Raw genomic sequence first — 55,674 nt, 5'->3', positions numbered from 1 at the left:
GGCGGGCGAACATATTCTCGCCCTGCTCGACCGGGTGTCGATCCCGGTCATCGTCACGCTCCACACCATCCTCGAAAAGCCGAGCGCGGACGAGCGCCGAGTGATGGAAGGCCTGCTTCGTCGCGCGGCCAAAGTGGTGGTGATGGCGGAGCGCGGCCTGGAAATTCTCGACCGGGTGTATGGCGCGAGCCCGAAGTCGATCGTGATGATCCCGCACGGCGTGCCGGATCGGGCGCTTGTCGATCCCGAAACGCTGAAGGCGCAGTTCGGCTGGCAGGGCCGCAAGACGCTGCTGACCTTCGGCCTGCTCGCGCCCAACAAGGGCATCGAGACGATGATCGATGCGTTGCCGGCGATCGCGGCAGAGCACCCCGACGTGCTGTATGCAGTACTCGGAGCGACTCACCCGAACCTCGTCGCGCACGAGGGCGAAGCGTATCGCGACCGGCTGAAGGCATTGGCGGAGCATCACGGTGTCGCGGCGCATGTCGAGTTTATCGACGCGTTCCTCGAGCATAACGAGCTGATCGACTATCTGCAGGCGGCGGACATCTATGTGACGCCGTACAACAACCCGGCGCAGATCACCTCCGGCACGCTGTCCTATGCGGTCGGCGTCGGCAAGGCGGTCGTTTCCACGCCCTATGTCCATGCGACCGAAATACTGGCGGACGGGCACGGCGTGCTGGTCGATTTCGGCGACAGCGCCGCGTTCGCGCGCGAGATCAATGCCCTGTTGGGCAGCGACCGCAACCGGATCAAATTGTCCGAGCGCGCTTATGCGCGCGGCCGGACGATGATCTGGCCGCGCCTTGCCGAACTGGCGATGCGCGAGATCGTCGAGATGGTGGCGACCAAGCCGCGCCGGATCGCGACGAAGGTACGCTTGACGCCGCTTCAGCCCGATATCGCCGCGGTCGAGCGGATGAGCGATTCGACCGGCATGCTCCAGCATTCAATCTATTCGGTGCCGGATCGCCGCCATGGCTATTGCATCGACGACAATGTCCGCGCGCTGATGCTGATGACCGCGATCGACACGCTGGACGAGGGCGTGCGCGACAAGTGGATGACGGTCTATGCGTCGTTCGTCCAATATGCGTGGAACCCGGACAAGCGCCGTTTCCGCAACTTCATGAACTTCGATCGCACCTGGTGCGAGGAATATGGTTCCGAGGATTCGAACGGCCGCACGATCTGGGCGCTTGGCGTCACGGCGCGCCGCTCCACCCTCGCCAAGCATCGCGACTGGGCGGTGCGCCTGTTCGACGAGACGGCGTCGCTTGCCTTCGACCTGGGCAGCCCGCGCGCGCAAGCGTTCGCCATGCTAGGCGCGGCGGCGATGCTCGGTGCGCATCCGGGGCATGAACTGGCGCGCAACATCCTCGAACGTTTCTCCAACGACCTGCTCGCGCTGGTCGAGGAAGCGCGGCGGCCCGAATGGGAATGGTTCGAGATCGTGCTCGCCTATGACAATGCGCGGTTGCCCGAGGCGCTGATTCGCGCAGGCATGATGTTGGGTCGTGACGACCTGCTGAAATGCGGCCTGTCGACGCTCGGCTGGATCGTGGCGCAGCAGACCTCGCCGGAAGGCCGGTTCCGCGCGATCGGTACGGAGAGCTTCGGCCGCGCTTATGAAGAGCCGTTGCCGTTCGACCAGCAGCCGCTTGAGGCACAGGCGACGATTGACGCCTGCTCCGCCGCGTTCAGGGCGACCGGCGATGCGCGCTGGGTCGAGGAAGCGCAGCGGGCCTATCGCTGGTATCTCGGCCAGAACGATCTCGATCTGCCGCTTGCCACCGCGCAGGATGGCGGCTGTTTCGACGGGCTGATGCCGACCGGCCTGAACCGCAATCAGGGCGCCGAGTCGATTCTGGCGCTTCAATTGGCGTCTTGCGCCATTTCGGGGCTTTCAAAGCGGGCCGAAAGCATGGCAGGACCGGATCGCGCCGTCGCGTAGCCTCGCTCGGGACGTCGCCATGACGTCATTGGTGCGAGGCCCTCACGTGATCGAACTGTTCCACCACGCGCTTCGGCTGCATGCCGATCCCTCTCGTGTGGTGGTGCGCCCCTTCCATCTGGCATGGGCCGGCAATGGCGGCAGCCGTACCGAGCGGCTGGTGAAGGAAGTCATGGAGCTCGATACCGCGGCGACGCGGGCCGAGCTCGAGCTGGTGCTCAAGGATTTCGAGGCGCGCCACTGGCAGACGCGGCGCGTGTTCATGACCCGCTATGACGAGATCGAGGAGATGCTCGGGCTCGACGGCAGCGAGATCGGCGACGAGAAGCGCCAGTTGATCGGCGCCTATTTCTGCCACGAATACAGCTATGCCGCCGCCGCGCTGATGAACCCAAGCGCGGTGCCGCATTTCGACCAGACCGGCATGCCCGAAGGATCGCTGCGTATCCTGATGTCGCTGCGCGCGGTGGGCGAGGGGCATATCTCCTCGGTGGCGTTCCGCGAGGGAATCATCACCAGCCGGAACGAGCTGAAACTGGCGCCTGAGCCTCCCTTCGCCACCGCGACCGATGCGGTCGGGCAGGATGAGAAGGAACTGCCCGAGGGCGAGATCACCGTCTATCGCCACCGGGATTCGACTCTGTCGGGCACCGTGATCTTCCCGATCACCGCCGCGCAGTCAAAGGGGCTCGAGGACCTTCGCCTCGTCAAGTTCACGCATGACGACGGCTCGGCTGAATGGCTCGGCACCTATACCGCCTATAATGGCTCGGCGATCCAGTCAGAGCTGCTGCGGACCCGCGATTTCCGCGCGTTCGATCTGGTGCCGATGACTGGCCCCGCCTCGCGCAACAAGGGCATGGCCCTGTTCCCCCGCAAGATCGGCGGGCAATATATGATGATGGGACGGCAGGACGGCGAGAACCTGTTCCTGCTCAAGTCCGATACCCTCACCCATTGGGAAGAGGGTGAGAAGCTGTTGACGCCGCACTATCCGTGGGAACTGGTGCAGATCGGCAATTGCGGTCCGCCGATCGAGCTGGACGAAGGGTGGCTGATGCTGACTCACGGCGTCGGCGCGATGCGGAAATATTCGATCGGCGCAGTCCTGCTCGACAAGGACGATCCGTCGAAAGTGCTTGGCCGCACGCGGGAACCAATCCTGGCGGCGGCGCATGAGGATCGCGAGGGCTATGTGCCCAATGTGGTCTATAGCTGCGGCGCGATCCGGCACGGCGACAAGCTGTTCGTGCCCTATGGCGTGGCTGACAGCTCGGTGGCGTTCGCGTTCATCGAGATCAAGGCGCTGCTCGCCGCGATGTAGCAGGCGAAAACCCCTCCCCCGAAGGGGAGGGGAGTAGAGATCAGCGCGCCATCGACCTGGTCCGGCTGTAGAGTAGCCAGATCAGCCCGGCGAACGCCACGGGTGCCGCGACAGTCGCGATCGTTTCGAAGCCCGCACCGACCAGCGCGAGCGGCGCATCCTTGCCCGACGCGCCGACGATCCCCGCGAACGCCACGCCGAACAGGCTCTCGCCGACGATCAGGCCCGTCGCCGCCAGCACGCCCATGCGCTCGGCAAAGGCTGGGTTGGCGCTGCGCCTTGCCCATTTGTCGTAGAAATGACCAATGACCGCGCCGACCGGGATCAGCAGGGTCAGCGCCATCGGAAGATAGATGCCCATGCCGATGCCCAGCGGCGGAAGGCGCATCTTGCCGGCGCGGCCGAGCGCCTCGTCGAGGGCGATCACCAGCACGCCGATCCCGGCACCGACGCCGATCAGCCGCCAGTCGAGGTCGCCGCCCAGCACGCCCTTGGCAAGCGACGAGATCAGCGCGGCCTGGGGCGCCGCGAGGGCGGTGTCCTTGGCATTGGGCGCGCCCTGGAAAGTGAAGGCGGTGTTGAGCAGGTCGAGCACCAAGGGAATGACCAGCGAGCCGAAGATCACGCCCAGCACCAGTGCGAACTGCTGTTTCCATGGCGTCGCGCCGACGAGCTGGCCGGTCTTCAGGTCCTGGAGATTGTCGTTGGAGATGGTCGCGACGGAGAAGACGATCGCGGTGGTGAACAGGGCATAGGCGATCAGCGCGTTGGTGCGCGCGAGATCAGTGCTGTGGCCATAGATCGCGACGAGCAGCAACGAGGCGCCGAGCACGGCAAGGATGCCGACGCCCGAGACGGGGCTGTTCGACGCGCCGATCAGCCCGGCCATATAGCCGCACACCGCGGCGATCACGATGCCGATGACCAGGATATAGAGGATAGTGCCGGCGATCACCGCAAAGGCATGATCGTGGACCGGGCCGCCCGCGGAGAAGCTCCACAGCAGCCAGGCCATGGGCGGCAGGGTCGCGAGGATCGACAGGCCGACGATGCCGATCGGCAGGTCGCGCTCGGTCAGTTCCAGGATAGAGCCATCCTGGCGCGCGCGCGATGCGGCCATGGCCGAGCGGATGCCGCCGATGATCGGGCCGAGAATCTTGAGCAGAGTCCAGATCGCCGCGACGCCGATCGTGCCGGCGCCGATGAAGCGCGCCTTGAGACGGAATGCGGTGCCTACGACGGCATCGACCTCTCCCGTTATGCCGTGGGTGAGGTACGGCATCAGCCCGACCCAGGAGATGAGCATCCCGAAAAGCATCGCCGCGCCGACCGAGAGACCGACGAGATGGCCGACGCCGATCAACGCCATCGAAAAGCTGGTCGAGACTCCGGTCGCGCTGCCGCCGATCCGGAAGTTCTTTGCTGCTTCGCCTGCGACGAGCTTCATCGCGGCAAGCAGGGCGAACCCGGCCGACGCCACTGAACTGAGGATGATGACGCGCAAGCCCTTGGCATTCTCCTCGTCGCCATCGGCGGCCGCGCCGACCTTGAGCACCTCGGCCGCGGCGACGCCTTCGGGATAGGGCAGGTCGGATCCCGTCACGAGCGCGCGGCGCAGCGGCACCGAGAACATCACGCCCAATATGCCGCCCACCGCGCAGACCGCCACCGTCGTCCAATAGGGGAAGCCGGTCCACCAGCCGACCAGGATCAGGCCGGGCAGGACGAAGATGATCGCGGCCAGCGTGCCCGCGGCGCTCGCGATCGTCTGGACGATATTGTTCTCAAGGATGTTGGCATCCTTGAAGAAGCGCAGGATCGCCATGGAGATGACGGCGGCGGGGATCGAGGTGGCGAAGGTCAGCCCGACCTTGAGGCCGAGATAGACATTGGCGGCGGTGAACAGGACGGTGATGAGCCCGCCCAGGATGATGCCGCGAATGGTAAGCTCGGCGAGCGGGTGCGCGGCTGGAGTCGTTGATGCTTGCATCGGGTCATCTGGCATAACAGGGCGGGTCTGGGACAGTGGTTTCTACCGAGACCAGTCCGGAGGCGGAGTCCTCAGCGCGGCCCGTACCGCTTTTCGTACAGCCGGCCGCCAAGCCACACCGCCGGGAACGCCGTGATTGCCAGCGCGATCGGATACCATCGCGGGCCGAGATTCAGGTTCCAGCTCAGCAGCACCCCGGCGATCCCGCCCAGCGTACCGATCATCGCCAGGATGACCACATGCCGCATCCGCGCGCGTGGGGCGAGCCACGCGGTGACGAAGCCGCCGGCGACCGAGAAGAGGCAGCGATAGGCGAGGGCGAGGAGATTGTGCCACGGATTCCACATCGCACCGCGCGGAATGACCCCCGTTGAATGCATGACCTCGTCGGTGCCGGTATGAAGCATCACGATGAGGGCGAAGCCCACAAGCACAGCCACGAGGCTGCGGATATAGAGCCACAGGGCGACGGCTGGTCGATCGGTCATGTGGCAGTCCCCCGGCTAGTCGAGAGACAATGCCACAGTTGATGAAGGGTGGACAGGCCGCCGGGCCGCTCGTTCGCGCCGTTTGCCAGCATTGACCGATTTTCATGATGCATATACATCATCGCCGTGGCCCTTCCCGCTCTTTCCGATTCTCCTTGTGCCTGCACGTCGTTGCGCAAGGCCGCGCGGGCCGTGTCGCGGGTCTATGACGAGGCGTTGACCGGCACGGGCATGACGATCGCCCAATTCTCGGTGTTGCGACACACCGCGCGATGCGGGGACGTGTCGCTCAGCCGGCTGGCCGAGACGCTGGTGATGGACCGGACCTCGCTCTACCGGGCGCTGGCGCCGCTCGAGCGGCAAGGCTGGATCGAGATCGTGCAGGCGGGGCGAGGTCGCGCGCGAATCGCGTCGCTGACCGTCACGGGACGCGAGGCGATGGAGAGGGCGACTCTTCCATGGCGCGCGGCACAGGAACGATTGATCGGCCGGCTCGGCGCGGACGACTGGACGAGGCTCGAAACGCTGCTGCGCGACGTCGTCGACGTCGCCGGTCATGACTGATTTGCAAGGAACGAAGATGCGTCCAGTCCGCCTGTCCGGCCGATCCTTCCCCTATATCGTCGTCGGCGTGACCTTCTTCGCGCTGCTGATCTCCGCCGGGTTGCGGTCGGCGCCCGGCGTGATGATGGTCCCGCTGGAAATGCATTTCGGGTGGGACAGGGCGACCATCTCCTTCTCGGCGGCCGTCGGCATCTTCCTGTACGGGCTGGTCGGGCCGTTCGCTGCGGCGCTGATGATGTCGTTCGGCATCAAGCGGACGATGCTGGCCGGTTTGGCGATCATGTCGGCATCCACCCTGGCGAGCCTGTGGATGACCGAGCCCTGGCATTATGTCCTCACCTGGGGCGTGCTGTCCGGCGTCGGGAGCGGGGCGGTTGCCTCGGTGCTGGGCGCCGCCGTGGTCAATCGCTGGTTCGCGACGCGGCAGGGACTGGTGATGGGCATGCTGAGCGCGAGCACCGCGACCGGCGCGCTGATCTTCCTGCCGCTACTCGCCTGGCTTTCGCGCACTGGCGCGTGGCAGCCGGTAGCGATCGCGGTGGCCATCGCCAGCGCGGCGCTGGTCCCGTTCGTCCTGCTCTTCGTGCCCGAGCGACCGGAGGATGTCGGCACGCGGCGCTTCGGCGAGACCGAGGAGAGCGCGCCGCCGGCGCCGATGAAGCAGGCAGCGACCCCGATGCTCGCGTTCGACGCGCTGTTCCGCGCGGCGCGGACGCCGATCTTCTGGCTGTTGTTCGGCACTTTCTTCGTATGCGGGCTGACCACCAACGGGCTGGTCGGCACGCATATGATCGCCTTTTGCGGCGATCACGGCATCGCCCCGGTCGCGGCGGCGGGGCTGTTGTCGATGATGGGCCTGTTCGACCTGTTCGGCACGACTGCGTCGGGCTGGCTGACCGACCGTTACGATCCGCGAAAGCTGCTTTGCGTTTATTACGGCCTTCGCGGCCTCTCGCTGCTCGCGCTGCCGTTCATCGATTTCGGCGCTGTGAGCCTGACGATCTTCGCGATCTTCTACGGGCTCGACTGGATCGCGACCGTGCCGCCGACGGTGAAGCTGACCAACATGTCGTTCGGGGAGCGCGACGCGCCGATCGTGTTCGGCTGGATCCTGGTCGGGCACCAGATCGGCGCCGCGACCGCCGCCTTCGGTGCCGGCGTGATCCGTGAGCAGACCGGCAGCTATCTGCCAGCCTTCCTCATCTCGGGCGGGTTTGCCGTAGCGGCCTCAGTCCTGATCGTCGCGACCGGATTCGCGGGCCGGCGGGTCGCCACGCCGGCCTGACGTCATCCGCCGGAAGGCCCTTCAGTCAAGACCGTTGTCGAGGAACCGTTCCGCCACGGCGCAATGGATCGCCACGCCGCGCGCCATCACTTCTTCCTCGATCGTCATGCGCGTATTGTGGAGCGGCGGGTTGGTGGCAGGATCGCTGCCCTTCGGCGCGACACCGATAAAGGCCATCGCGCCGGGAATCTCACGCAAGACATAGGAGAAATCCTCCCCGCCCATGATCGGGGAGGGCATGGTCCGCCATGCCGCCTCGCCGCCCAGATCCTCCGCCACGCCGCGCATCAGGGATAGCGCGCGGGGATCGTTCATCGTCACCGGATAGCCGTCGTCGATCACCACTTCGGCGGTGCAGCCATGGGCGATCGCGATATGCTCGGCGATGCGGGTCAGACCCTCGCGCGCCTTGGCGCGGACCGTGTTGGACAGGGTGCGCAGCGTGCCCTTCAGCTTCACCTCGTCCGGGACGATGTTGTAGGCCGATCCAGCGTTGATCTGGGTGATCGACAGAACCGCCGGATCGGTGACCGGAATCTGGCGCGCGACGAAGGCGCTCAGCGCGGTGACGATCTCGCAGGCGACCGGAATCGGATCGATCCCGTCATGCGGCATCGCCGCATGGCCGCCGCGCCCGTGCACCGTGATGTTGAGCGCGTCGGTCGAGGCGAGCAGGGCGCCGGGCCGGCTCCACATGACGCCAGCCGGGGCATTGGGCATGATGTGCAGCGCGAACGCCGCCTCAGGACGCGGTTCGTCGAGCAGGCCGTCCTCGATCATGAAGCGCGCGCCGTGATGGCCCTCCTCGCCCGGCTGGAACATGAAGACGACCGACCCGGACAGCCGGTCGCGCCGGGCGCAGAGCGCGCGGGCGGCACCGACCAGCATGGCGGTGTGGGCATCATGGCCACAGGCGTGCATCGCGCCCGGTACCCGGGAAGCGAAGGGCAGGCCGGTCTCTTCCTGCATCGGCAACGCATCCATGTCGCCGCGCAACAGCACGGTGCGGCCATTGTCGCGGCCGCCGCGCAGGATGGCGACGAAGCCGGTGGTCGAGGTTCCCTCGCGATAGTCGAGCGGCAGCCCTGCCAGCGCGGCCTTGATCTTCTCCGTCGTGCGCGGGCACTGGAGCCCGATCTCGGGGTCGGCATGGATCGCGCGGCGCAGCTCGACCACGTCGGCGAGCTCGGCCTCGGCGGCGGCGCCCCAATCCTGGTGAAGATCGAGAGTGGCGTCCATCGTTCGAGTCCTTTGCTGCGTTGCCGAAGGGCGAGCCTACGCCTGCGCTGCTGTCGCTTACAAGCCCAGTGCGCGCTTGATCTCGCCCCAGCGGACCAGTTTGAAATTCTGCGCGCGCGGTGCGTTCATGCCGTCTTGCGCGATCATGATGCCATCGGGGAAGGCCGGGCCGAAATCTCCGGTCGCGATCTCGATGCCGTCAGTCTCCTCGGTCGCGCCGAACGTGCCGGGGGCGATACGGAAACGACCGACATAGCTGTCGTCGGCGAGTCGATAGACGGCATAGGCATTGTCTCCCTGGCTCGAGACGACGAGATAGCCGGCACTGCCTTCCTTCGCGATGGCGACACCCTCGGCATCGGCGACGATCTGCTGGCCGTCGGCCGCGGCGATCTTCACCGGTTCGACCGGACCGTCGGGGCGGGCGTCGAAGCGCCACAGGCCGACATCTTCCTCGGCGACATAGAGCCGGCCGGTATCGGGATCGACCGCGCAGCCTTCGGACTGGGTGCCGAGCTTCATCGTGCGGACGATCTTTGCCTGGGGCGCCTTGCCCGCCAGGTCGAGCGCGAGCTGGCGGATCGTGCCGTCCTTGGCGACCATGAAGGCGTAGAGCGCGCCGGGGGTGCGATAGAGGCAGAGGCCATATGCCTCGCCGACGCCTGCCGGCACCTTGCCGAGCGCGGTGAGCTTGCCCGCCGTGCCGTCGAGCGCGAACAGCGCGACCTGCGCATTGGCGCGATCGCTCCGGTCGCTCGCCGCGACGACGATCCGGCCGCCATGTTCGGCGAGATCGACATTGTTGACCGCGCCCGCGTTGTTGAAGTCACGGACCTTGCCGTCGAGGCTATAGACATAGAGGCCGGCCTTCTTGTCGGTGCCGACGATCAGGCTCGCCGCCGGGTTTGCCGCGTTGCGCCAGATCGCGGGGTCGTCAGCCGCATCGGCATTGGCGGTGGCGACCGCTTCGGTCTCTCCGGATGCCTGAACGCTGACCACCGGAAGGGTTGATGGAGCCGGCTGAGGAACAGTCTGGGCGCAGGCGGTGCCACCAAATAGCAACATTAATGTCATTGAAATGTAACGAGTTTCGTACTTCCAAGTCATGTTTGGCTCCTACCGGCGGTTTCGAGGCGCCGTTCGCACGCGCCGCATAAACGGTCAATCATCACGAAGGGGGTCTATCATGGTTCGCAAGGGGACGTTTCTAGGGGGCTGCGCTGTCGTCGCGCTTCTGATGCCGATCGATGTCGCGACGGCACAGGAGGCGCATGGTGAGGCGCAGGCACAGGAATCGGCCGAGAGCGCGAGCGACATCGTCGTCAGCGGTTCCCGCCCGATCGCGGAATCGGAAGCATCCGCGCTCGCGGTGCAGAAGAACTCATTGTCGCTCGTCACGGTCGCCGCGGCCGACAGCGTCGGTCGCCTGCCCGACCAGAACATCGCCCAGGCGGCCGGGCGCCTGCCCGGCGTCGCCGTCGAGCGCGACCAGGGCCAGGCGCGCTACATCTCGCTGCGCGGGGCGCCCAACTACTGGACCACGCTGTCGTTCGACGGGATCAACATCGTCAGCCCCGAGGGCCGCGATGCGCGCTTCGATTCAATCCCCTCGGCGATCGCGTCGCAGATCGTCGTTTCGAAGGCGGTGACCCCGGAAATGCCCGGCGAGACGGTGGCGGGCAACGTCAACATCGTCACTCGCTCGGCGTTCGACTATCAGGGCGCGCATTTCGCGGGCAAGGCGGGGTTCGGCATCGCCGAGCTCGGCAATCGCAAGCAATATGAAGGCTCAGCCGTCGTCTCCGACCGCTTCAACCTGGGCGGCGGCGAGCTCGGCGTGCTGCTCTCGGGCAGCTTCTACCAGCGTGCGATGATCACCGACAATTTCGAGACCGATTACGAGCGTGTCGCGCAGGATACGCGGCCCGGCAACGCGACGCGCTTCTGGGCGCATGAGGCCGAGAACAAGCTGTATCGCCTGACCCGCCGCAACTGGTCGGTCTCAGGCCGGGTCGACTACAAGCCCGATTCCAACAACACCATCTCGCTCCGGTCGATCTACACGATCTTCACCGACGACGAGGCGCGCGACAATTATCGTTTCGATCTGGACGATCGCCAGGGTGACCTCGTCCCCAACAGCGCGGCGTGTCCGACGACGCTGAACAGCACCCCGACGACGAGCGGCTATGCTGACATTTGCATCGGCAACACGCCGCAAAAGGGCACGATCTACGGCATCGATATCCGCCAGCGCTCGACCTTGCGTGCCTTCCGCCAGTCGATCTTCACCAACACGCTCGCCGGCGATCACGATTTCGGCGACAGCTGGCATCTGGCCTGGGTCGGCAATTACACCCAGTCGAAGGACGATCGCTCGGTCGTCGGCGAAGTGGCCTGGGACAGCCCGAACACCCGCACGCTACGGCCTACGGTCAGCTATGATTTCAGCGACCCGAATTTCTCACGCCTGTCGCTCTTCACCACCACGCAGCTAAGCGGCCCGACCCGCTACCAGGCCGGCACGCCGGTGACCGCGATCGACAGCTTCACCAAGCCGCCTTCGTCCTTCACCGTGCTTGACGCCGTCGATACGACCAATGCCTATACCGGCAAGCTGGTCCTCTCGAAGCAGGCGGCGTTCCTTGGTGGCGACGCGACGTTCAAGGCCGGTTTCCAGTTCGATCAGCGCACGAAGACGGCCAGGGAGAATCAGATCCTGCTCAACACCGCGGCACAGTTCGCCACGATCGGCCTGCCCAACGACTATAACCAGTTCTCGCTGAACGATCCCTTCGCCGGCAAGATTCCGCTTGGCTATACCTTCCGTTACTTCGACACGGACAAGATGCGCGCGATTTCCAACGCGGCACGCACCAACTTCGCGTTCACGCCGAACACGGCCAATAACTACAAGGTGCGCGAGCAGGTCTATGCCGGCTTCGCGATGGCAACCGTCAAATATGACTGGGGGTCGATTCTCGGCGGCGTCCGGGTCGAGCATCTGAAGAACCGCGGCGAAGCCATCGCCACGGTGGGCACCACCACCGGGCCGGTGGTCGCTGAATCGAGCCAGACACTGGTCTTCCCAAGCCTGCATGTGAATTTCGACGTCGACGACAGCAAGAAGCTGCGGCTGTCGTTCAATTCAGGCGCCGCGCGTGCCGATTATGATCAGCTCCGTCCGAACGTCGTGGTCAACGATACCAACCAGTCGATTTCGGGCGGCAATCCGGCGGTAAAGCCAGAGCGCGCCTACGGTGTCGATGCCTATTTCGAATGGTATGTTCGCCCGCAGGGCTATCTGATGGCCGGCCTGTTCTACAAGAAGGTCAAGGACGTGCTGTATCGCCAGACGCGTACCTTCGGCTCGGACGCGCTGAACACCAGCGGGATTGATCGTTCGTCCTACGTCTTTACCGGCATCACCAACGGCGGCGACGGACGCGTGTTCGGTGCCGAAGTGGCGGCCCAGCTCCAGATCGAGCCCTGGACCAGCGATCTCGGGCTGCCCGGCTGGATGGGGGGCTTCGGCGTCTCGGCCAACCTCACGGTCAACGACAGCGAAGTGACCAAGCCAGCGCTCGGCGCCGTCCCGGCACGCAAGGTGCGGCTGCCCGGCACGTCCGACCTGATCTACAATATCGGCGCTTATTACGAGAAATACGGCCTGTCGCTGCGCGTTCAGTATCAGCGCCGCAGCGCCTGGCTCGATGGGATCGCCGACGACCTGACTGACGCCGGCGATACCTATTGGGCGGCCGACGACGAAATGGATATCTCGGCGCGCTATGCGATCACGAAGAATTTCGAGATCTTCGCCGATGTTTCGAACGTGCTCAACCAGCCGGGGCGCCGCTATTCGGAACCGGGCAATCTGCTCACCGCGACCGGCACGCCGAGCCCCACAAGCACGAACCAGACGATCGAGTGGGAACGGTTCGGTCGCCGCTATTCCGCTGGTATCCGGGTCAACTTCTGACGCCTCTTACCGCAAGGCGGCCGTTCGGCCTGCCGTCCTTCGGGATGGCAGGTCGAACGGCCGCCGAAGCGTGTGCGGCTTATCGCCCCCAGTAGGGATGCATCATCGTCGCGACATGCGACGGCATGAATCCGCTGAACGCGAGGAGCACATCGCCTCCTGATATGGGAGACGGTGCGTAACCGCGAGCGGTTACCGGCCTTTGAACAGCCCGCCGAGAATCCCGCGCACCAGCCCGCCGACGATACCTGAGCCGGCACCGCGCGACGATCCGAACACTGCCTTCGACACTTCGTTCGCGACCGTGCGCCCGACCGCCGAAGAGGCGGAGCGGGTGGCGGAATTGATCGCGCGGTTCCAGGGCGAGTTGGCGGCGGCGCGTTCCGCCTCTTTCTGCTGCTGGGCGGCGAGCCTCGCCTGGCGATCAGCCTCGCGCTGGGCGGCGATGCGCTGGCGCTCCGCTTCCTTGGCGGCGCGGGCATCCTCCTTGGCCTGAAGCGCGGCGGCCTTGTCTGCCTCGGTTTTTGCTGCTGCCTCGGCGGCGGCTGCGCTGGCTTCCTTCGATTTGCTGGCGAGGATCTCCTCGGCGGATTCCCGATCGATCAGCGTGTCGTATTTGGAACCGATCGGATCGGTCTGGATCATCACGCCACGTTCGACCGGCGTGACTGGTCCGACGCGCGAGCGCGGGGGCTTGATCAGCGTGCGCTCGACCGGTGCGGGGGAGCCGTCTGGCAGGAGCAGCGAAACGAGCGCTTCGCCGACCTTCAGCTCGGTGATCGCCTTTTCCACATCGACGCCGGGATTGGCGCGAAAGGTCGTCGCGGCGGCCTTCACCGCTGCCTGGTCGCGCGGGGTGAAGGCGCGCAGTGCATGCTGGACTCGGTTGCCGAGCTGGCCTGCGACGGTGTCGGGAATGTCGATCGGGTTCTGGGTGATGAAATAGACGCCGACGCCCTTGGAGCGGATCAGCCGGACGACCTGCTCGATCTTGTCGAGCAATGCCTTGGGCGCGTCCGCGAACAGCAGGTGCGCTTCGTCGAAGAAGAAGGCGAGCACCGGCTTGTCGGGATCGCCGACCTCGGGAAGATGCTCGAACAACTCGCTCATCAGCCAGAGCAGGAAGGTGGCATAGAGCTTCGGGCTGGCCATCAGCTTGTCGGCGGCGAGGATATTGACGATGCCACGCCCCTTCTCGTCCACGCCGATGAAGTCGGTCATGGTGAGCGCCGGTTCGCCGAAGAACTTCTCTCCGCCCTGGCTTCGGAGCTGAAGCAGGGAACGCTGGATCGTGCCGACGCTCTGCTTCGAGACGTTGCCATAGGTCAGCGTCAGTTCGTCGGCCCGCTCGCCGCAATTGACCAGCATTGCCTGGAGGTCATCGAGATCGAGGAGGAGCAGCCCCTCCTTGTCGGCGACATGGAAGGCGATGGTCAGCACGCCTTCCTGCACCTCGTTGAGGTCCATCAGGCGGGATAGGAGGAGGGGGCCCATCTCGCTGATCGTGGTACGGATCGGATGGCCCTGTTCACCGTACAGGTCCCAGAATTGCACGGGATTGTCGGCATAGGACCAGTCCTCATAGCCTATCTCCTTCGCCCGGGCGGCGAAGATCTCATGCATCTTCGAGGTTGGGGAGCCGGCCATTGCCAGGCCGGAGAGGTCTCCCTTCACATCGGCGACGAAGCAGGGGACGCCGACCGCCGACAGGCCGTCGATGATGCCCTGGATGGTCACGGTCTTGCCGGTGCCCGTCGCGCCTGCAATCAGGCCGTGGCGGTTGGCGCGTTTCAGCTCGAGCTGCTGGCGCTGCCCGGTCGCGTTGCTGCCGATGAAGATGCTGGTGCCGTCTGCCATTACCGTCTCCCGATGGTCGAACGCGTATCGCGCGAAACGGGAACGGGCGGAAGATGCGTACGGGTAAATTCCTCCCCAGGCGGCGCCTGGGGAGGAAGTGGGACGTTACTTGATCTTGACTGCCAGGAAGCGGCCAGGGGTCTTGCCGCGCTGGACGAGCAGCGCGATCTGCGTCCGACCAGCCGCCTTCGCTTCGGTGATCGCGCGGGCGAGATCGGCCGAGGTGCGGGTCTGGATACGGTTCGCGGAGAGGATCACATCGCCGCGCTGAAGGCCCTTGGTCGCCGAATCGCTCGACGGGTCGACCTGAACGATCACCAGCCCCTGGACCGTATTATCGAGGTTGAGGCTGCGTGCGATCGCCGGGGTCAGCGGCTGCACCGACAGGCCGATCGCGCTCGCGCTTGCCTGCTGGCCGCTTTTCGGGTCGTTCTCGGGCAGGCCGTCATCATCGCCACCGCCGTTCAGCCCGGCTGCGAGCGTCTCCTCGGAAGGACGGGTGCCGACCAGTGCGGTGAGCGACTGGCGCTTGCCGTCGCGGATGATCTCGATCGGCACGCGGGTACCGGGCGCCGTGTTGGCGACGAGGTAGCTGAGCGTCTGATCGGGCGTGACATCCTTGCCGCCGACGCGGACGACGACGTCGCCCTGCTTCAGTCCGGCCTTTTCGGCTGCCTCGCCTGGTTCGATCCGGGCAAGGAGCTCGCCCTGGTTGACGGGGAGGCCCAAAGCAGCCGCCATATCTTCGGTGACAGGCTGAATGCCCACGCCGAGATAGCCGCGCTTGACCGCGGTGCCCTTCATCAGCGTTTCGATGATCGGCTTGGCTTCCTCCGCCGGGATGGCGAAACCGATGCCGACATTGCCGCCGGTCGGCGACAGGATCTGCGAGTTGATGCCGATGACGTTGCCGCCGAGATCGAACATCGGGCCGCCGGAGTTGCCCTGGTTGATCGACGCGTCGGTCTGGATGAAGCGGTCATAGGCACCGCCCTGGCCGGTGACACGGTGAAGCGCCGAGACGATCCCGGCAGTGACGGTCGAGCCGAGACCGAACGGGTTGCCGATCGCGACGACCCAGTCGCCGACGCGCGCCCGCGTCGAATCGCCGAACTTCACGAAGGGCAGGCCCTTGGCCTCGACCTTGAGCAAGGCGAGATCGGAGGCTGGATCGCGACCGATCAGCTTGGCGGTATATTCCTTGCGGTCGGTCAGCGTGACCTTGATCGATTCGACCGTCGCGCCTTTGGTTCCGGCTGCGATCACGTGGTTGTTGGTGACGACATAGCCGTCAGGCGAGATGATGAAGCCGGAGCCGAGCGATTGCGCCTCGCGCGTGATGGGCTGGCCATTGCCCTGGTCGCCGCCGTTGAACTGGCCGAACAGGTCGCCGAACGGCGTGCCAGCGAACGGGTTGGTCGGCTGTTGCACGGTCACGCGCTGGGTGGTCGAGATGTTGACCACCGCCGGCTGGAGCGTGGCGACCATGTCGGCGAAGCTCATCGGCGCGCCGGCCTTCGGGGCCGCGGCGGCAATCACGCCGGGTTCGTTCTGCGCGACCTGACCCGCTGGTGGCTCCAGTGTCATTGCGGCGGCGGCGCCGCTCAGGAGCAGGGCACCGGTAATGGCGTAAGCGTAGCGCACTTGGGTCGTTTCCTCTCGTCTGCCGATCGCGACAACTATCGGTGTTGCGGATGGTTGCTGAACGGCGATTGAATATGAACCGCCTGAAAGCTTTACGGAAGAATTTCCGGAAGTCTTCAGGCTTAGCGGTTGCCCTGGAATTCCCTCAGATAAGCATTGTCGGTCGACAGGACCATGGACGTCGTCCCCTTTGACGTCGGATCGCCATCGGCGCCGAACGTATGCCGATAAGACTGCATCGCCCTGTAGAAATCGTAAAAGGACGGGTCCTTGCTGAAGCTTTCCGCATAGATGCGTGCCGCGTTGGCGTCAGCTTCCGCACGGATGATCTGTGCTGCCTTCTGTCCCTGGGCGATGGTCGAGGCGCGTTCCTGCTGGCGCGCGGTGCGCATCCGCGCCAGCGCGCTTTCGAGCGGGCTGCCGTCGGGCAGGTCGGCGTGCTTGATGCGGACGTCGACGATCTGCACGCCATATTGCCCGGCAAGCCGCTGCAGGCCGGCCTGGATATTGTCCATCACCTGGCCACGCTCCGGGCTGAGCAGCGCGGCGAACGGGCGCTTGCCGAGTTCGTTGCGCAGCGCCGAGCCGAACAGGGGCTGGAGCGCGTCGATCACGCGCTGCTCCGTGTTGGACGAACTGCCGGTCGAGACCACCGCCTTTAGCGGATCGACGATGCGGAAACGGGCAAAGGCGTCCACTTCGAGCCGGAGCTGGTCGGTGGAGATGACGGGCGTGCCTTCAAGATCGACGTCGAGCACGCGCTTGTCGACCCAGACGAGCCGGTCGATGAACGGGACGCGCGCGATCAGCCCGGCGCCGGTGCTGCCGAACTTCTCATTGGGGCGCCAGCGGTTGATGGCAGTGCCGACTGGCTGTTCGAAGCGCAGGATGACCGCCTGCTTCGTCTCGGGCACGATCGCGAAGGTGCTCGCGCCGAGAATCACCAGCAGCAGGAGGGTGATGCCGATCGCGATCGGATTGCGGAAGAGGCCGCTCATTGGTTGGCTCCCTGCACCGGCGCGGGCGTTGTCGCGGGCGCATCCGGCAGGCGGCGGGCGGTGCCCGGCAGCGGGAGATAGGGAACGACGCCGGGCGCCTGCACGATCGTCTTGTCGGTCTTGGCCAGAACCTGCTCCATCGTCTCGTAATACATGCGCCGGCGGGTCACCTCGGGCGCGAGCTTATATTGTTCATAGACCTTGTCGAAGGCCGCTGCCTCGCCCTGGGCATGGGCCAGCACCTGCTGCGCATAGCCGCGCGCCTGGTTGGTCATGCCCTGCGCCTCCTGCTGGGCGGCCGAGACAAGCTTGAAATCGTCCATCACCTGCGACGGCGGCGCGGCCTGCTTGATGGCGACGCCCTGGATGCGGACGCCGGCATTATAGCTGTCGAGCACTTCCTGCATCATGTCCTGCACGCGCAGTTCGATGGCGTTGCGGCCCTGGCCGATCGCGTCGTCGAGCGTGGTCGTGGCGATCACCGCGCGCATCGCGCTTTCGGCGGTCGCGCGCACGGTCTCCACCGGCTTGGCGATCTGGAAGGCGTAATCCTGTGGATTGCTGATGTCCCACCGCACCGAATAGTTCAGGTCGACGATATTCTGGTCGCCGGTGAGCATCAAATTCTCACCGCTGCCGCTGGCGGGGAAGGTCTCCGTGTTGATCTTGCGCACGTCGACCTTGGTGACGCTGGCGAAGGGGGCCGGCGGCGTCAGCCGGATGCCCGGCTCGATCGTGCCGGCGAAGCGGCCGAGATAGGTGACGACGCCGCGCTGCTGCGGGCCGATCGCGTGGAAGCTGGTGAAGACCAGCCAGGCACCGACGATCAGGCCGACGCCGACCATCCACAATGTGCGGGGATTGGGCGTGCCCGGAAGGCGCGGCCGGCTGCCGCCGCCCGATCCGTTGCCGCCACCGCCGCCGCGTGCGCGGCGCAGGAATTCGTCGAGCGCGCTCGGACCGGCGCTGCGCGGGCGCCCCGCGGGCGGCACTGACCATGGATTGCGGGGGCCGCCGTCATTGCCGTCGCCGGAGCCGCCGCCCGAACCACCCTTGTCCGGGCCGCCGCCGCCCCAGGGGCCTTTGGGGTTGTCGGAGAGGAGGATGGTGAAGCGCTGCAGCCAGCGGGGAAGGGTCGTCATGCTTCCTTTATAGGACCCCGGTCGCGGAAAAACAGTGGCAAGCACCGTTTACCGCCCTATCTGCGCAACGATGACCGATATCGCCCAATTAACCGTCGCCCTGAACGCCGCCCTTGATCCCGTCGCCGGAAAGCGCGCGACCGCGCGGATCGAGGGCGACCGGGCAAGCATTATCCTCGATGTGACCGGGCTGGACGAGCCGGCGCGTGACGCGATCGAGCGCGACGTGCAAGCGGCGGCGGCGGGTGTCGCCGGCATCGCCACGGTACGGGTCGCCCTGACCAGCCAGCGGACCCGCCGCCTGCTGATCGCGGTGGCGAGCGGCAAGGGCGGGGTAGGCAAATCGACCGTATCGGCCAATCTGGCGATCGGACTGCAGGCGCTGGGCCGGCGGGTGGGGCTGGTCGATGCCGATATCTACGGGCCGTCGCAGCCGACCCTGATGGGCGTGCAGGGATCGCGGCCGACGGCGAAGGACAAAGTGCTCGATCCGGTGGCGACGCCCTATGGCGTTCCGCTCCTGTCGATGGGGCAGCTTGTCGCGCCCGACCAGGCGATCGCCTGGCGGGGGCCGATGGCGGCGGGTGCGCTCGGCCAGCTCGTCGATGCCGACTGGGCGGCGCAGGACACGCTGGTGATCGATCTGCCGCCCGGCACTGGCGACGTGCAGCTCTCGATGATCCAGAAGCACAGGCCGGCGGGCGCTGTCATCGTCTCGACTCCGCAGGACCTGGCACTGATCGATGCGCGCCGCGCGATCGACCTGTTCACCAAGGCCGGCGTGCCGATTATCGGCCTGGTCGAGAACATGGCTGGCTATATCTGCCCGCATTGCGGCGAGGTGTCCGATCCGTTCGGCCGCGGCGGCGCCGAGGCGGCGGCGGCCGAGCTGGGGATCGAGTTCCTCGGGCGAATTCCGCTCGACATGGCGATCCGTTCCGCATCCGATGCCGGCGTTCCGCCGGCGAGCGGGAACGGCGTCGAATCCCTCGCGTTCTCCGGTATCGCGCAACGCGTGTTTCACTGGATCGAACAGGGAGGATAGCATGCCACTCACTGGGGACGCGGAGATCAGGGCGCTGCTCGAGGAAACGCGGACGATCGCGCTGATCGGTGCTTCGGACCGGCCCGACCGGCCATCCTATCGGGTGATGCAGTCGTTGCAGGCACATGGATATCGGGTGATTCCGGTCAATCCGCAGATTACCGGCGAGCATATCCATGGCGAGTTCGTGTTCCGCGAGCTAGCGCAACTGGGCGACCCGATCGACATGGTCGACATCTTCCGGAATTCCGCCGCGGCGGGCGACGCCGTCGACCAGGCGATCGCCATCGGGGCGAAATCGGTGTGGATGCAGCTTGGCGTGGTCAATGAGGAAGCCGCCGCGCGTGCCGAGGCAGCCGGGCTGAAGGTAGTGATGAACCGTTGCCCCGCGATCGAGATTCCGCGGCTCGGAGTTGCGCCGATCGCTGGCACCTGAATCGCGATTCCCGCGCTTGCGCGGGGGAAAGACGCCCTGCATGATATGGGGGACCGCGGGAGTCGCCGATCATGCTGACGATGCTGATATTCCTTGCGCTCCAGGCCGCGCCTGCCGCGAAGGCGGAACCTGAGCGATGGTCGATTCTCGTGCCCGTCGCGAACGAGCCGTGCCGCCCTTCGCGCCGGGATAACAGCTCGGCCGAAAACGCGGCACAGGGAAGGACGAATCAGGACGGAGATGTCGTGGTGTGCGGCGACGCGCTGCCGAGCCAGCGCCTGCCGCTTCCCGGCGAGGCCGTGTCGGACGGGGCGCAGCCGTCCAATCGCGAACTGACCGGCAGGGGCGCTCTGGCTGCCGCCGGGACACCGTGCGCGGCGCGCCAGGGCGGTTGCCAGACGAGCTTCGGGCCACCCATCGTCCCGATGGTCGCGGGGGCGATCGGACTGGTCAAGGATGCTCTCCGCAAGCACCCCGACAAGTCGAACCGGGTCGCGATTCCGCTCGACGATTTGCCGCCCGAAGGCAATGCCGCCCCCGCCGCGAGTCCCGCGAAATGATGCTCGTGGCTTCTCTCATTCTGCTTCAGGTCAGCGCCAGCGATGCCATGACCCGCTACCGCGAGAAGACCGTGGCGGGGCCGCGCTGTGCCGTCGCGCGTGATCCGGGCGAGGTGATGGTCTGCGGGCGGCGCGATGCCGATCGCTACCGCGTCCCGCTGGTGGAGAAGGACCCGGCCGATCCGAAGAATGAAGGCGTGCCGATGGAGCGCGAACGGATGCTCGCCCGCACCTCGAATTGCGAGGAGAAGTCACTCTTCCTGGTCGGATGTGGCAAGGTCGGCGTCACTGTCGGCACCAGGGGATTCTATCTTGCCGGCGAGCGCCCGCTGGCACCCTGAGAACGCACGCAACCTATCGGCCTCTGCGCGGTTGTGGTTCCCGTACCGAAACGGGGAATGCGACGATGCTGGTGATCACCATGTTGTTGATGGCGGCACCGCCGGTTGCCGATCGGGTGCAGGTGAAGCGTACAAATGCCGTCGTCCGTGGGGTTCACGTGAAGCGCAAGGCACGGCGGGTACGCAAACCCATCTCGCTGTCGGTACTGAAGCCCCGAACGCCCGGATGCGCAGGTGATCCGGTCTGCGTCACGGCCAAGGCGCAGTCGCGTTACCGCCTGACCCTGCCCCAGACGTTGGAGCCGACCGACAAGGACATGGCTCTGGCGGAGGACGGCACGCGCTGCGCGCTGATCGGCCAGACGATCTGCCCGCGTCGGACCCGCACGATCATCCATGTCGGCGAGGCGGCGCCCGGCGTTCCCGCGACTGCCCTGGTCAGATAGCCCGACGCTCTCAGCCGAGGATGTGCATCCACATCGGCTGGCCGGCGAGGCTCTGCGACCCGCGCAGCTTCTCAAGCGCCTGGGCGACCGCGCGTTCCGGCCCTTCATGCGTGACGATCGCGACGAGCACGGTGCCGTCGGGCATGGCGCCGCGCTGCATCAGGCTTTCGATCGAGACGCCGGCGTCGCGCATCGCCGCGGCGATCTCCGCCAGCACACCGACCTTGTCGGCGACGGTGAAGCGAACATAGGCGCGGCCGCGACGCTCGCCGGCATCGGCTGGCGTGTGTACCGCAAGCGCCGCGGCCGGCATGGCATAGGCCGGGCCGAACTCGCCGCGCGCGATGTCGATCAGGTCGGCGACCACCGCCGAGGCGGTCGGGCCATCACCCGCGCCAGCGCCCTGGAACAGCAGGCGGCCGACGAAATTGCCCTCCGCAACCACGGCATTGGTCGCGCCGGTGACATGGGCGAGCGGGTGGCTGAGCGGGACGAGATGCGGATGGACCCGCTGGAACAGGCCGTTCGCGCTGTCCTCGGCAATGCCGATCAGGCGGACACGATAGCCGAGCGACGCAGCCTCGGCGATGTCGGCGGCGAGGAGGTGGCGGATACCGCTTGCAGCCACGTCGGAGAAGGCCGGGCGCGTGCCGAAGGCGAGGCTGGCGAGGATGGAGAGCTTGTGTGCCGCATCGACGCCGTCGATGTCGAAGCTGGGATCGGCCTCGGCGAAGCCGAGCGCCTGCGCCTCGGCCAGGACCTCGCCGAAGTCGCGGCCTTCGGCCTCCATCTTTGACAGGATGAAATTGCACGTGCCGTTGAGGATGCCATAGACCCGCGCGATCTCGTTCGCGGCGGCGCCTTCGCGCAGGCCCTTGATGACCGGGATGCCGCCAGCGACCGCTGCCTCGAACTTAAGCGCGACATTGGCTGCCTCGGCGGCCTCCGCGAGTTCGAGCCCGTGATGGGCGAGCATCGCCTTGTTGGCGGTGACGAAGCTCTTGCCGCCGGCCAGCGTTGCACGGGCAAGCGCGAGGGCGGGGCCATCCGATCCGCCGACCAGCTCGACCACGACATCGGCGTCCTCGTAATGGGCCAGCGCCGAGGTATCGTCGACCCATTCGAACCGGCTGATATCGACGCCGCGATCCTTGGCGCGGTCCCGCGCGGAAACGGCGACGATCTCGATCGGCCGGCCGGCGCGCCGTGCGATCAGCGCGCCATTCGCATCGATCAGCCGAATCACGCCGCCGCCAACGGTTCCGAGCCCGGCAAGTGCGACGCGTAGCGGTTTGGTCATAATGCTCCACCTTCGTCACCCCGGACTTGTTCCGGGGTCTACCAATCGACAGGCGCGAGCATGAATGTTTCGCGCTGCCGTCGCGGCTGCGCTAGCGGAGGAGTGGACCCCGGAACAAGTCCGGGGTGACGAAATCTATTTCTTCACCAGCCCGATCTCGACCAGCCGCTCGTGCAGATAGTCATGCGCGGTGATCGGGGTCGGGTAGCGGTTGGGGTTCTCCGCGGTGATGCAGCCGGGCAGCGTCTCGATCAGGAAATCGGGCGCCGGGTGGAGGAAGAAGGGCATGGAATAGCGCGAATGGGCGCGGCGCTCGGGCGGCGGGTTGACGACGCGGTGCGTGGTCGAGGGCAGGACATGATTGGTCAGGCGCTGGAGCATGTCGCCGACATTGACCACCATCGCGCCCTCGGGCGGCCGGATCGCGAGCCAGCGGCCGTCCCGGTCGAGCAGCTCAAGGCCTGCTTCCTCGGCGCCGAGCAGCAGGGTGATGAGGTTGATATCCTCGTGCGCGCCGGCGCGCACGCCCTCGGCATCGGCCGGGATCGGCGGATAGTGGAGCAGGCGCAGGATGCTGTTGCCGTCCTCGACCGCGTGATCGAACCAGTTGGGTGCCAGCCTCAGATGGCGCGCGATGGCCGACAGCAGCCGGTCTCCGGCACGGTCGAACGCCGTGAACAGTTCGAGGAAGGTCGATGTGAAGCCTTCGGGCCGTGTGGGCCAGATATTGGCGGGCATGTCCGCGGCGAAGCGGTGGTCGGCGGGAAGATCGCGGCCGACGTGCCAGAATTCCTTCAGGTCGACATGCTTCGCGTCCTTGGCGATCTCGGTCTTGAACGGGGTATAGCCGCGCTGGCCGCCGCCCGCCGGGGTGAAATAGCTGCGCTTCTCCTCCTCGGGCAGCGCGAACAGTTCGGCGGTCTCTTTCCAGGCCCGGTCGATCAGGTCCTGCGGGATGCCATGATCGGCGATGACCGCGAAGCCGAAGCGCTCGAACGATCCGCCAAGCGCCGCGGCGAAGGCGTCGGGATCGGTCGCTTCGTCGTTCAGCGAAAGCGCGGGGACCTGGGCGGAGGGGGTATCTAGCATGACAGCGTATCCGTGATGGGGAATGGACCATGATAGCGCCATCCCCCGGACACGAACAGTATGCGGATCGGGAGGTTCCCGCGTCGATCCGGTGAGTTGCCCTAATTGATGGTGATGACGCCCTTCGATGTGTCGGCACCGTCGGCGGTCAGTTCGAGCTTGAAGGGTTTCTTCTCGTCGGTCGTGCCGGTCAGGCCGTTGCCGTTCGGCGCGACGCTGAAACCGGCGGCGTTCAGCTTCTGCTGGAACCAGTCGCGCACCGTGCCGGGCTCGGCCGGGCTCTTGAAGGAGACACGGACATTGGCGTTGTCGTCGTTCTTGCCGGCCTTGTCGTCGCTGTGCGCCTCGACGTTCATCCCGGAAATGGTCGAACCCGGATAGAGATGCACGCCGTTCATATCGAAATCATTGGCGTCGAGATGAATCTTGGGGAGGTTCAGCTTGCCGGAGAAGCCGGGCACGTTGATCGCCACCGCGCCGGTGTTGCCGTCCATGCTCGCCACGACGTTGCCGTCGGAATCGCTGCTGTTGATCGAGATGGAGGTACCAGTCTTGGTGTTGCCGCAGGCGGAGAGCGTGGCGGCGAGGACGACCGCGGCGGCCAGGGGGCGAAGCATCAGGGGAATCTCCACGGTGAATTAGTTATATAACACACTAGACATAAGCCCGCCGGACGTCAAGTTTTTCCGGCCCGTCGGGGGTGACCTTCGAAGGCTCATCTGCGACAGGCCCCGGCATGACTGGCGCTCCATCCCCCGAATCCACCGACACGGCACCCCGCAGCGGCGCGCCTATCGGCTTTCGCGAGTTCGTCGTGATGGTCGCCGGGCTGATGGCGCTGGGCGCGATCGGCGTCGACATGATGCTGCCGGTGCTGCCGGCGATCGGCGAGCGGCTTGGCGTCGCGACCGAGAATGAGCGGCAATATGTCATCGCGATCTACCTGATCGGGCTTGGCGCCGGTCAGTTGATCCACGGCCCGCTGGCCGACCGGTTCGGACGGCGGCCGGTGATGATGGCCGCGCTGTTCCTTTATGGAATAGCCAATGCCGTGGCGGCGTTGTCGGGAAGCTTCGAACTGCTGCTGACCGCGCGATTGCTCGGCGGCAGCGCGGTGGCGGCGACGCGGGTGGTGACGATCGCGATCGTGCGCGACTGCTATTCCGGCCGGCCCATGGCGCGGGTGATGAGCCTGGCGATCATCGTCTTCATGATCGCGCCGGTGGTGGCGCCGACTCTTGGGCAGGCGATCCTGTTCTTCGGATCGTGGCGGCTGATCTTCAGCGTGATCGCCGTGCTGACCGCAATCGTGCTGGTCTGGTTCGCGCTGCGCATGCCCGAGACGCTTGCGGGAGATCGTGTGCCGTTCTCGGTTGAGCGTCTGGTCGAGGGCTATCGGATGACGCTTACCGACCGTTGGTCGCTCGGCTACACGCTGGCGGGCGCGACGCTTCAGGGCGCGCTGTTCGCGTACATTACGTCTGTGCAGCAGATCGTGACGACGGTGTTCAACGCCGAAAAGCATCTGAACCTGGTTTTTGCGGGCACCGCGGGAATGATGGCGGTCGCGAACCTGGTCAATTCGCGGGTGGTGATGCGGCTTGGCTCGCGCTTCCTGTCCCATAGTGCGGTGGCCTTGCTGATCCTGATTTCCGGGGCGAACGTGGCGATCTGGTTCCTGGGCGGCGAAAACCTGATCCTGTTCGTGATCCTGCAGGCACTGACCATGGGGTGCTTCGGCCTGGCGAATGCGAATTTCAACGCGATGGCGATGCAGGACATGGGCGGGATCGCCGGGACGGCATCGAGCGTGCAAGGCTTTATCAGCGTGACGCTCGGCGCGGTGATCGGCATGTCGATCGGACAGTCGTTCGCCGGAACGACCCTGCCGCTGCATTTCGGCACGCTGTGCTGCGCGCTGGTCACGCTGGGCATCATTGCCGTGACCGAGCGTGGAAGGTTGTTCCGGCCACATTGAGCGCGCTTCGTCGCAAGGCGGTGGAACCGCTTTGAGATAGTCTCGTTCGCCTCATGATTCCGCAATCGCGCGGCTGGGAGACGGATGATGAGCATTGGTGGCTATCAGGTGCCAGGCGAAGGCACCGGCGACGACGGTTTCGACGAGGAAGGCTATGATGAAAGCCAGCGTGCGGAGATCCTGGAGGTCACGCGCGACGGCCCGACCGACGGCACGATCCTGACCGACATTTCTCCGGACATCGGCGATGACGATGACGACGACGATCCCGAAATGGACAGCGACGAAGTCGGCGACGAGGACGAGGATGCCGACGAGAGCGAGGACGACCAGACCGAGGACGACCTCCAGGAGGATTTCGACGAGGACGATGTCGACGAGGAGGATCTGGGTGACGCCGACGATGCGGCGCTGAGGCCCTGAATCCTGCGCGGCGGGTCCGGTTGACCCGCCCTCGCCACGCTGAATCGGAACGGGCGGGACGGGGGCCATTCGCATGGCGACGGCGATCGGCTTGCTGCGCGCGGCAAGGGGCGGCGCCTGAAATACGGGGGCGGAAATATGGCGAATGACGGACGGCCGAGGTTGGGCGCCCCTCATGAGCCCGCCCGCGAAGAATCTCGGCGGCGGCGATTGCGGGGCTGCGGGGCATCATGCAGATACGGGGCATATCGATGCGGTTCATCCTGACCGCATCCTGCCTGGTTCTGCTGGAGAGTCGTTCGTGAAGAAGAAACTCGCACTGGCCGCGTCGCTCGTCGCGCTGGCCGTCGCCGCCCCCGTCATCGCGCAAGGAGATCATTCGTGTCTCGATGATGCCTGCACGATGGAATCCCTGATCGCCGATACGCCCGCCGCCGGAGACGATGCCGCGGTGCCGACGCGTTACGGCACCTGGGGTTTCGATCTGGCCGGCATGGACAAGGGCGTGAAGCCCGGCGACGACTGGTTCCGCTATGTGAACGGGACCTGGGCGAAGAATACGCAGATCCCCGCCGACCGTTCTTCCTATGGCGCATTCGCGGTGCTGCGCGACCTGTCCGAGTCGCGGTTGCACACGCTTGTCGGCGGGTATCAGGTTGGCGATACCGCGCATGTCGACCGTGCCAAGGTCGCGACCCTGTACAAGGCCTTCATGGATGAGGCGGCGATCGAGCGCGCCGACGCAGCGCCGCTGACGGAGCGTCTCGCGGCGGTCAAGGCGGCGAAGACGAAGGACGATGTCGCGGTCCTGATGGGCAAGTCGATGGGCGGCTTCGGCGCCAGCTTCTTCGGCTCCGGCGTGAGCGACGATGCCAAGCAGCCTGACATCTACTCGCTGTACCTGCGTCAGTCGGGTCTCGGCCTCGGCGACCGCGATCTCTACCTCGATGCCAAGTTCGCGCCGCAGGTGGCGCGATACCAGCAATATGTCGTGCAGATGCTCGGCATGGCGGGCTGGCCCGAGCCCGAGGCGGCCGCGGCGAAGATTGTCGCGATGGAAACCAGGATCGCTCAGGCGCACTGGACGCGCGCGCAGAGCCGGGATCGCGACAAGACCTATAACCTGATGACGCTTGCCCAGCTTCAACAGGCGGCGCCGGGTTTCCCCTGGCAGATTTTCTGGAATGCCTCAGGGATCGGCAAGGCCGAGCGGGCGATCGTCGCGCAGAACACAGCCTTTCCCAAGATCGCCGAGGTCTTCGCCACGACTGACCTCGACACGCTGAAGGCCTGGGAAGCTTTCCGTACCGCCGACGATATCGCGCCGCTCCTGTCGAAGCGGTTCGTCGACGCCGAATTCGATTTCCGTTCCAAGTTCCTCAACGGCCAGCCCGAGCAGCGGGTGCGCTGGAAGCGCGGCGTTGCCTTTGTCGAGCGCGCGATGGGTGAGTCGATCGGGCGCGATTATGTCGCGCTCTATTTCCCGCCTTCGTCCAAGGCGAAGATGGACCAGCTGGTCGGCAACCTGCGCACTTCGCTTGGCGGGCGTATCCGCAACCTCGCCTGGATGGGCCCCGAGACCAAGCAGGAGGCACTTGCCAAGCTCGACAACTTCACCGTCAAGATCGGCTATCCCGGCAAATGGCGCGACTATGACGGGCTGGCCGTCACGCCGGGTGATCTGGTGGGCAATGCCGAGCGGTCGGCCCGGTTCGAATGGGATTACCGCCGCAACCGGATGGGCAACCAGGTCGACAAGGCCGAATGGGGCATGACCCCGCAGACGGTGAACGCCTACTACAACTCGGTGAAGAACGAGATCGTCTTCCCGGCGGCGATCCTGCAGGCTCCGTTCTTCGATCCACAAGCCGATGATGCGGTCAACTATGGCGGGATCGGCGGCGTGATCGGGCATGAGATCAGCCACGGTTTCGACGATCAGGGACGCAAATCGGACGGCAAGGGCGTGCTGCGCGATTGGTGGACGCCTGTTGATGCGGCCAAGTTCGAGGTGCAGGCAGTGAAGCTGGGCGCGCAATATGAGGCGTACAGCTTCGACGGATTGCCGGGCGTCCATATCAATGGCCGTGCATCGATGGGCGAGAATATCGGCGATCTGGGCGGTGTGCTGATCTCGCTCGATGCCTATCACCAGTCGCTCGGCGGCAAGCCTGCACCGACGATCGACGGACTGACCGGCGACCAGCGCTTCTTCCTCGGCTGGGGGCAGGTGTGGCGTACCTTGTTCCGTACCGAGGCGCTGCGTCAGCAGCTCGTCAGCGATCCGCATTCGCCGGGGCAGATCCGCGCGATCAACCCGCTGCGCAATGTCGACGCGTGGTATGCGGCGTTCGATGTGAAACCGGGCGACAAGCAATATATCGCGCCGGCCGACCGCGTCCGGATCTGGTAGGGTCTATCCTCTCCCGTCAGCGGATCGCATCCAGGTTCGATCCACCGACGGGAGTGATCGCCAGGCCCGTTTGACGTACCGGGCGCCCCGCTCGCGGGCGCGCTCGATACGCGACTTATCCGCTTGCCGTGCTCACTTCTCATGATATGGTGTAACGTCACCATATCGAGGAGGACATGATGAGCGCACGAGCCCTGGCTTTCCGCCGGTCACAAATGCATGAGCCCGAACCTCTCTCGGCGCTGAACATCACGCCGTTGATCGACGTCCTGCTTGTCCTGATCGTCACGCTGATCCTCACCATCCCGATGATGACTCACAAGGTGCCGATCGACCTTCCGACCGGTGGCAAGCCGACTACTGAATCCAACGTGATTCATCGGATCGATCTCAACGCCGCCGGCCACATATCCCTTGATGGGGCGCCGGTCGACCTGGCGGGCCTGCGGGCGCGTCTCGATGCCATCCGTGCGGATCCCAATGTGCAACTTCAGTTCAGCACTGACGGCGCGGCGCGGTACGAGCGGTTCGACCAGACGCTGGCGGTGATCAAGCGGGCTGGCATCACGAAGCTCGGTTTCGTCGGGAACGAACGCTTTCGCAATTTCGATGCTGTCGAGTGAGCGGCATGGCGTGAGGATTGACCAGTGAGGATCGGCGGATAAGGGTTGGCGGGGAACGTTGCCGCGTGGCACGGCGTTGGGCGTTCCCCTTCCACCGACAAGGTTCGATCCTCATGCGGTATCTCGTTGTGCTTCCCTTGATCCTCGCCGCCGGCTGCTCGCCCGACAGGCCAGCGGGTGGGAATAGCGTGGATATCAACGCAGCCGCCGTGCAGGCTCAGGGCAGCGTCGATGCCTATGCCAATGGCCAGACCGCGGAGCGGGTCGCGCCTGCCGTCGAACCCGCGCCGGTCGCGACCGCGACGCCAGCCCCGTTGACGCCACCGGAACCCGGCATGCCCGGTGGGCTGCCTGACGATCGCACGCCGATCTCCGAAGCGCCCTTCACGCCCGACAGCGCACAGGGCGCGGCCAACGTCGTCCAGACCTATTACGCGCTGCTCGGCGAGGGCAAATATCGCCAGGCCTGGGCACTGTGGGATGATGGCGGAAAAGCGTCGGGGATGAGCGCGGACGCCTTTGCCGCGAGCTTCGCCAGATATTCCGAATATCACGCCAATATCGGCGCGCCGGGCGAGGTCGATGCGGGTGCCGGCCAGCGCCATGTCACGGTGCCGGTGCAGGTCTACGGGCGGCTGAAACAGGGCGCCGTGCCGGTCTATCTGCTGGGCAGCGCAACACTTCACCGTGTAGGCGATATCGATGGAGCCACGCCCGCGCAGAAAAGCTGGCATATCAGCAGCGTGGACCTCAAGCCGAGCCAGGGCGGCAAGCCGACGCCGGTGGCCGCCATTCCGGCGGCCGACATCGTGACCGCGCGCTATCGCTGCATCGACGGCAGCCGGATCGATGTCCGCTTCGACAATGGCGCCGATACAGCGACGGTGCGCTCGGCCGGCAAAGTCGTGGCGGTGCTCAAGGGCCAGCGACCCGCCTCGGGCATCTGGTATGCTGCTCGCGGCTATGAGTTGCGCGGCAAGGGGCGGGACGCGACTTTCACCCAGCCCAAAATGCCCCCGTTGGCTTGCCGTTCCAGCTAGTGCGGGCATAGCGGGATATCCGGAGGATCCTGCCCGTGCCCACTATCCTGCTGCTCGTCGCGTCCAACTGCTTCATGACGATTGCCTGGTACTGGCATCTGAAGGGCGGGATGACGAAACCGTTGATCTGGGTGATCCTGATCAGCTGGGGCATCGCCCTGTTCGAATATTGCCTCGCGGTGCCCGCCAACCGGCTTGGCTACGCTTCGGGCTGGAGCGGCGGGCAGCTCAAGGTGGCGCAGGAAGTGATAACGCTGCTGGTGTTCGGCGTCTTCATGGTCGCAGTGCTGGGCGAGCCGCTGAGCTGGCGGCATGCGGGCGCGTTCCTGTGCCTGATCGGCGCCGCTGCGTTCCTGTTCGCCGGGCGTTAGTTGGCGTTGAGGGCGGCGGCGAGTGCGACGAGGTCGCTGTTCTGAACGGCCTCTCCGGTCGCATCGGTCGGTACTGCGGCCGGTACTGCGGCGGCAGATTGATTGTCAGGTGGACGGGAAGGAGCGTAGCCGGCGACGTCGACCGCTGTCCACAAGATGCCACCCGCCCAGACCAGCGCCGCCCAGCGGCTGCGGAAGAGTTTGGCGAAGGGCATTGCCTCCGATGGCATGAAGACGGTTAAGGCGGCCTTCCGTGCTGTGGTAAACGGCAGTCTATTTGGGCGATTTGGTTTGCCTCGACTGCCGCTGCGCTTCGTCGGCTGCGGCGGCGATTGCGCTGGCCGATTTAGACGCCGCATCGGGAGTGAAGGAAACCGCAAGGCCATCGGGTCCGTCGAGCATCACCTCGCCCTGCTCTGCGGTCACCGTCGTTGGGACGTCATGGGCCTTGGTCGGCATGGCGAAATAACCTTTCCCGGATTAACAAAAACGCAGGCGCGACCGGGACGGTTCCGATAAGGTATGGAAATGTACACGCGAAATTTCCTGAAAACCCACCAGACCCCGAAGCTTAGCGAAGCCGAGGCTGCATCGCTGGAAGCCGCGGTAGGGCGTACCGCTGAATTCAGGGCGAAGCAGATCATCGTGCGCCAGCAGGTGCCGCTGACTCAATGCACCCTGCTGCTCGAAGGCTTTGTCGAGCGCTACAAGGATACGCCGGAGGGCCGTCGGCAGATCCTCGCGATCCACGTGCCGGGCGATTTCGTGGATCTGCACAGCTATCCGTTGAAGCGGCTCGAACATTCGGTTGCCGCGCTGACGGCGGTGAAGGTCGCCCTGTTCCCGCATCCGGCGATCCGTGCGCTGACGGAGCAGTCGCCGACATTGACTGAATTGCTGTGGCGATCGACGCTGATCGATGCCGCGATCAACCGCGAATGGATCGTGTCGATCGGCGCGCGCTCCGCGGCGGTGCGGCTCGCGCACCTGTTCTGCGAGATGTACATGCGGCTCCAGCGCGTCGGCATGACCGACGGCATGCGCTTCGCCTTCCCGCTGACCCAGATCGACCTCGCCGATGCGACAGGGCTGACGCCGGTCCATGCCAATCGCATGCTGCGGCAGTTGCGCGAACAGGGGCTGGTCGAGTTCCGTGCTGGCACCGCCACGATCCTCGACTGGGCTGCCTTGCGCAGCTTTGCCGAATTCGACCCGGGCTATCTGTTCCTGGAGTGATCTTTCAGCGCCTCCCCCGAAGGGAAGGAGCCTGTGCCGCTACCGTGCGCTTTCGCCCAGATAATGAGCCTGTGCCGCATCCGTCGCGTTGACCGCGAGGATCGAGCGCGCGTCGCCGGGCGGGCGGGGGCGGCCCTTGCGGTCGCCGGCGGCATGGATGACTCGATCGAGCAGTTCCTGCCCCTCGCTCCACCAGCCAATCCCGCTGGCCGCGTTGATATGGCCCTGTTCGCCGGCATCGACGAAATGGCTGCCCCATGTCGCCGCGAGGCTATGGGCCCGCTCGATCGTGATCCAGGGATCGTCGCGGCTGGCGACGAGGATCGACGGGAAGGGCAGCGGGGCGATCGGTGTGGGCGCGAACGCCTTCAGATCGACCTGCGCATCCGGGAGGTCGACATCGGCCGGTGCGACCAGCAGCGCGCCGGCGACCGGCCAGCCATAGGGCTGGCGCGTGAGCTCGGCCCACCAGGCGACGGCGAGACAGCCAAGGCTGTGCGCGGCGAGGATGACCGGCGCCTGCGCCGATCGGATCGCCTGGTCGAGCTTGGTCACCCAGGCGTTGCGATGCGGGGTATTCCACATGCCGAGCTCGACGCGGACGGTATCCGGCCGGGCGCTTTCCCACAGGCTTTGCCAGTGCGAAGGGCCGGATCCGCCGAGACCGGGGACGGTCAGGATCGTTGGTTGGGCCGGGTCGTGGGGCGAAAAGCTTCCCATCGTGCGCACTCCTTCAACAGGGGGAGAGACGTGGCCGCTCGAAGCTCTAGGGGGACGCCGGGCGACCACGCCTCCCGCCCTGAAACTTATTCCTACTAATTAGATAGGCAATAGCTACTGCGACCAAATGCGCAGTCATTGCGACAGTCCGAAACGGACCCATGATGGGTCGGGAACGGTGCGGGCCGGCAGGGCTTTCGCTCGGTCTGGCGAGGCTATCCCGGCGCGATCCGGCTTGCTACGGCGGGGCATGGCCAAGCTTCGCGCCGATCAGGTCCTTGTCGATCGCGGCCTTGCCGAGAGCCGGACGCGCGCGCAGGCGCTGATCATGGCCGGGCTGGTCTTCGCGGGTGACCGCAAGATCGACAAGCCGGGGCAGCAGGTCGCGGGGGACGTCGTGCTCGATGTACGCGGGCGCGATCATCCCTGGGTCTCGCGTGGCGGGATCAAGCTGGCGCATGGGCTCGATCATTTCGGCTGGGACGTGAAGGGTGCGGTCGCCATCGACGTCGGCTCTTCGACCGGTGGCTTCACCGACGTGCTGCTCACGCGCGGCGCGGCGCGGGTCTATGCGGTCGACAGCGGCACCAACCAGCTCGCTTGGAAGCTGCGCCAGGATCAGCGCGTGATCGTCCACGAACAGACAAGCGCGCGGATCCTGACGGCGACGCATATTCCCGAGCGGGTCGACCTGATCGTGTGCGATGCGAGTTTCATCGGCCTTGCCAAGGTGCTCGACGTGCCGATGGGGTTCGCGAAGGAAGAGGCACGATTGCTCGCGCTGGTGAAGCCGCAATTCGAGGCGGGGCGGGAGGAAGTCGGGAAAGGCGGCGTGGTGCGCGACCCGGCCGTGCATGCGCGTGTCTGCGCTGAGGTTTCAGCCTGGGTGCAATCGCGCGGCTGGCAAGTCGAGGGCATTGCCGAGAGCCCGATCACTGGCCCGGAAGGCAATATCGAGTTCCTGCTGGCGGCGAAACGAGTCGGCGGAAACCCGCCTGAAACGGAGTGAGACAGATTCCGTTCGCACGTGCGAAATTTATCCGATGAATTGCCTCCGCCTTCTTCTATAGTGGATCGCCAACTGTTCGCGCGAACGGTGCGGGGGACTGGAAGGGTTTGGAAGCTTGAGGGAAATCGCATCGAAACAGCAGCTCCGGCTGGCGTTCATGCGCTGGGCGGTCGTCACCGTCCCGTTCATCCTGCTGCTCGGGTTCACATCGGCCCGGCTGGCGCCGAGTGGTTCGGCCAACAGCTGGTATGCCGCGCTCGTCAAACCCGCCGAGACGCCGCCCGACTGGGCCTTCCCGGCTGCCTGGACCACGATCTATATCCTGATGGGCGTGGCGCTGGCGATGATCATCCATGCACGCGGATCGCGGCTGCGCGGCCCCGCGATCACCCTGTTCGCGGTCCAGATGGCGGTGAACCTGGTCTGGTCGCCCCTGTTCTTCGGCATGCACCAGGTGACATGGTCACTGGTGACGATCGGCGTGATGTTCGTACTCGCCCTCGCTACGACGATGCTGTTCGGGCGGATTCGGTCGAGCGCGGCGTGGCTGTTGGTGCCGTATCTGGCATGGCTGGTCTATGCCGGGCTGCTGATGTACCGGATCGCCGAGCTCAATCCCGGGGCCGAAACCCTTGTGCCGTCGTCCTCGACGTCCCAGATCATCAATATCTGAACGCCATTTGCGAGATCACCCGATGCAGTCCGACAACAAGATTTTCGACGATTTCGTGAAGTTCATGAACGGCGCCGCCGGTACGCTGGCCGGCATGGGTCGTGAAGCTGAGCAGGGCGCCCGGTCCAGGGCCAAGGAGTGGATCGGCGGTCTCGATTTCGTCAGCCGCGACGAGTTCGAGGCGGTGAAGGCCATGGCCGCGGCCGCCCGCGACGATGCGGATGCGCTGCGCGCGCGGCTCGACGCGCTCGAGGCCAAGGCAGCCCCGGCCGCCCCCAAGAAGACCAAAGCAGGAGCCTGACGATCTTTTCCACAGTTTTTTCTACAGGCCTATCCACCCCCGCCTTGTGCGTTCGACAGTATCGCGGCACCAGATATGGTGTCATGATCGTAGCGGGAGGCATGGCGTGATGCTCGACGAAGCCGATTACGAACGCGACGACGCCGCGCCCATCGATATGCTCGAAAGCTATTTCGCGGCGCATGGCTGGGAACATGAGCGCCAGGACGACGAGGTCATCGCCAAGGTAAAGGGCAGCTGGACTCAATATGAGCTCCGGGCGCTGTGGCGTGACGAAGACAGCGTCATCCAGTTCCTCGCCTTCCCGGATATCCGTGTCACGGACGAGCGCCGAAGTGCGATCTACGAGGCGATCGGGCTGATCAACGAGCAACTCTGGGTCGGGCATTTCGAGCTTTGGTCGTCCAGCGGCATCCTGCTCTATCGCCATGCCGCGATGATCGAGGGCGAGAACGGCACCATGTCGCTCGGCGCGGCTGAACTGCTGGTCGAATCGGCGATCGACGAGTGCGAGCGCTTCTATCCCGTGTTCCAGTTCGTGCTGTGGGGCGGCAAGACGCCCAAGGAAGCTCTCGCGGCGGCGATGACCGAGACCCAGGGCGAGGCGTGAGCCTGGAGAATCTCTGGCTGATCGGCTGCGGCAACATGGGCGGTGCGATGCTGCGCCGCTGGATCGCCTCCGGTGTGGTCGCGGCGGATCGGGTCGACGTCGTCAACCGTGCCGATCGCGATCTGCCGGAGGGTGTACGGCAGGCGCGCGAACTGCCCGAAGGGCCTTTGCCCGACATGGTGATGCTGGGGATGAAGCCCCAGCAGCTTGACGAGATTGCGGGCCGCTTCGCCGGCCGGCTCGCGGGCGTGCCGGTGCTGGTCTCGATCCTCGCGGGTGTTGAGGGTACCGCGCTGGCCAGGCGATTCGATGCCGGGGCGATCGTGCGGGCGATGCCCAATCTGCCGGTGGGGATCGGCCGGGGGGTGGTCGGGCTTCATTCGGACGATGCCGACGCGAAGGCGCGCGACTCGGTCTCGGCACTGATGGCGCCGCTTGGCCTTGTCGAGTGGATTGCTGATGAGGGCCTGTTCGACGTCGTGACCGCGCTTGCGGGAAGCGGGCCGGGTTTCCTCTACCGTGTCATCGATGCGCTGGCCCAGGGCGGCATCGCGCTCGGCCTGCCCGCCGATCAGGCGCAGCGCATGGCGATCGCCACGGTCGAGGGATCCGCCATGCTGGCAGCGGAAGCCGATGTTTCGCCCGCCATGCTGGCGGATCGCGTCGCGAGCCCTGGCGGCTCGACTCGCGCGGGGCTGAATGTCCTCGATCGCGACGATGCGTTGAAGACTTTGCTGCGCGAAACCCTCGCCGCATCAACACGCCGTAACGCTGAAATGGCGGACGCGGCGCGCTAGGCTCCGTACCGCATCCGCGGCAAGGTCAGGCGCGCAGGCCCTCGATACGGGGGCGTTCGTTTTCAGGGATCAGTCCTTCGAGCACTGCCCAGAAGCCGCTGACGGCTGATTGCCCGGCGCTGGCATAAGCTGAGGACAGTCGCTCCCGCAGCGCCTCGAACAGCTCGTTCTCGAGCGCCTTTCCGGCATCCGTCAGGCGCAACAGGCGTTGCCGCCGGTCGCGTTCGCCCGGTCGCGTCTCGACCAGCCCGCGATCGCCCAGTTCGGTCAGGACGCGGCCGAGCGACTGCTTGGTAATCGCGAGGAGCGCAAGCAGATCGCTGACGGTCATGTCGGGCTGGCGCGCGATGAAATAGAGCGCGCGGTGGTGCGCCCGGCCGAGGCCCTGGGCCGCAAGCCCGCGATCGATCGCGCGCGTGAGGTGGCTGTTGCCGAAGTAGAGCAACTCCATGCCGCGGCGGAGCTCGGGCTCTCGCAGGAAAAGCGGCGATGCTGACGTTGATGGGGCTGCCATGTTGACCGGATTTGGTCGCTTCCCTACTAGGCTTCAACCCAGAAATTGTAACAAATTGTAAGAACGGAACCATGCTCGACATAACCATCGACGGACGCGCGGGCGCTGGCCTGACCTTTACGCACGTGCCGCATCAGGCGCCCGTCGATGTGAACGAGCGTGCGTGCCTTCTTGAAAACCCCGGATTCGGGCGAGTCTTCACTGACCATATGGTGACGATCCGCTACAATGAGACCGAGGGATGGCATGACGCGCGCGTCGAGCCACGGGCACCGTTCCAGATGGATGCGTCCTCTGCCGTGCTGCATTACGCGCAGGAGATTTTCGAAGGCATGAAGGCCTATCGCCTCGCCGATGGTGGCACGGCGCTGTTCAGGCCCGAGGCCAATGCTGCGCGTTTCCGCAGCTCGGCCCAGCGGATGGCGATGGCTGAATTGCCCGAGGACCTCTTCCTCGAATCGATTCGGCAGCTCGTGCGGATCGATCACGAGTGGATCCCGACGGCTGGCGGCGGTTCGCTTTATCTGCGGCCGTTCATGATTGCGAGCGAGGTGTTCCTCGGGGTCAAGCCATCGGCCGAGTATATCTATGCGGTGATCGCGTCGTCGGTCGGGGCCTATTTCAAGGGCGGCGCGTCGGCAGTCACCTTGTGGGTGTCGCAAGACTATACCCGCGCCGCGCCCGGCGGGACCGGCGCCGCGAAGTGCGGCGGCAACTATGCCACCAGCCTCGTCGCGCAGGCGGAGGCGATTCGCCAGGGCTGCGACCAGGTGCTGTTCCTCGATGCGGCCGAACGCCGCTGGATCGAGGAACTCGGTGGCATGAACATCTTTTTCGTGTTCGATGACGGCACGCTCGTCACCCCGCCGCTGACCGGCACGATCCTGCCCGGCATCACCCGGGATTCGATCCTGACGCTGGCGCGCGACATGGGGCTGACCGCGCGCGAGGAACCTTATTCGATCGATCAGTGCCGCGCCGATGCGGAAAGCGGCCGGCTGCGCGAGGCGTTTGCCTGCGGCACCGCCGCGGTGGTCGCGCCGATCGGCCAGATGAAGATGCGTGGCGGCGATTTCACCATCGGCACCGGCGGTCCGGGCCAGACGACGTTGCGCATGCTCAACGCGCTGACCGATATCCAGCGCGCCAACGCGCCTGATCCGCACGGATGGCTGGATCGGCTCGACTGAGTCGATAGAGCCGTTGCGGGAATCGAGCGCGGTCCCTAAAGGGCTGCGCTCCGGGACTTCCGTCAAAGCGCTGTTTTGACGGAATCCCTGCTGGGGCGTCGCCAAGTGGTAAGGCAGCGGCTTTTGATGCCGCCATTCGCAGGTTCGAACCCTGCCGCCCCAGCCAGTCTCCTCCTCCTGTCCGGCACCGGCCGGTACGTCACGCCCCTTCTTCACCCGGATTGTCTTCGGCGACGGGCAGGGTGAAGCGGAATGACGCGCCGTGGCCGGGCAGATTCTCCCCGACCAGCGTGCCGCCATGCGCTTCGACGATGCGGCGGGAGATCGACAGGCCGATGCCCATGCCGCTCTCGGGCTTGGTCGTCGAAAAACGCTCATAGAGGTTGTCGAGGATCTCGGCGGGGATGCCGGGGCCGTTGTCGCTCAGTTCGATCTCGACCATCGCATCGTCGAGCCGCCGCGACCTGATCGAGATGCGCCGCTTGGCGCGGGGCAGGTCGCGCAGCGCCTCGATCGCGTTGCGAAGCAGGTTGACCAGGACCTGCTGCACCTGGACCCGGTCGGCGAAGATGCGGGGCGCGGCGGGATCGAAATCGAAATCGAGACGGGTGTCGAACGGGCGGGTGCCGACCATCACCAGATCGACCGTGTCGCGGACCAGCTCGGCCAGCGACTCGGCCTGCATGTCGACGTCGCGCTTCGCCATGAACGCGCGCATGCGGCGAATGATCTCGCCGGCGCGAAGCGTCTGCTCGCCACCCATCCTGAGCAGGTCGATGATCGCCGGGGGATCACCACCACGCTCGGTCATTATCCGAGCGGTGGCGACGAGATTGGAAACGGCGGTGAGCGGCTGGTTGAGCTCATGGGCGAGATCCGCCGCGAGCTCGCTCATCGCGCCCTGGCGCGCCAGATGCGCCAGCTCGTTGTTGAGGTCGCTCATCCGCTCTTCGGTGACGAGGCGTTCGGAAATGTCAGTGAAGAACATGGTGACGCGAAGCTCCCCGCCGGATCGCGCGATCCCGACCTCGATCTCCGCCGGGAACACGCGCCCGTCTGCGGTAAGGCCGGTGCCCGGCACGGTCCGGCCGACTGCGCTGGTCTTTCCCGTCTCGACATAGTTGCGCAGCGCGGCGGCATAGCGCTGACCTTCCTCCTCCGTCGCCAGCATCGAGAAGTTCCTGCCAAGCACTTCGTCGGCGCGATATCCCCAGATACGTTCCGCCGTGCTGCTGAAGTTCTGGATGTCGCCATGCTCGTCGATCACGACCATCGCCTCTGGCACCGTCTCAAGGATCGAACGGAGTTGTGCCTCACGTGCGCGCAGCGCTGCCTCGCGGGCATCGCGCTCGGTCGTCTCCAGGCAGACGCCCACGGTGCGAACCAGATTACCGTCATCGTCATAGATGCATTGGGACGATCCCTCGATAGACCGTGAAAGCTCGTCGACCGGGCGGAGGCGATAGCGGAAGCTGAACTTGTCTGCGCGTGAGGCGATCGCCTCGGTCATCGTATCCAGCACGCTCTGCTCGTCCTCCGGCAGCATCAGCGCGCGCCAGCTTTCGAAGTCGCGCATCGTCCCGTTCTCGAAGCCTAGCCGCTGTTCGGCACCCGGCGACCAGTGGAACGCGCCGCTTGCGACATCCCATTCGAAAACCCCGACCTCATGGGCCGCCATTGCCAGGGCGAGGCGCTGCTCGCTTGCCCGAAGCGCTGCCTCGGCGTGGACGCGCTCGGTGATGTCGAGCAGCTTCAGGATGATCATCGATTCGCGATCCGGCATCTCGGCGGGCTGTTGCCGTTCGATCACATGGATTTCGCTGCCGTCGCGGTGGGTCTCGATCAGTTCCTGCTCATATTCCGATCCCATCAGCAGGAGGTCGGGTCTTTTGCCGCCCGCGCAGCGCGTGCGCAGCAATTCATATTTGCGCCGTCCCACTGCCTCCTCGCGCGAATAGCCGTACAGGCGTTCGCAGCCGACCGACCAATGCGCGATCACGCCATTGGGGAAGACGAGCGCGACGTTCGAGGTGTCGAGCGCACGGGCGAGGTAGGAAAGTTCCCCCTGCTGCTGCAGCATCCGGGAGGTCGCCCAGGCGAGCAGGCCGCCGACGATGAGGATATTGCCCGTGACCACCGCGACGTCGGCGCCGAGGTCCGACAACAGCTTGTGCCGGACGATCCCGGTTGCGACGAGCGAGGGCAGGATGGGGAGGATCAGGATCGCCGGAATCGCCCGTCGAAACGATCGCCATTCCTCGCCGCCGCCGGACAGGATCGTGATCCAGGCACGCTCGGATCGCGGGATGATCAGGGCGAAGGCGATGGCGATGCTGATCAGGCTGTCGGGCAGCGAGCTGAGAAACTCGGCTGACGCGCCGGCCTGGGCGGGGAGAAGCAGGATAATGAAGATGCCGGCAAGGGCGGCGAGCAACGCGGTGCCGGCAAGCAGGATGCTGACATCGTCGATCCGACGGGAACGGTGCGGGATGAGGAGGACGGCGAAGGAGAGCAGCAGCAGGGAGAACGCCGCACCGATCGAGGGAAGCCCGGGATATCGCAGGCCGGTGCGGGCAAGCTGGTTCGGGAAGAAGGGGTGGTACAGCTCGATCTGGATGGCCCCCATGTAGCGGAGCATCGTCCAGGTCGCGATCACGGTTGGCGCGACGGCGAGGAGCGTTGCCAGGCGCCTTTTCTCCAGGATCGGCGCGGCAGCGGCCAGTGCGAGGAACGCAAAGCCCACCGCTGCCCAGGGCCGGATCGGGAAGCCGGGGATGCCGAAAGTTTTCAGGGCGTCGCTGTCGATTACCCAGCCGCCAAAGCTGGCCGCGACAAGCAACAGCGCAAGGAGGATAAATCCTCCTGCCACCACCCTGGTTTTCAGCATCCCCCCGGACCCCGCGGTCATCATGCGCCCCACTCGCCCACGATGATACCCGATCGGGTTGATCTTTCGAGGGTCAATTATTCATAGCCCTTATTCGTGATCGAAGGTCGCTCGTATCCGTAAATATACGGAGGTGGCCCAAGATCAGAACATATAGGTCGCGTCAGCCGAGAAGGAGCGTTGCGGGAAGGGGTGGAAGAGAAAATATTTCTCGTTCCCGACATTGTCGACCCCGAGGCCGATCGACCAGCGCGGGGTCACCCTGAAGCTGGCGCGCATATCGATGACGGTATAGCTGGCAAAGCCCTGGAAGGTGTTGCCGATCACGTCCGTGTTATCGAGCGATCCGTACATCCGGCCGGCATGGCGCCCGGCCGCGGTGAGGGCGATCTGGTCGGTCGGGCGCCATGTCGCCACCAGCGACGCTTTCCAGTGCGGTACCGAAGGCAGGAGCTTGCCGACCGCGGCGGGCAGTGCCGCATCCCGGCGGGTCGTGGCGTCGGCATAGGTGACACTCCCCGAGAGATCGACGCGAGGCAGGATATCGGCGCGCTGGAACGCGAATTCGACACCCCGTGCACGGGTTCGGTCGATATTCTGGACAAAGGTGCCGACCTGTGGGGGCACCACCGGCAGCGGGCCAGTCTGGGAGATCAGCGCGTCCCTGATCGATTCGTTGAAGAAGGAAAGGCGGATCGAGCCACGCTCGTCATGCCGCTCGACCGCCAGTTCTTCGGAAAGTGCGTTCTCCGGCTTCAGGTTCGGATTGGGCACCGCCGCCACCGGCGTCGTCACGATCTGGTAGAGCTCGCCAGCCGTCGGAAAGCGATAGGCTTGGCCGAAGGAGAAGCGGACCGTCCAGTCGGCATCCGGATTCCACGCAAGCGAGGCCTTGGGCGAGAATCTGGCGGCCGACAGCAAAGGTTGCCGTACGATGGGGATCGACGGCGACAAGGAGAAGTTCATGCCATCATAAGCCTTCCACCATTCATAGCGCCCGCCCAGCGTCAGGGTGACCGCTGGCAGCAGTTTCCAGGCGTCTTGCACCCAGAGCGCGGCGGTGCGGGTCTTGCCCTTCGACTGGAGATTGAGTGCGCCCTGACCACCATCGATCCAGTTGGTCGTGGCGAACCGGTTGCTGTTGATGTCGAACCAGTCGGCATGCGCACCGAAGCTGATGGTGTGGGTCGCGTCCGGATCGGACCGCCACATGCCCTTGGCGTCGATCGTCTTCCATCCGGTGCCGTCGAGCCGGGTGATCGTGCCCGGGCCGCCATTCTGGGCGGCGGGCAGCGTTCCCGTCGGGATGCGCTGCACGTCACGATCGAAATCGTAGAGGGTGCCGATCACCTGCCAGTCGAACCGGTCGCCGCTGCCGCTTGCAGAGAGGCTGTGCGACCAATGGCGCTGGTCCGCATGATAGACGCCGCTTGAAAAGGCGCTGGTATAGGTCGTGCCGCCTGCGTTGGAGATATAGCTTTCGGCAGTGGAGTCGGTCCTGTTGAGAAACAGGGCGCCGACATAGGTCAGGCGCACGCCCGGTGTGATATCAAGCGCGGCCTTCAGCTTGATTCGATCCTGCCGCTGATGTTCGAAGCCGCTGGCACCGAGCACGCGGATCGGCATGTTCGTGCGATTCACGTCGGCATAGCCGCCGGTCGTGCCGGCCGGCTGCGTGGCGGCCGTGACATAGGTCAGCGGCTGGCCATCGCTCGTGACGTGATCGATGCTGGCAAACAGTGCGAGCGGTCCGAACCGGTCGCCGATCGTCCCGCCGATCTGATAGGCGGGGAGTGTCCGGTCGGTGCCATATTGCCCGAACTTCTGAATGGTCGTGCCCGCTGTCACGCTGCCCTCAAGCCTGTCCGGCAGGCGCGTCGTGATGTTGACCACGGCACCGATCGAGTTGCCGGCATAGGCGGCCGAGAAGGGGCCGTAGAGGACATCGATCCGCTCGATCTCCTGCGGGCTGACGAGACCCCAGCGTGGCGAGGCGATGGTGTTGTTGTTGCCGATCAGCGACGAAAGCAGGGCGCCATCGACATAGATCAGGCTGCGGGCGCTGGCACCGAGGCCGGAAGTGCGGGTGGCGAGTGGCGCCTGGGTATCACCGATATGGCGTTTGCGGACGATCAGGCTTGGCAGATATTTGATCGTGTCCTCGACATTCCTGGCATTGATCGTGTCGCCGATCGTATCGGCGGAGACGGTTGCCGTCGTCGCCGGTGGATTCTCGATCGGCCTGGGCCGGCGGGTACCCGTCACCAGGACGTCGCGCTGGTCCTTGTCTTCGGCGCGCGCGCCGCACGATGGCAGGAAAGCCGCCAGACAGGCGACGATCATGGAGGCGCGCGACGGCCCGCGCGGAAATCGAGTGTTCATTGAACGATCCGTTCTGCCGACAGGGTTCGAAGGCCGCGCGGGAACGCGGTCCGGCGATATCAGGCGAGGATCGGCGGGCCGGTCTTCGGAGGTGGCGGCGCCGCGAGGCCGAGGCCTGGCTGCGCGAAGGCACGAGATTGCGGGCGCACGCCCATTTCGATGATCGTCGGCGCGCCGGGATGGAGGATCGCGGCGAGGTCGACCGCTGCGCTGGCGGCGGCGAAGGCGCAGGGATGGTCGGGCGCCTTTTCCTGATGCCGGCCGTCGTCATGTGAAGTTCGCCCGCTCGCAGGATCCATTCGCACGGGCATTGGCATTGGCATGGCACCCTGGCCACTGCACATCGTGATCGTCGGGAGCGCGCCGTTCGAACCCGGCATCAGCATGAAGCCCGACGGAACCGCCAGGCGGATCGCGAGCGCGCAGGCGATCAGGGCGAGCGCCATGCCGCGAAATCGGCCGTGAGGGAGCGGATCGCGCATTGGGGCAGGCGTAAAAGGGGCCATGCGGCGAAACAAGCAGAGGTGCAGCCGTTGCATTGTTCGTTCGATCGAACTAACAATTGTTTCGTGAAAAGCGAACCTCTTCTCGATACCGCGATCGAACAATTCGGCCGTCATGGCTTCGAAGGGGCAAGCACGCGCCAGATAGCCAAGGCGTCGGGTGCGGCGATGTCCTCGATCACCTATCATTTCGGCGGCAAGGAGGGCCTGTACCTCGCCGCCGCGGACCGGATCGGCCAGGGCATATCGGAACTCCAGGCGCCGGTGTTCGCTGCTGCCCGGGCGGCGGCGATCGAATCGCGCGATCAGGCGGTGGAGTGGTTGCTCCGCCTGATCGACGGCTTCGCCCAGATGATGCTGCGCCCGGAAACGGAGACTTGGGCACGCTTCATCATTCGCGAGCAGCTCGATCCGACCGAGGCGTTCGAGCGCATCTATCGCGGCGCGATGGAGCCGCTGGCCGACACTTTCGTCGCCCTCCTGGCGGGTATCCGCACCGATCTCCCCGATCGCGAGGTCCGCGCCCTCGCGCTGCTGTTCTTCGGCCAGGCGCTGGTATTGCGTGCCGGTCGTGCCTCGGTCTGCCGGGTGATGGGCGTCGAGCGGATCGATGAGGACACCGCCACCTTGCTGCGCGCCCGATTGCGCGCGAACGTGCACTGCATCCTGATGGAGAAGCTGGTATGAACCGCCGCATCATCGTGTTGATCGTCGTTGCCGTCGCCCTTGTCATCGCCGGCATCGCGACCCGAGGCTTCGGTATCTTCCCGCGCGCCGGGGAGGGTGAGCTGACCCTGCACGGCAATGTCGATATCCGCGAGGTCGACATGGCCTTTCGTGTCGGCGGGCGGATCAGCGGTATCGCGGTGGAGGAGGGGGCAAAGGTTCGCCAGGGCCAGCCGCTTGCCACGCTCGACACCGCGACGCTCGACAGCCGGATCGGCCAGGCGGACGCCCAGCTCGCCCAGTCCCAGGCGCAGCTCGCCAAGCTACGCAACGGCAACCGCAGCCAGGATATCGCCCAGGCTCGCGCTCGTGTCGCCGCGGCGCAGGCAGTGATGGAGAATAGCGAGCGGGATTATCGCCGCCGCGAGCCGCTGGTCGGTCCCGGCGCGATCAGCCATGATGTCTGGGACAAGACCGTCGCCGACCGTGACCGCGCCCGCGCTCAGCTTGCCGAGGCTCGGCAGGGCCTGTCGCTGCTCGCGGCGGGATCGCGCATTGAGGATATCGACGCGGCCAGGGCGCAGGTCCAGGCGGCGGCCGAGGCGCGGCGCAATGCGGCGACGGACCTGTCGGACACACGGCTGGTCGCGGCAACGGCCGGGACGGTGGTGACCCGCGCACGAGAGCCGGGTGCGATCGTCCAGCCCGGCGAGACGGTGCTGACCCTGTCGATCGACCGGCCGCTGCGGGTGCGTGCCTATATCGATGAAACGGCACTTAGCCGGATCAGCCCCGGCATGGCGGTGCAGGTTACCGCTGACGGCAACCCCCGGACCTATCGCGGCACGATCGGGTATATTTCGCCGCGATCGGAATTCACGCCCAAGTCGGTCGAGACCGAGAGCCTGCGAACCGACCTGGTCTATCGCCTGCGCGTCATCGTGACCGATCCCGACGACGCGCTGCGCCAGGGCCAGCCGGTCACGGTGCGCGTGCCCGGCGCCCGCCCGGCGCATCGGAACTAGGCCGGTGGCTGACGCCGTCGCCAGCGCTGAAGGACTGGTCAAGCGCTTCGGCGCGGGCCATCCGGCGCTCGACGGTGTGAAGCTGTCGATCGTGCCGGGGCGGCTGACCGGACTCGTCGGGCCGGACGGCGCCGGAAAGACGACGCTCATCCGCATCCTTGCCGGACTGATGGCGCCTACCGAAGGCAGGGTCGAGCTGCTCGGAGGGGCGCCGGTCGATGCGCTTGGCGATCTCGGTTACATGCCCCAGCGCTTCGGCCTCTACGAAGACCTGACGGTGATCGAGAACCTGACGCTCTATGCGCGGGTCCGCGACCTGCCCGAGGACGAGCATCGGGCGACCTTTGACCGGTTGCTGGATTTCACCGACCTCAGGCGATTCCAGGACAGGCTGGCAGGCAAGCTGTCGGGCGGCATGAAGCAGAAGCTCGGCCTGGCCTGTGCGCTGGTGCGTACCCCGAAAGTGCTGCTGCTTGATGAACCCAGCGTCGGTGTCGACCCGGTGTCCCGGCGCGAGCTCTGGTCGATGGTTGGTGAACTGACCGGCGAGGGCATCGGTGTGCTCTGGTCGACCGCCTATCTCGACGAGGCTGAGAAATGCGACTGGGTGTATCTGCTCAGCGAAGGAAAGCTGCTGTTCGAGGGCCCGCCGGCCGACCTGACCGGCAAGGTGAAGGACCGGGTGATCCGCGTGACCGGGTTCGAGGAACGGCGGCGTCAGTTCCTGACTCATGCGCTCGATCGCGACGATGTGATCGACGGATCGATCCAGGGGCGGTCGGTTCGGCTTCTGCTCGCCAGGGACGTGGCGGTGCCCGATGCGGCGGCGTTCAATGCGGGGCCGAAGACCAAGGTCGGGAAAGCGGAGCCACGCTTCGAGGACGGCTTTATCGAGATACTGGGCGGTGGGCCGCCGGGGACGAGCGCGCTCGCCCATGCCTATCGCACGATCGAGCAGACCGAGACGCCGGCGATCGAAGCCAGGGGGCTGACCAGGCGCTTCGGCGATTTTACCGCCGCGCACGACATCGAGTTCGAAATCCCGCGCGGGCAGATCTTCGGGCTGCTCGGGCCTAACGGCGCGGGCAAGTCGACTACGTTCAAGATGCTGTGCGGGCTGCTGACGCCGACCAGCGGGACGGGATCGGTCGCGGGGAACGACCTGCGTCTGGCGCGGGCGGATGCGCGTGCCTCGCTTGGCTACATGGCGCAGAAATTCTCGCTTTATGGCGATCTCAGCATCCGGCAGAATCTCGATTTCTTCGCCGGCGCCTATGATCTCGACCGGGCGCGAGCAAGGCGCGCGATCGAGGAGATGATCCACATCTTCGCGCTGGGCGAGCATATCGACGAAAATGCCGGGCTGTTGCCGCTAGGCATCAAGCAGCGGCTCGCCCTGGCCTGCGCGGTGATGCATCAGCCCCCGGTGCTGTTCCTTGACGAGCCGACCTCCGGTGTCGACCCGGTGGCGCGACGGGAGTTCTGGACTCATATCAACGGGCTGGTCGAGAAGGGCGTGACCGTTCTGGTCACCACGCACTTCATGGACGAAGCCGAATATTGCGACCGGGTGACGCTGATCTACCGGTCGGAGCAGATCGCGACCGGCACGCCCGATGCGTTGAAGGCCGATGCAGCGAAGATCGCGGGCGTCGAGGACCCGACGATGGAGGATGCCTTCATCGCGCTGATCGAGCAATCGGATCGCAACCGCGATACGGTGCAAGCGGCATGAGCAAGGCGGGCATCCGCTTCGACCCGCGCCGGCTGGCGGCGCTGGTGCGCAAGGAGGGCACGCAGATCATGCGCGATCCCTCCACCTTCCTGATCGCCTTCGTCCTGCCGCTGATCCTGCTGTTCCTGTTCGGCTATGCGGTGTCGCTCGACACGCCGCGCACCCGCATCGCGCTTGTGCTGGAGGACAGCAGCGCGCCGGCCCTGGATCTTGCCCAGGCCTATCGGAACTCGCCCTATTTCGATGTGGCCATGGCAAGGTCGGTGGCTGACGTACGCGGCATGATGGTCGATGGCGCTGTCCGCGCGATCATCGTCATCCCGCAGGATTTCGGGAAAGGCGCGACACGCGGCAAGGCGCCCCCGATCCAGATCATCACTGACGGGTCCCAGCCCAACACCGCCAGTTTCGCGGCCGCCTATGGCGAGGGCGTGCGGGCGAGCTGGGCCGCCGCGGAGGGACCGGATGGAGGAGCGAGCCAGGTGGCGCCGCCGATCGGCGTCAACCCACGCTATTGGTACAATCCCGGCCTGCGCAGCCGTTTCTTCCTCGTTCCCGGTTCCATCGCGATCGTGATGACGATGATCGGAACCTTGCTGACCGCGCTGGTCGTCGCGCGCGAATGGGAACGCGGCACGATGGAGGCGATGATGGCGACGCCGATCAGCATGGCCGAGTTCATCGCCAGCAAGGTCATTCCCTATTTCCTGCTAGGCCTTGCCTCAATGGCGCTGTGCAGCGTGCTCGCGGTGGTCGCGTTCGGCGTGCCGTTTCGTGGATCGGTGGTCGCGCTGTTCGCGATCGCCTCGGCTTTCCTGATGCCGGCCCTGGGGCTCGGCCTGTTCATCTCGTCAGCCACCAAGAACCAGTTCGTGGCGAGCCAGGTCGCGCTGCTCGCCGCCTTCCTGCCTACCTTCCTGCTCTCCGGCTTCCTGTTCGAGATCGCGTCCATGCCCTGGCCGATCCGGCTCATCACCTATGCAGTGCCGGCGCGGTATCTGATCCCGTCGCTCCAGACGGTGTTCCTGGCGGGTGACCTATGGGCGCTGATCCTGCCGAACATCGCGATCATGCTCGGTTTCGGGGCGCTGTTCTTCTTCCTCAGCTTCCGGGCCACGCGCAGGAGTCTCGACTGATGCGGCGGCTTCGGGCGATGATCGTCAAGGAGATCTGGGCGGTGCTGCGCGATCCGAAGGCGCGGCTCGTGCTGGTGCTGCCGCCGTTGATCCAGCTTTTCATCTTCACCTTCGCCACCACGCTCGAAGTCCGCAATGTCGATATCGGGATCCTCGACCGCAGCAGCGGCGTGCACAGTGCGGAGATCGTATCGCGCATCTCGGGCAGCCCGAACTTCCGGACGATCCGCCGGCTGAACTCGCCCGAGGCACTGGAGCAGGCGGTCGACCGGCAGGAAGTGATCGCCGCCGTGGTGATCGACGAGGATTTCGACCGGGCGGTGACGGCCCACCAGCCGGCGACGATCGGCGTGGTGCTCGATGGCCGCCGATCGAACGCGGCGCAGATCGTCTCGGGCTATCTCTCGCAGATCGCGGGGAGCGTGGGTGCCGATCTCGCCCCGCGGTCGCAGGGGAGCGGGGATGCCAGCGGTGGCAGCGTCGTGACCAACTGGTACAACCCGTCGCTCGACTATATCTGGTTCACCCTGCCGTCGCTGGTCGCGATCATCACCTCGGTGGCGGGGTTGTCCATAACTTCGCAAACCATTGCGCGAGAGCGGGAGCTTGGCACGTTCGACCAGCTGATGGTCTCGCCGCTCCGCGTGCACGAGGTGCTGATCGGCAAGATGGTTCCGCCACTGCTGGTCGGGCTGTTCAACGGCACGCTCTACCTGATCGTCGCGCCGCTGATATTCGGGGTACCGTTCACCGGGTCGCTGATCCTCTTCTATCTCTCGCTGACCGCGTACATGCTCGCGCTGATCGGGGTGGGGATGCTCGTATCGGCAGCGTCGGCAACCCAGCAACAGGCGTTCCTCGGGTCCTTCCTGGTGACCACACCGCTGATCCTGCTGTCGGGCTATGCCAGTCCAATCGACAATATGCCGGGCTGGCTGCAGGTCGTGACCTACGCCAATCCCGCCCGTTATTTCCTGGTCATCGTCCAGGGCCTGTTCCTCAAGGCGATGCCGGCCGCCGCGGTGTTCCATCAGCTCTGGCCGCTCGTCATCATCGCCTGCGTCACCTTGAGCGCGGCCGCGTGGCTGTTCCGCGCCCGGATGGAGTGATCCCCATGCCTCGTTTCCCTGCCGTACTGCTCGCGGGCGCCGCGCTGGCCGGCTGCACCGTCGGGCCCGACTATAAACGGCCTTCGGTACCGTCGGGTGTGGGCTGGACTGAGCCCGGCACGCCTGGCGCGGTCGACCTAGCCTGGTGGGACCGCTTCGGCGACGCACAGCTTTCGGCGCTGGTCGCGCGCGCGATCGGGAACAGTCCCGACCTCGCCGAAGCCGAGGCGCGGCTTGCGGAGGCGCGTGCGAATCGCCGTGCGGTGGCGGGCACGCGCCTGCCCTCGGTGACGGCAAATGGATCGGCGACCGAGAATGTGCTGAGCAGGAATGGGCAACTGCCGATCGGTGAGATTCCCGGTTTCCAGCGCGAGTTCCGCCTGTTCGACGGCGGTTTCGACGCGAGCTGGGAGATCGACCTGTGGGGGCGCCATGTCAGGCAGGGCGAGGCGGCGGCGGCGCGGGAGGAAGCGGCGCTGTTCGCGCGCCGCGACGTGATGCTTTCGCTGATCGCCGAGGTGGCGCGCAACTATCTCGACCTGCGAACCGCGCAGGCCAATGCCGCGACGGCCCGGGCGACCGCTGACGCTGATGCCGATCTCGCGCGGCTCACCCGGTTGCGTTTCGGCGCGGGTGAGGCCTCGCGGCTGGATGCGGAGACTGCGGAGGGCGCGGCGCGCGCAAGCGCCGCCGCCGTGCCGGATGCCGAGGCGAACGCGACGGCGGCGGCGTATCGCATCGCGACGCTCGTCGGTTCGACGCCGGAGGAGGTTGGTGCCACGTTGCGTATGCCAGCGCCGTTGCCGATCAGCCCGGACGAGATATTGGTCGGCGTGCGATCCGACCTGCTTGAGCGTCGCCCTGACGTTCGCCAGGCCGAACGAGAGCTTGCGGCGGCGACGGCGGATATCGGGGTCGCCACGGCCGACTTGTTCCCGCGCTTTAGCTTGTTGGGTGGCATCGGTCAGCAGGCGCGCAATCCAGGCGACCTGTTCTCGGCCGACAGCATGCGGTTGCAGGTCGGGCCGAGCGTCTCCTGGCCGATCTTTTCGGGTGGCACGATCCGCGCGCAGATCCGCGCCGCCGACGCACGCGGGCAGGGCGCGGCAGCGCGTTACGAGAAGGCGGTGCTCGGCGCGCTGTCGGACAGCGAGACGGCGATCAACCGGTTCCTGAATGCGCGAATCGGGGCGCAGGAGGCGGCGGCTGCGCTGGTCCGCGAGCGTTCCGCTTTCGCGCTGTCCGAGCAGCGTGTGGCGAGTGGCGAGGACGACCGGCTCGCGCTGGCACGGGCACGCAAATCGCTCCTCGTCGCTGAGCGGCGGTCGAGTGACGCAGCGGCGGGCAAGGCGCAGGCGGCGGTTGCGCTGTTCAAGGCGCTCGGCGGCGGCTGGAGTTAACGCGGTATCGCATGCTCCTGACCGGCACCGCTGGTTTTCAGTCCACCGCCTCGCATTGGACGATCGTTTCTCCGGGAGAGTCTTTCGGGCTATTGCGCTGCGCCTGCACGAGCGTTGCGCTTGTACCTCTGACTGACCATGTCAGGCTCTTGCCGGGGGTGATGCCGTCGTCCGTCCTGTATGGGCCGCCCGAGGCGCCGTCTGCGGCGAGCAGTGCCATCGTCTTGCCGGCGGCGGTCAATCGCGCAGTGCCATCGTCGGCACCATAGACGACCTGGACCATGAGATCCTTGCCACAGGCAAAGCGATCGGGCGTATCGTCGTCGGCCGCGTCGGCGTTCGCCGTCGTGTTGCGCGCGTCCGCCTTGGCCTCGTTGGCGATATTGTCTTCGACCGAATCCTGCTCGTTTTGCAGTTCGGTCTCGACCACGGCCTCGCTGGGCTGATTGGCGCTATCCGCCGCATCGGATGCCGGAAGTCGGCACCCGGCAAGCAGCGTGATCGCGAAGCCTGCAAGCAAGAGGCGCATTGATTGTCTCCCTAGGCCCTCGATATCCAGTGAACGAGCGCTCGGGTAAAGACCGTTAATGCGCGTCGACCGGCGCGGCGCCTGCCTGCTTCGGCGGGCGGCAGAAAGGCACCATCACCAGGGCGGCGATAAACAGCCACGCCATGATCCGGAACACATCGTTGAAGGCGAGGGTCAGCGCCTCGCGGCCGACGATCCGGCCCATCACCGCTTCAGCCATCATCATCGCGCGAGCCGGGTCGGGTGTCATCGTCTGCATCATGCGCGCGAGGTTGCCGAGCGTATCGGTGGCGATCCGTGAGGAACTGCCCAGCGCTTCGCCGATCCGCAGGGCGTGGAGACGGCTCATGTCCTGAAGCCAGGTCGTGACCAGCGCGATGCCGATGGCGCCGCCGAGATTGCGCATCAGGTTGAACAGCCCGGATGCATAGCGCAGTTCCGGCCCGGCAAAGCCGTTGAGGGCAAGGCCGACGCTTGGGACGATGCACAGCATGATCGCGAAGCTGCGCACTGCTTGCGGCACCAGCAGCGCGGCGAAACCCCAGTCGGGCGTCATGTAGGAAAAGAGCCACAGGCCCGCCGCGAACAGGCTCAGGCCGAAGGTGATGATGATCCGCTGGTCCACCCGTTGCGACAGGGCGGCGGCGATCGGCACGCCGCAGAACTGAACGACGCCAGCGATGAATACCGTCGTGCCGATCTCGCTGGCGTTGTAGCCGCGCACCCGGCCGAGGAAGAGCGGCACGAGATAGGTGCCGGCATAGAGGCCGAAGCCGATCACCAGGTTGAAGGCGCAGGCGAAGACGAACGTCGGTTTTCGGAAGGGAGAAAGCTTCACGATCGGGCTGCTCGACCGGAGAGAGCGTTCGAGGAACAGCAGGAAGGCGATGAACGCGACCCAGGCCGCGGCGGCGATGCCGGTGTCGCCGAACCAGTCGTTCTTCGGCCCCTCCTCAAGCACATATTCGAGGCCGGCGAGGAATACCGCCATCGAGGCGAGATGGACCCAGTCGATCCTCCTCAGCATCGACAGGTCGGCACGGTCGACCTTGATGACCGCGATCGCGAACAGGGTGACCAGCGTGCCGGGCAGGACGTTGACGTAGAACACCCAGCGCCAGCCCGCCGCATCGGTGATCCAGCCGCCGAGCGTCGGCCCGAGCGTGGGGGCGAGGACGGAGACCATGCCGAGGATGGCGGGGATCATCGCACGCTGCTTGCCCTCGAACATCGCGAAACCGGTGGCGAAGACAGTGGGGATCATCGCGCCGCCGACGAACCCCTGAAGCGCGCGGAAGGCGATCATCGATTCGATGCTCCACGCCAGGCCGCACAGGGCGCTCGCGACGGTGAACAGCCCAGCCGAGAGCGCGAACAGCCAGCGAGTCGACATCGACTGGGCGAGGAAAGCGGCGAAGGGGATCATCACCAGCTCCGCCATCAGATAGGCGGTCTGGACCCAGCTTATCTCGTCCGGCCCGGCGGAAAGGCCGGCCTGCACCTCGTTGAGCGAGGCGGCGACGATCTGGATGTCGATCAGCGCCATGAACTGGCCGAACGCCATCACCCCGAAGATCAGGAATTTCCGGACATCGGGAAGCGCCATGGGATCGATCGGCGCACCGACGACAGGAGGGGGTGACATCGGTGCTTGTCCTTGGCAGCCTTTATATTATATGCATCATATAAAGGAGATCGACAAGGCCATGCGCTACGACAGCGATCACAAGAGCGAGACCAGGCGGCGTGTCCTGAAGGAGGCGGCGCGGGAAATCCGGGCCAAGGGTCCCGGGGGTGTCGGCGTGGCCGGGATCATGGCGCGGGCGGGGCTTACCCATGGCGGCTTCTACGCGCATTTCGATTCGAAGGAGGCGCTGGTCGCCGCCGCCATCGAGACGATGTTCGAAAGCGCCGGACGCCGCTTCGACGCCACGGCCGCCGGCGACGATCCGCGCGCGGCCCTGCGCGCCTATGTCGATTTCTATCTTTCGCCCGGGCATCGCGACGCGCGCGAGCATGGTTGCCCGCTGCCGGCGCTGTCCGGCGATCTCGCGCGGCTCGATCCGGAGGCGCGGACACGTTTCGGCCAGGGGGTGGCAGGGTTGACCGGGCGGCTGGCCGATGCGCTCGACCGGCACGGTATTGCCGATTCCGAGGCCGCGGGCGGATCGATGCTCGCCGAGATGGTCGGCGCGGTGACCCTGTCACGCGCGGTTGCCGATCCCGCCCAGTCCGATGCGATCCTCGACCGGGCCAAGGCCTCGGTGATCGCCCGCTTCTCGCTCGGGGAAACGCAATGACCGATACGATCGACCGGACCGCGATGAGCGGCATCGAGCAGTTGCGCGCGATGATCGCGACTGACGCGCAGCCGCCGATCGGCAGGACGATGGATTTCTCGCTGGTCGAGATCGACGAAGGCCGCGCGGTGTTCGAGGGCAATCCCGACATGCGCGTCTACAATCCGATCGGCAGCGTGCATGGCGGTTATGCCGCGACCCTGCTCGATTCCGCCTGCGGCATCGCCGTGCATTCGAAGCTGGCGCCGGGCCAGGGCTATACCACGCTTGAATTGAAGGTGTCCTATGTGCGCGGCATGACGGTCGATACCGGCGTGGTGCGGGCCGAAGGTGTAGTGATCAGCATGGGGCGCCGCGTCGCTTTCGCCGAGGCGAAGCTGACCGACGCCTCGGGCAGGATCCTCGCCACGGCAACCTCCACCCTGCTGGTGATCTCATGAACATGGCGGCGACGATCGACGTGCCGGTCGATGCGAAGCGGCGATTCAGGGTCAGCCGCAATCCGCTGGTCGCGGCGGCGATCGCGCTGGTGATCGCGGTGGCTGGTATCGCCTGGCTGCTGTCGCCGCGCACGGCCGAAAGCACCGACAACGCCTATCTCAAGGCCGACAGCAGTTCGGTCGCGCCCAAGGTCGGGGGGCTCGTGTCGGCGGTGCTGGTGCGCGACAACCAGCCGGTGAGGGCGGGCGACCCGCTCGTGCAGATCGATGCGCAGGAATTCGACGCGAAGCTCGCGGCCGCCCGGGCGGCAGTGGCGGATGCCGATGCTGGCGTGGCGACGGCACGAGCGGCGCTGGCGGGGCTCACCGCCGATGAAGGTCTTGCCGCGGCTCAGGTGCGCGCCGCCCAGACGTCGATTCAGTCAGCCGATGCCGAATATGGCCGTGCCTCCGCAGACCGCGATCGTTTCGAGACGCTGGTGGCGCAGGGGTTCGTCACCCGACGCGATGTCGAGCGTGTCCGGGCGACGGCGGTCGGCGCCGCGTCTGCCCGCGACCGCGTCCGCGCCGATCGCGATGTGACGAGCGAGCAGGCGGCGGTGACTCACGCGCGTCGGCCGGTGCTGTTGGCGCAACTCGCCCAGGCCGAAGCCGCGGCGGTGCGGGCGCGGGCGGCGCTCGATCTGGCACGGCAGGATCAGGGGCACACCATCATCCGCGCGCCGATCGACGGTGTGGTAGGCAATCGGCAGGTGCAGACCGGCGACTATGTCCAGCCCGGATCGCGGCTGCTGACGCTGGTGCCGTCGCAGGCGCTTTATGTCGTCGCCAATTTCAAGGAGACCCAGACGCGGGCAATGATTCCCGGGCAGGTCGCGGCGATCAAGGTCGATGCGCTGGACGGCGACACGCTGACCGGCAAGGTCGAGAGCTTCGCGCCGGGGTCGGGATCGGAGTTCACGCTGCTGCCGTTCGAGCCGGGCTCGGGCAATTTCACCAAGATCGTCCAGCGCGTGCCGGTGCGGATCAGGCTCGATCCGGGTCAGCCGGCGATGGCGCGGTTGCGGCCGGGACTGTCGGTGACGGCGAAGGTAAGCCTGCGGTGATGCTTCTGCCTCTCCTTCTGTGGGAGAGGGAGAAATGGGGGCATCTCCATGATTGCCTCTCCTGAAACCGATCGGTCGGGCTGTAGCGCCGCAATCGCGCGCGTCAGCATTGCACCGATGTGCCGAAGGGGCTTAGGTTCGCGCAAAATCCGGGGGACCAGATGCGCAGCCTGTTCAGATTGAAGACCATCGTCGCGGGCGAGGAGCAGCCCGAGCATCAGCGCCTCGCGCGGACTCTCTCCTGGCCGCATCTCGTCGCGATGGGCGTCGGTGCGATCGTCGGCACCGGTATCCTGACGCTGATCGGCGTCGGGGCCGATCGGGCCGGGCCGGCAGTGCTGCTGAGCTTCGCCGTCGCCGGGGCGATCTGCGCCTGTGCTGCGCTCTGCTATGCCGAAATGGCGACGATGATCCCGGCGTCGGGCAGTGCCTATACCTACAGCTATGCCGCGCTGGGCGAGATCATCGCCTGGGTGGTCGGATGGAGCCTGATTCTCGAATATTCGCTGGTGGTGTCGACCGTCGCGGTCGGCTGGTCGGGTTATGCCGTCGGGTTCCTGAAAGGGCTCGGCGTGATCCTGCCTGACGCGATGACTCACGGACCGTCGCTTGAAGGAAGCCTGGCCGATCACAGCCTGCATCTCGCCAATGCCGGCATCAACGTGCCGGCGATCCTGATCATCGCGGTGGTGGCGGGGCTGCTGATGCTCGGCACGAAGGAGAGCGCGCGCCTGAACTCGGCGCTGGTGATACTGAAGATCGTGACGCTGGCGCTGTTCGTGGCGGTGGCGCTGCCGCATTTCGACGCCGCCAACCTCCACCCCTTCGCGCCGAGTGGTTATGGCAGCGTCGCCGACGATCACGGGGT

At 65.9% G+C, this 55,674-nt stretch carries 53 protein-coding genes and 1 tRNA gene (2 of these 54 cut by a window edge); 34 read left to right on the top strand and 20 right to left on the bottom strand.

The window, feature by feature from the left end:
* Together P0Y59_12810 and P0Y59_12805 are read left to right on the top strand one after the other, a co-directional pair.
* A protein-coding gene (locus P0Y59_12810) for a glycosyltransferase family 4 protein (protein WEJ97848.1) crosses the window boundary here: on the top strand, positions 1-1,960 show its 3' portion. 311 nt of this gene lie to the left of the window's left edge; the window shows 1,960 of its 2,271 coding nt (coding positions 312-2,271); the start codon falls outside the window, past its left edge; it ends in the stop codon at positions 1,958-1,960.
* Between the two features lie 46 nt (positions 1,961-2,006).
* On the top strand, positions 2,007-3,284 hold the full coding sequence (locus tag P0Y59_12805) for a glycoside hydrolase family 130 protein (GenBank protein WEJ97847.1): 1,278 nt from the start codon (positions 2,007-2,009) through the stop codon (positions 3,282-3,284).
* A 40-nt stretch (positions 3,285-3,324) separates the two neighbouring features.
* Here P0Y59_12805 and P0Y59_12800 read toward each other — a convergent pair whose 3' ends face one another.
* On the bottom strand, positions 3,325-5,274 hold the full coding sequence (locus P0Y59_12800; GenBank protein WEJ97846.1) for an oligopeptide transporter, OPT family: 1,950 nt from the start codon (positions 5,272-5,274) through the stop codon (positions 3,325-3,327).
* Positions 5,275-5,345: 71 nt separating this feature from the next.
* Positions 5,346-5,762: a hypothetical protein gene (locus tag P0Y59_12795; protein ID WEJ97845.1), complete on the bottom strand. Its 417-nt coding sequence runs from the start codon at positions 5,760-5,762 to the stop codon at positions 5,346-5,348.
* A gap of 126 nt (positions 5,763-5,888) precedes the next feature.
* Between P0Y59_12795 and P0Y59_12790 the strand changes: the two genes are divergently transcribed.
* Positions 5,889-6,326, top strand: a complete 438-nt coding sequence (locus P0Y59_12790; GenBank protein ID WEJ97844.1) for a MarR family winged helix-turn-helix transcriptional regulator — start codon at positions 5,889-5,891, stop codon at positions 6,324-6,326.
* Positions 6,327-6,342: 16 nt separating this feature from the next.
* Complete coding sequence (locus P0Y59_12785) at positions 6,343-7,611, top strand: MFS transporter (GenBank protein ID WEJ97843.1); 1,269 nt, start codon at positions 6,343-6,345, stop codon at positions 7,609-7,611.
* A gap of 21 nt (positions 7,612-7,632) precedes the next feature.
* Here the strand turns inward: P0Y59_12785 and P0Y59_12780 are convergent, their stop codons facing one another.
* Positions 7,633-8,850, bottom strand: a complete 1,218-nt coding sequence (locus P0Y59_12780) for a M20 family metallopeptidase (protein WEJ97842.1) — start codon at positions 8,848-8,850, stop codon at positions 7,633-7,635.
* A gap of 57 nt (positions 8,851-8,907) precedes the next feature.
* Positions 8,908-9,924, bottom strand: coding sequence for a phytase (locus P0Y59_12775; protein WEJ97841.1), 1,017 nt, complete (start codon positions 9,922-9,924; stop codon positions 8,908-8,910).
* A gap of 112 nt (positions 9,925-10,036) precedes the next feature.
* Here P0Y59_12775 and P0Y59_12770 point away from each other — a divergent pair, with 112 nt between their 5' ends.
* Complete coding sequence (locus tag P0Y59_12770) at positions 10,037-12,832, top strand: TonB-dependent receptor (GenBank protein ID WEJ97840.1); 2,796 nt, start codon at positions 10,037-10,039, stop codon at positions 12,830-12,832.
* Positions 12,833-13,024: 192 nt separating this feature from the next.
* Here the strand turns inward: P0Y59_12770 and P0Y59_12765 are convergent, their stop codons facing one another.
* From P0Y59_12765 to P0Y59_12750, 4 genes are all read right to left on the bottom strand, one after another.
* Entirely contained in the window at positions 13,025-14,689 is a 1,665-nt protein-coding gene (locus P0Y59_12765; protein ID WEJ97839.1) for a DUF853 family protein, read from the bottom strand.
* A gap of 105 nt (positions 14,690-14,794) precedes the next feature.
* Positions 14,795-16,333, bottom strand: a complete 1,539-nt coding sequence (locus tag P0Y59_12760; protein WEJ97838.1) for a Do family serine endopeptidase — start codon at positions 16,331-16,333, stop codon at positions 14,795-14,797.
* 122 nt (positions 16,334-16,455) lie between these two features.
* Complete coding sequence (locus P0Y59_12755; protein WEJ97837.1) at positions 16,456-17,331, bottom strand: protease modulator HflC; 876 nt, start codon at positions 17,329-17,331, stop codon at positions 16,456-16,458.
* Positions 17,328-18,473 (bottom strand): protease modulator HflK, encoded by a 1,146-nt coding sequence (locus P0Y59_12750; GenBank protein WEJ97836.1) that lies wholly within the window; start codon positions 18,471-18,473, stop codon positions 17,328-17,330. Before P0Y59_12750 ends, P0Y59_12755 begins: the two co-directional genes overlap by 4 nt.
* Before the next feature lie 70 nt (positions 18,474-18,543).
* Between P0Y59_12750 and P0Y59_12745 the strand changes: the two genes are divergently transcribed.
* From P0Y59_12745 to P0Y59_12725, 5 genes are all read left to right on the top strand, one after another.
* Positions 18,544-19,518, top strand: a complete 975-nt coding sequence (locus tag P0Y59_12745) for an Mrp/NBP35 family ATP-binding protein (GenBank protein ID WEJ97835.1) — start codon at positions 18,544-18,546, stop codon at positions 19,516-19,518.
* Position 19,519: 1 nt separating this feature from the next.
* Entirely contained in the window at positions 19,520-19,954 is a 435-nt protein-coding gene (locus P0Y59_12740; GenBank protein ID WEJ97834.1) for a CoA-binding protein, read from the top strand.
* Positions 19,955-20,025: 71 nt separating this feature from the next.
* Positions 20,026-20,514, top strand: a complete 489-nt coding sequence (locus P0Y59_12735; protein ID WEJ97833.1) for a hypothetical protein — start codon at positions 20,026-20,028, stop codon at positions 20,512-20,514.
* 5 nt (positions 20,515-20,519) lie between these two features.
* On the top strand, positions 20,520-20,855 hold the full coding sequence (locus P0Y59_12730) for a hypothetical protein (protein ID WEJ97832.1): 336 nt from the start codon (positions 20,520-20,522) through the stop codon (positions 20,853-20,855).
* 65 nt (positions 20,856-20,920) lie between these two features.
* Positions 20,921-21,301 (top strand): hypothetical protein, encoded by a 381-nt coding sequence (locus P0Y59_12725; protein WEJ97831.1) that lies wholly within the window; start codon positions 20,921-20,923, stop codon positions 21,299-21,301.
* A 10-nt stretch (positions 21,302-21,311) separates the two neighbouring features.
* Here P0Y59_12725 and P0Y59_12720 read toward each other — a convergent pair whose 3' ends face one another.
* The 3 genes from P0Y59_12720 to P0Y59_12710 all read right to left on the bottom strand — a co-directional run bounded on the left by P0Y59_12720 (position 21,312) and on the right by P0Y59_12710 (position 24,307).
* A complete protein-coding gene (locus P0Y59_12720; protein WEJ97830.1) occupies positions 21,312-22,601 on the bottom strand; it encodes a homoserine dehydrogenase in 1,290 nt (429 codons plus the stop codon).
* Positions 22,602-22,736: 135 nt separating this feature from the next.
* The gene (locus P0Y59_12715; protein ID WEJ97829.1) at positions 22,737-23,690 is read right to left on the bottom strand and encodes a 2-oxoglutarate and iron-dependent oxygenase domain-containing protein; all 954 of its coding nucleotides are present in this window, start codon (positions 23,688-23,690) and stop codon (positions 22,737-22,739) included.
* 101 nt (positions 23,691-23,791) lie between these two features.
* Positions 23,792-24,307 carry a hypothetical protein gene (locus tag P0Y59_12710; GenBank protein ID WEJ97828.1) on the bottom strand — a complete coding sequence of 172 codons (516 nt, stop codon included), beginning with the start codon at positions 24,305-24,307 and terminating at the stop codon, positions 23,792-23,794.
* A 119-nt stretch (positions 24,308-24,426) separates the two neighbouring features.
* Here P0Y59_12710 and P0Y59_12705 point away from each other — a divergent pair, with 119 nt between their 5' ends.
* The 6 genes from P0Y59_12705 to P0Y59_12680 all read left to right on the top strand — a co-directional run bounded on the left by P0Y59_12705 (position 24,427) and on the right by P0Y59_12680 (position 30,538).
* Positions 24,427-25,668, top strand: a complete 1,242-nt coding sequence (locus tag P0Y59_12705) for a multidrug effflux MFS transporter (protein ID WEJ97827.1) — start codon at positions 24,427-24,429, stop codon at positions 25,666-25,668.
* Positions 25,669-25,755: 87 nt separating this feature from the next.
* Positions 25,756-26,091, top strand: coding sequence for a DNA primase (locus P0Y59_12700; protein WEJ97826.1), 336 nt, complete (start codon positions 25,756-25,758; stop codon positions 26,089-26,091).
* 403 nt (positions 26,092-26,494) lie between these two features.
* Positions 26,495-28,504, top strand: coding sequence for a peptidase M13 (locus tag P0Y59_12695; protein WEK02562.1), 2,010 nt, complete (start codon positions 26,495-26,497; stop codon positions 28,502-28,504).
* A gap of 179 nt (positions 28,505-28,683) precedes the next feature.
* Positions 28,684-29,127: a biopolymer transporter ExbD gene (locus P0Y59_12690; protein ID WEJ97825.1), complete on the top strand. Its 444-nt coding sequence runs from the start codon at positions 28,684-28,686 to the stop codon at positions 29,125-29,127.
* Between the two features lie 113 nt (positions 29,128-29,240).
* Complete coding sequence (locus tag P0Y59_12685) at positions 29,241-30,167, top strand: MliC family protein (protein WEJ97824.1); 927 nt, start codon at positions 29,241-29,243, stop codon at positions 30,165-30,167.
* A 35-nt stretch (positions 30,168-30,202) separates the two neighbouring features.
* Positions 30,203-30,538: a DMT family protein gene (locus P0Y59_12680; protein WEJ97823.1), complete on the top strand. Its 336-nt coding sequence runs from the start codon at positions 30,203-30,205 to the stop codon at positions 30,536-30,538.
* Here P0Y59_12680 and P0Y59_12675 read toward each other — a convergent pair.
* Positions 30,535-30,753, bottom strand: a complete 219-nt coding sequence (locus P0Y59_12675; GenBank protein ID WEJ97822.1) for a hypothetical protein — start codon at positions 30,751-30,753, stop codon at positions 30,535-30,537. The two genes, P0Y59_12680 and P0Y59_12675, sit on opposite strands and share 4 nt — an antisense overlap.
* A 58-nt stretch (positions 30,754-30,811) precedes the next feature.
* Positions 30,812-30,997 carry a hypothetical protein gene (locus tag P0Y59_12670; GenBank protein ID WEJ97821.1) on the bottom strand — a complete coding sequence of 62 codons (186 nt, stop codon included), beginning with the start codon at positions 30,995-30,997 and terminating at the stop codon, positions 30,812-30,814.
* 69 nt (positions 30,998-31,066) lie between these two features.
* On the opposite strand from P0Y59_12670, the gene P0Y59_12665 reads away from it, so the two are divergent.
* On the top strand, positions 31,067-31,774 hold the full coding sequence (locus P0Y59_12665) for a Crp/Fnr family transcriptional regulator (protein ID WEJ97820.1): 708 nt from the start codon (positions 31,067-31,069) through the stop codon (positions 31,772-31,774).
* Between the two features lie 39 nt (positions 31,775-31,813).
* Here the strand turns inward: P0Y59_12665 and P0Y59_12660 are convergent, their stop codons facing one another.
* Positions 31,814-32,494 carry an alpha/beta hydrolase gene (locus tag P0Y59_12660; GenBank protein ID WEJ97819.1) on the bottom strand — a complete coding sequence of 227 codons (681 nt, stop codon included), beginning with the start codon at positions 32,492-32,494 and terminating at the stop codon, positions 31,814-31,816.
* Positions 32,495-32,744: 250 nt separating this feature from the next.
* Between P0Y59_12660 and P0Y59_12655 the strand changes: the two genes are divergently transcribed.
* The 5 genes from P0Y59_12655 to proC all read left to right on the top strand — a co-directional run bounded on the left by P0Y59_12655 (position 32,745) and on the right by proC (position 35,884).
* Entirely contained in the window at positions 32,745-33,503 is a 759-nt protein-coding gene (locus P0Y59_12655; protein WEJ97818.1) for a TlyA family RNA methyltransferase, read from the top strand.
* A gap of 115 nt (positions 33,504-33,618) precedes the next feature.
* Positions 33,619-34,176: a tryptophan-rich sensory protein gene (locus tag P0Y59_12650; protein WEJ97817.1), complete on the top strand. Its 558-nt coding sequence runs from the start codon at positions 33,619-33,621 to the stop codon at positions 34,174-34,176.
* 22 nt (positions 34,177-34,198) lie between these two features.
* Positions 34,199-34,477 carry an accessory factor UbiK family protein gene (locus tag P0Y59_12645; protein ID WEJ97816.1) on the top strand — a complete coding sequence of 93 codons (279 nt, stop codon included), beginning with the start codon at positions 34,199-34,201 and terminating at the stop codon, positions 34,475-34,477.
* Positions 34,478-34,586: 109 nt separating this feature from the next.
* A complete protein-coding gene (locus P0Y59_12640; protein WEK02561.1) occupies positions 34,587-35,087 on the top strand; it encodes a YbjN domain-containing protein in 501 nt (166 codons plus the stop codon).
* Positions 35,084-35,884, top strand: a complete 801-nt coding sequence (gene proC / locus P0Y59_12635; protein ID WEJ97815.1) for a pyrroline-5-carboxylate reductase — start codon at positions 35,084-35,086, stop codon at positions 35,882-35,884. The genes P0Y59_12640 and proC overlap by 4 nt, the downstream gene beginning before the upstream one ends.
* Before the next feature lie 25 nt (positions 35,885-35,909).
* On the opposite strand, the gene P0Y59_12630 is transcribed toward proC, so the two are convergent.
* Positions 35,910-36,398, bottom strand: a complete 489-nt coding sequence (locus P0Y59_12630; GenBank protein ID WEJ97814.1) for a helix-turn-helix domain-containing protein — start codon at positions 36,396-36,398, stop codon at positions 35,910-35,912.
* A 71-nt stretch (positions 36,399-36,469) separates the two neighbouring features.
* Here P0Y59_12630 and P0Y59_12625 point away from each other — a divergent pair, with 71 nt between their 5' ends.
* Complete coding sequence (locus P0Y59_12625; protein WEJ97813.1) at positions 36,470-37,588, top strand: branched-chain amino acid aminotransferase; 1,119 nt, start codon at positions 36,470-36,472, stop codon at positions 37,586-37,588.
* 91 nt (positions 37,589-37,679) lie between these two features.
* Positions 37,680-37,754, top strand: a tRNA-Gln gene (locus tag P0Y59_12620).
* Between the two features lie 33 nt (positions 37,755-37,787).
* Here the strand turns inward: P0Y59_12620 and P0Y59_12615 are convergent.
* The 3 genes from P0Y59_12615 to P0Y59_12605 all read right to left on the bottom strand — a co-directional run bounded on the left by P0Y59_12615 (position 37,788) and on the right by P0Y59_12605 (position 43,303).
* Positions 37,788-40,496, bottom strand: a complete 2,709-nt coding sequence (locus tag P0Y59_12615; protein WEJ97812.1) for a PAS domain S-box protein — start codon at positions 40,494-40,496, stop codon at positions 37,788-37,790.
* 123 nt (positions 40,497-40,619) lie between these two features.
* The gene (locus P0Y59_12610) at positions 40,620-42,857 is read right to left on the bottom strand and encodes a TonB-dependent receptor (GenBank protein WEJ97811.1); all 2,238 of its coding nucleotides are present in this window, start codon (positions 42,855-42,857) and stop codon (positions 40,620-40,622) included.
* A 59-nt stretch (positions 42,858-42,916) separates the two neighbouring features.
* Positions 42,917-43,303, bottom strand: a complete 387-nt coding sequence (locus P0Y59_12605) for a hypothetical protein (protein WEJ97810.1) — start codon at positions 43,301-43,303, stop codon at positions 42,917-42,919.
* A gap of 123 nt (positions 43,304-43,426) precedes the next feature.
* Between P0Y59_12605 and P0Y59_12600 the strand changes: the two genes are divergently transcribed.
* Genes P0Y59_12600 through P0Y59_12575 form a run of 6 tightly spaced genes read left to right on the top strand, consistent with a single transcriptional unit; the run spans position 43,427 to position 50,431 of the window.
* A complete protein-coding gene (locus P0Y59_12600; GenBank protein ID WEJ97809.1) occupies positions 43,427-44,047 on the top strand; it encodes a CerR family C-terminal domain-containing protein in 621 nt (206 codons plus the stop codon).
* Positions 44,044-45,051: an HlyD family efflux transporter periplasmic adaptor subunit gene (locus tag P0Y59_12595; GenBank protein WEJ97808.1), complete on the top strand. Its 1,008-nt coding sequence runs from the start codon at positions 44,044-44,046 to the stop codon at positions 45,049-45,051. Before P0Y59_12600 ends, P0Y59_12595 begins: the two co-directional genes overlap by 4 nt.
* Positions 45,052-45,055: 4 nt before the next feature.
* A complete protein-coding gene (locus P0Y59_12590) occupies positions 45,056-46,786 on the top strand; it encodes an ATP-binding cassette domain-containing protein (GenBank protein ID WEJ97807.1) in 1,731 nt (576 codons plus the stop codon).
* Positions 46,783-47,922 carry an ABC transporter permease gene (locus tag P0Y59_12585; GenBank protein WEJ97806.1) on the top strand — a complete coding sequence of 380 codons (1,140 nt, stop codon included), beginning with the start codon at positions 46,783-46,785 and terminating at the stop codon, positions 47,920-47,922. Before P0Y59_12590 ends, P0Y59_12585 begins: the two co-directional genes overlap by 4 nt.
* Positions 47,922-49,031 (top strand): ABC transporter permease, encoded by a 1,110-nt coding sequence (locus P0Y59_12580; GenBank protein WEJ97805.1) that lies wholly within the window; start codon positions 47,922-47,924, stop codon positions 49,029-49,031. The genes P0Y59_12585 and P0Y59_12580 overlap by 1 nt, the downstream gene beginning before the upstream one ends.
* 5 nt (positions 49,032-49,036) lie before the next feature.
* Positions 49,037-50,431, top strand: a complete 1,395-nt coding sequence (locus P0Y59_12575; protein ID WEJ97804.1) for an efflux transporter outer membrane subunit — start codon at positions 49,037-49,039, stop codon at positions 50,429-50,431.
* 37 nt (positions 50,432-50,468) lie between these two features.
* On the opposite strand, the gene P0Y59_12570 is transcribed toward P0Y59_12575, so the two are convergent.
* Positions 50,469-50,960, bottom strand: coding sequence for an MliC family protein (locus tag P0Y59_12570; GenBank protein ID WEJ97803.1), 492 nt, complete (start codon positions 50,958-50,960; stop codon positions 50,469-50,471).
* 55 nt (positions 50,961-51,015) lie between these two features.
* On the bottom strand, positions 51,016-52,605 hold the full coding sequence (locus tag P0Y59_12565) for a DHA2 family efflux MFS transporter permease subunit (protein ID WEJ97802.1): 1,590 nt from the start codon (positions 52,603-52,605) through the stop codon (positions 51,016-51,018).
* A 61-nt stretch (positions 52,606-52,666) separates the two neighbouring features.
* On the opposite strand from P0Y59_12565, the gene P0Y59_12560 reads away from it, so the two are divergent.
* From P0Y59_12560 to P0Y59_12545, 4 genes are all read left to right on the top strand, one after another.
* Positions 52,667-53,260 carry a TetR/AcrR family transcriptional regulator gene (locus tag P0Y59_12560; protein WEJ97801.1) on the top strand — a complete coding sequence of 198 codons (594 nt, stop codon included), beginning with the start codon at positions 52,667-52,669 and terminating at the stop codon, positions 53,258-53,260.
* Entirely contained in the window at positions 53,257-53,700 is a 444-nt protein-coding gene (locus P0Y59_12555; GenBank protein WEJ97800.1) for a PaaI family thioesterase, read from the top strand. Before P0Y59_12560 ends, P0Y59_12555 begins: the two co-directional genes overlap by 4 nt.
* 2 nt (positions 53,701-53,702) lie before the next feature.
* A complete protein-coding gene (locus tag P0Y59_12550; protein WEJ97799.1) occupies positions 53,703-54,806 on the top strand; it encodes an HlyD family secretion protein in 1,104 nt (367 codons plus the stop codon).
* Between the two features lie 161 nt (positions 54,807-54,967).
* Positions 54,968-55,674, top strand: the start of a protein-coding gene (locus P0Y59_12545; GenBank protein ID WEJ97798.1) for an amino acid permease. 739 nt of this gene lie beyond the right edge of the window; 707 of the gene's 1,446 nt are visible here — the first part of the coding sequence; it begins with the start codon at positions 54,968-54,970; its stop codon lies off the right edge, out of view.

Source organism: Candidatus Sphingomonas phytovorans, from assembly GCA_029202385.1.
Classification (GTDB): Bacteria; Pseudomonadota; Alphaproteobacteria; order Sphingomonadales; family Sphingomonadaceae; genus Sphingomonas; species Sphingomonas phytovorans.
This window is presented reverse-complemented; position numbering and strand designations above follow the sequence as displayed.

What these genes read in the sequence shown, in the direction of transcription:
- P0Y59_12800 (WEJ97846.1), bottom strand. Translation starts at nt 5,274, where the DNA reads ATGCAAGCATCAACGACTCCAGCCGCGCACCCGCTCGCCGAGCTTACC.
- P0Y59_12795 (WEJ97845.1), bottom strand. Translation starts at nt 5,762, where the DNA reads ATGACCGATCGACCAGCCGTCGCCCTGTGGCTCTATATCCGCAGCCTC.
- P0Y59_12785 (WEJ97843.1), top strand. Translation starts at nt 6,343, where the DNA reads ATGCGTCCAGTCCGCCTGTCCGGCCGATCCTTCCCCTATATCGTCGTC.
- P0Y59_12780 (WEJ97842.1), bottom strand. Translation starts at nt 8,850, where the DNA reads ATGGACGCCACTCTCGATCTTCACCAGGATTGGGGCGCCGCCGCCGAG.
- P0Y59_12775 (WEJ97841.1), bottom strand. Translation starts at nt 9,924, where the DNA reads ATGACATTAATGTTGCTATTTGGTGGCACCGCCTGCGCCCAGACTGTT.
- P0Y59_12770 (WEJ97840.1), top strand. Translation starts at nt 10,037, where the DNA reads ATGGTTCGCAAGGGGACGTTTCTAGGGGGCTGCGCTGTCGTCGCGCTT.
- P0Y59_12765 (WEJ97839.1), bottom strand. Translation starts at nt 14,689, where the DNA reads ATGGCAGACGGCACCAGCATCTTCATCGGCAGCAACGCGACCGGGCAG.
- P0Y59_12755 (WEJ97837.1), bottom strand. Translation starts at nt 17,331, where the DNA reads ATGAGCGGCCTCTTCCGCAATCCGATCGCGATCGGCATCACCCTCCTG.
- P0Y59_12750 (WEJ97836.1), bottom strand. Translation starts at nt 18,473, where the DNA reads ATGACGACCCTTCCCCGCTGGCTGCAGCGCTTCACCATCCTCCTCTCC.
- P0Y59_12745 (WEJ97835.1), top strand. Translation starts at nt 18,544, where the DNA reads ATGACCGATATCGCCCAATTAACCGTCGCCCTGAACGCCGCCCTTGAT.
- P0Y59_12740 (WEJ97834.1), top strand. Translation starts at nt 19,520, where the DNA reads ATGCCACTCACTGGGGACGCGGAGATCAGGGCGCTGCTCGAGGAAACG.
- P0Y59_12735 (WEJ97833.1), top strand. Translation starts at nt 20,026, where the DNA reads ATGCTGACGATGCTGATATTCCTTGCGCTCCAGGCCGCGCCTGCCGCG.
- P0Y59_12725 (WEJ97831.1), top strand. Translation starts at nt 20,921, where the DNA reads ATGCTGGTGATCACCATGTTGTTGATGGCGGCACCGCCGGTTGCCGAT.
- P0Y59_12720 (WEJ97830.1), bottom strand. Translation starts at nt 22,601, where the DNA reads ATGACCAAACCGCTACGCGTCGCACTTGCCGGGCTCGGAACCGTTGGC.
- P0Y59_12715 (WEJ97829.1), bottom strand. Translation starts at nt 23,690, where the DNA reads ATGCTAGATACCCCCTCCGCCCAGGTCCCCGCGCTTTCGCTGAACGAC.
- P0Y59_12710 (WEJ97828.1), bottom strand. Translation starts at nt 24,307, where the DNA reads ATGCTTCGCCCCCTGGCCGCCGCGGTCGTCCTCGCCGCCACGCTCTCC.
- P0Y59_12705 (WEJ97827.1), top strand. Translation starts at nt 24,427, where the DNA reads ATGACTGGCGCTCCATCCCCCGAATCCACCGACACGGCACCCCGCAGC.
- P0Y59_12700 (WEJ97826.1), top strand. Translation starts at nt 25,756, where the DNA reads ATGAGCATTGGTGGCTATCAGGTGCCAGGCGAAGGCACCGGCGACGAC.
- P0Y59_12695 (WEK02562.1), top strand. Translation starts at nt 26,495, where the DNA reads ATGGAATCCCTGATCGCCGATACGCCCGCCGCCGGAGACGATGCCGCG.
- P0Y59_12690 (WEJ97825.1), top strand. Translation starts at nt 28,684, where the DNA reads ATGAGCGCACGAGCCCTGGCTTTCCGCCGGTCACAAATGCATGAGCCC.
- P0Y59_12685 (WEJ97824.1), top strand. Translation starts at nt 29,241, where the DNA reads ATGCGGTATCTCGTTGTGCTTCCCTTGATCCTCGCCGCCGGCTGCTCG.
- P0Y59_12675 (WEJ97822.1), bottom strand. Translation starts at nt 30,753, where the DNA reads ATGCCCTTCGCCAAACTCTTCCGCAGCCGCTGGGCGGCGCTGGTCTGG.
- P0Y59_12670 (WEJ97821.1), bottom strand. Translation starts at nt 30,997, where the DNA reads ATGCCGACCAAGGCCCATGACGTCCCAACGACGGTGACCGCAGAGCAG.
- P0Y59_12665 (WEJ97820.1), top strand. Translation starts at nt 31,067, where the DNA reads ATGTACACGCGAAATTTCCTGAAAACCCACCAGACCCCGAAGCTTAGC.
- P0Y59_12660 (WEJ97819.1), bottom strand. Translation starts at nt 32,494, where the DNA reads ATGGGAAGCTTTTCGCCCCACGACCCGGCCCAACCAACGATCCTGACC.
- P0Y59_12655 (WEJ97818.1), top strand. Translation starts at nt 32,745, where the DNA reads ATGGCCAAGCTTCGCGCCGATCAGGTCCTTGTCGATCGCGGCCTTGCC.
- P0Y59_12645 (WEJ97816.1), top strand. Translation starts at nt 34,199, where the DNA reads ATGCAGTCCGACAACAAGATTTTCGACGATTTCGTGAAGTTCATGAAC.
- P0Y59_12640 (WEK02561.1), top strand. Translation starts at nt 34,587, where the DNA reads ATGCTCGACGAAGCCGATTACGAACGCGACGACGCCGCGCCCATCGAT.
- P0Y59_12630 (WEJ97814.1), bottom strand. Translation starts at nt 36,398, where the DNA reads ATGGCAGCCCCATCAACGTCAGCATCGCCGCTTTTCCTGCGAGAGCCC.
- P0Y59_12625 (WEJ97813.1), top strand. Translation starts at nt 36,470, where the DNA reads ATGCTCGACATAACCATCGACGGACGCGCGGGCGCTGGCCTGACCTTT.
- P0Y59_12615 (WEJ97812.1), bottom strand. Translation starts at nt 40,496, where the DNA reads ATGACCGCGGGGTCCGGGGGGATGCTGAAAACCAGGGTGGTGGCAGGA.
- P0Y59_12610 (WEJ97811.1), bottom strand. Translation starts at nt 42,857, where the DNA reads ATGAACACTCGATTTCCGCGCGGGCCGTCGCGCGCCTCCATGATCGTC.
- P0Y59_12605 (WEJ97810.1), bottom strand. Translation starts at nt 43,303, where the DNA reads ATGGCGCTCGCCCTGATCGCCTGCGCGCTCGCGATCCGCCTGGCGGTT.
- P0Y59_12595 (WEJ97808.1), top strand. Translation starts at nt 44,044, where the DNA reads ATGAACCGCCGCATCATCGTGTTGATCGTCGTTGCCGTCGCCCTTGTC.
- P0Y59_12585 (WEJ97806.1), top strand. Translation starts at nt 46,783, where the DNA reads ATGAGCAAGGCGGGCATCCGCTTCGACCCGCGCCGGCTGGCGGCGCTG.
- P0Y59_12580 (WEJ97805.1), top strand. Translation starts at nt 47,922, where the DNA reads ATGCGGCGGCTTCGGGCGATGATCGTCAAGGAGATCTGGGCGGTGCTG.
- P0Y59_12575 (WEJ97804.1), top strand. Translation starts at nt 49,037, where the DNA reads ATGCCTCGTTTCCCTGCCGTACTGCTCGCGGGCGCCGCGCTGGCCGGC.
- P0Y59_12570 (WEJ97803.1), bottom strand. Translation starts at nt 50,960, where the DNA reads ATGCGCCTCTTGCTTGCAGGCTTCGCGATCACGCTGCTTGCCGGGTGC.
- P0Y59_12565 (WEJ97802.1), bottom strand. Translation starts at nt 52,605, where the DNA reads ATGTCACCCCCTCCTGTCGTCGGTGCGCCGATCGATCCCATGGCGCTT.
- P0Y59_12560 (WEJ97801.1), top strand. Translation starts at nt 52,667, where the DNA reads ATGCGCTACGACAGCGATCACAAGAGCGAGACCAGGCGGCGTGTCCTG.
- P0Y59_12555 (WEJ97800.1), top strand. Translation starts at nt 53,257, where the DNA reads ATGACCGATACGATCGACCGGACCGCGATGAGCGGCATCGAGCAGTTG.
- P0Y59_12550 (WEJ97799.1), top strand. Translation starts at nt 53,703, where the DNA reads ATGGCGGCGACGATCGACGTGCCGGTCGATGCGAAGCGGCGATTCAGG.